Source organism: Paenibacillus nanchangensis (genome assembly GCF_046543445.1).
Lineage (GTDB): Bacteria > Bacillota > Bacilli > Paenibacillales > Paenibacillaceae > Paenibacillus_AQ > Paenibacillus_AQ nanchangensis.
In genome coordinates this window covers 1-57,671 of record NZ_JBHOFD010000028.1, presented here as the reverse complement: position 1 = coordinate 57,671, position 57,671 = coordinate 1, and the positions used below count along the sequence as shown (strand labels likewise).

Annotated in this window: 54 protein-coding genes (1 of these 54 running past the window's edge); 5 read left to right on the top strand and 49 right to left on the bottom strand. The window is 55.2% G+C overall.

Annotation, left to right across the window (positions count from 1 at the left end; all coding sequences use genetic code 11):
• The 11 genes from ACE6ED_RS20995 to ACE6ED_RS20945 all read right to left on the bottom strand — a co-directional run.
• Positions 1–2,991 carry the 5' portion of a dynamin family protein gene (locus ACE6ED_RS20995; RefSeq protein WP_410829371.1) on the bottom strand. The gene continues 786 nt to the left of window position 1, outside the view, so only the first 2,991 of its 3,777 coding nucleotides appear in the window; its start codon is at positions 2,989–2,991; its stop codon lies beyond the left edge, outside the window.
• Positions 2,992–3,337: 346 nt separating this feature from the next.
• Positions 3,338–3,604: an NAD/NADP transhydrogenase alpha subunit gene (locus ACE6ED_RS20990; RefSeq protein WP_410829370.1), complete on the bottom strand. Its 267-nt coding sequence runs from the start codon at positions 3,602–3,604 to the stop codon at positions 3,338–3,340.
• Positions 3,605–3,753: 149 nt separating this feature from the next.
• The gene (nth, locus tag ACE6ED_RS20985) at positions 3,754–4,455 is read right to left on the bottom strand and encodes an endonuclease III (RefSeq protein ID WP_410829369.1); all 702 of its coding nucleotides are present in this window, start codon (positions 4,453–4,455) and stop codon (positions 3,754–3,756) included.
• Positions 4,456–4,581: 126 nt separating this feature from the next.
• Complete coding sequence (locus ACE6ED_RS20980; RefSeq protein ID WP_410829368.1) at positions 4,582–7,305, bottom strand: S-layer homology domain-containing protein; 2,724 nt, start codon at positions 7,303–7,305, stop codon at positions 4,582–4,584.
• 88 nt (positions 7,306–7,393) lie between these two features.
• Entirely contained in the window at positions 7,394–8,077 is a 684-nt protein-coding gene (locus ACE6ED_RS20975; protein WP_410829367.1) for a GerMN domain-containing protein, read from the bottom strand.
• A gap of 101 nt (positions 8,078–8,178) precedes the next feature.
• Positions 8,179–9,681, bottom strand: coding sequence for an N-acetylmuramoyl-L-alanine amidase (locus ACE6ED_RS20970; RefSeq protein WP_410829366.1), 1,503 nt, complete (start codon positions 9,679–9,681; stop codon positions 8,179–8,181).
• A 142-nt stretch (positions 9,682–9,823) separates the two neighbouring features.
• Complete coding sequence (locus ACE6ED_RS20965) at positions 9,824–11,380, bottom strand: N-acetylmuramoyl-L-alanine amidase (RefSeq protein WP_410829365.1); 1,557 nt, start codon at positions 11,378–11,380, stop codon at positions 9,824–9,826.
• Positions 11,381–11,574: 194 nt separating this feature from the next.
• Positions 11,575–12,177 (bottom strand): 3-isopropylmalate dehydratase small subunit, encoded by a 603-nt coding sequence (gene leuD, locus ACE6ED_RS20960; RefSeq protein ID WP_410829364.1) that lies wholly within the window; start codon positions 12,175–12,177, stop codon positions 11,575–11,577.
• A gap of 118 nt (positions 12,178–12,295) precedes the next feature.
• Entirely contained in the window at positions 12,296–13,720 is a 1,425-nt protein-coding gene (gene leuC, locus ACE6ED_RS20955) for a 3-isopropylmalate dehydratase large subunit (RefSeq protein WP_410829363.1), read from the bottom strand.
• A gap of 317 nt (positions 13,721–14,037) precedes the next feature.
• A complete protein-coding gene (locus ACE6ED_RS20950) occupies positions 14,038–14,172 on the bottom strand; it encodes an IS3 family transposase (RefSeq protein WP_410829362.1) in 135 nt (44 codons plus the stop codon).
• 910 nt (positions 14,173–15,082) lie between these two features.
• Positions 15,083–15,490, bottom strand: a complete 408-nt coding sequence (locus tag ACE6ED_RS20945; RefSeq protein ID WP_410829361.1) for a hypothetical protein — start codon at positions 15,488–15,490, stop codon at positions 15,083–15,085.
• A 329-nt stretch (positions 15,491–15,819) separates the two neighbouring features.
• Between ACE6ED_RS20945 and ACE6ED_RS20940 the strand changes: the two genes are divergently transcribed.
• On the top strand, positions 15,820–16,725 hold the full coding sequence (locus ACE6ED_RS20940; protein WP_410829360.1) for a LysR family transcriptional regulator: 906 nt from the start codon (positions 15,820–15,822) through the stop codon (positions 16,723–16,725).
• A 67-nt stretch (positions 16,726–16,792) separates the two neighbouring features.
• Here the strand turns inward: ACE6ED_RS20940 and ACE6ED_RS20935 are convergent, their stop codons facing one another.
• Both ACE6ED_RS20935 and ACE6ED_RS20930 read right to left on the bottom strand, forming a co-directional pair.
• Positions 16,793–16,987 carry a hypothetical protein gene (locus tag ACE6ED_RS20935; RefSeq protein ID WP_410829359.1) on the bottom strand — a complete coding sequence of 65 codons (195 nt, stop codon included), beginning with the start codon at positions 16,985–16,987 and terminating at the stop codon, positions 16,793–16,795.
• Between the two features lie 157 nt (positions 16,988–17,144).
• On the bottom strand, positions 17,145–17,621 hold the full coding sequence (locus ACE6ED_RS20930) for a DinB family protein (RefSeq protein WP_410829358.1): 477 nt from the start codon (positions 17,619–17,621) through the stop codon (positions 17,145–17,147).
• A gap of 398 nt (positions 17,622–18,019) precedes the next feature.
• Between ACE6ED_RS20930 and proB the strand changes: the two genes are divergently transcribed.
• The 3 genes from proB to proC all read left to right on the top strand — a co-directional run bounded on the left by proB (position 18,020) and on the right by proC (position 21,422).
• Positions 18,020–19,123, top strand: coding sequence for a glutamate 5-kinase (gene proB / locus ACE6ED_RS20925; protein ID WP_410829357.1), 1,104 nt, complete (start codon positions 18,020–18,022; stop codon positions 19,121–19,123).
• A 66-nt stretch (positions 19,124–19,189) separates the two neighbouring features.
• Positions 19,190–20,437 (top strand): glutamate-5-semialdehyde dehydrogenase, encoded by a 1,248-nt coding sequence (locus ACE6ED_RS20920; RefSeq protein WP_410829356.1) that lies wholly within the window; start codon positions 19,190–19,192, stop codon positions 20,435–20,437.
• Between the two features lie 91 nt (positions 20,438–20,528).
• Positions 20,529–21,422, top strand: a complete 894-nt coding sequence (gene proC / locus ACE6ED_RS20915) for a pyrroline-5-carboxylate reductase (RefSeq protein WP_410829355.1) — start codon at positions 20,529–20,531, stop codon at positions 21,420–21,422.
• 89 nt (positions 21,423–21,511) lie between these two features.
• On the opposite strand, the gene ACE6ED_RS20910 is transcribed toward proC, so the two are convergent.
• The 24 genes from ACE6ED_RS20910 to ACE6ED_RS20795 all read right to left on the bottom strand — a co-directional run bounded on the left by ACE6ED_RS20910 (position 21,512) and on the right by ACE6ED_RS20795 (position 46,634).
• On the bottom strand, positions 21,512–22,051 hold the full coding sequence (locus tag ACE6ED_RS20910; RefSeq protein WP_410829354.1) for a GNAT family N-acetyltransferase: 540 nt from the start codon (positions 22,049–22,051) through the stop codon (positions 21,512–21,514).
• 258 nt (positions 22,052–22,309) lie between these two features.
• Positions 22,310–23,134: a DnaD domain protein gene (locus ACE6ED_RS20905; protein ID WP_410829353.1), complete on the bottom strand. Its 825-nt coding sequence runs from the start codon at positions 23,132–23,134 to the stop codon at positions 22,310–22,312.
• 35 nt (positions 23,135–23,169) lie between these two features.
• Positions 23,170–24,465, bottom strand: a complete 1,296-nt coding sequence (asnS, locus tag ACE6ED_RS20900) for an asparagine--tRNA ligase (protein ID WP_410829352.1) — start codon at positions 24,463–24,465, stop codon at positions 23,170–23,172.
• A 205-nt stretch (positions 24,466–24,670) separates the two neighbouring features.
• On the bottom strand, positions 24,671–25,879 hold the full coding sequence (locus tag ACE6ED_RS20895) for an acetate/propionate family kinase (RefSeq protein ID WP_410829351.1): 1,209 nt from the start codon (positions 25,877–25,879) through the stop codon (positions 24,671–24,673).
• The gene (locus ACE6ED_RS20890) at positions 25,876–26,748 is read right to left on the bottom strand and encodes a 3-hydroxyacyl-CoA dehydrogenase family protein (protein ID WP_410829350.1); all 873 of its coding nucleotides are present in this window, start codon (positions 26,746–26,748) and stop codon (positions 25,876–25,878) included. Before ACE6ED_RS20890 ends, ACE6ED_RS20895 begins: the two co-directional genes overlap by 4 nt.
• A 129-nt stretch (positions 26,749–26,877) precedes the next feature.
• Positions 26,878–28,380, bottom strand: a complete 1,503-nt coding sequence (locus ACE6ED_RS20885; RefSeq protein WP_410829349.1) for an AAA family ATPase — start codon at positions 28,378–28,380, stop codon at positions 26,878–26,880.
• On the bottom strand, positions 28,373–28,906 hold the full coding sequence (locus ACE6ED_RS20880) for a hypothetical protein (protein ID WP_410829348.1): 534 nt from the start codon (positions 28,904–28,906) through the stop codon (positions 28,373–28,375). The genes ACE6ED_RS20885 and ACE6ED_RS20880 overlap by 8 nt, the downstream gene beginning before the upstream one ends.
• Positions 28,907–29,623: 717 nt before the next feature.
• Positions 29,624–30,136: a cell wall elongation regulator TseB-like domain-containing protein gene (locus ACE6ED_RS20875; protein WP_410829347.1), complete on the bottom strand. Its 513-nt coding sequence runs from the start codon at positions 30,134–30,136 to the stop codon at positions 29,624–29,626.
• A gap of 30 nt (positions 30,137–30,166) precedes the next feature.
• Positions 30,167–31,474 carry an amidohydrolase gene (locus tag ACE6ED_RS20870; protein WP_410829346.1) on the bottom strand — a complete coding sequence of 436 codons (1,308 nt, stop codon included), beginning with the start codon at positions 31,472–31,474 and terminating at the stop codon, positions 30,167–30,169.
• Positions 31,461–32,111 (bottom strand): redox-sensing transcriptional repressor Rex, encoded by a 651-nt coding sequence (locus ACE6ED_RS20865; RefSeq protein WP_410829345.1) that lies wholly within the window; start codon positions 32,109–32,111, stop codon positions 31,461–31,463. The genes ACE6ED_RS20870 and ACE6ED_RS20865 overlap by 14 nt, the downstream gene beginning before the upstream one ends.
• Before the next feature lie 264 nt (positions 32,112–32,375).
• The gene (gene dinG / locus ACE6ED_RS20860) at positions 32,376–35,246 is read right to left on the bottom strand and encodes an ATP-dependent DNA helicase DinG (RefSeq protein WP_410829344.1); all 2,871 of its coding nucleotides are present in this window, start codon (positions 35,244–35,246) and stop codon (positions 32,376–32,378) included.
• Positions 35,247–35,378: 132 nt separating this feature from the next.
• Positions 35,379–36,020, bottom strand: coding sequence for a tetratricopeptide repeat protein (locus tag ACE6ED_RS20855; RefSeq protein ID WP_410829343.1), 642 nt, complete (start codon positions 36,018–36,020; stop codon positions 35,379–35,381).
• A 122-nt stretch (positions 36,021–36,142) separates the two neighbouring features.
• Positions 36,143–36,526 carry an aspartate 1-decarboxylase gene (panD, locus tag ACE6ED_RS20850; RefSeq protein WP_410829342.1) on the bottom strand — a complete coding sequence of 128 codons (384 nt, stop codon included), beginning with the start codon at positions 36,524–36,526 and terminating at the stop codon, positions 36,143–36,145.
• The gene (panC, locus tag ACE6ED_RS20845) at positions 36,519–37,409 is read right to left on the bottom strand and encodes a pantoate--beta-alanine ligase (RefSeq protein WP_410829341.1); all 891 of its coding nucleotides are present in this window, start codon (positions 37,407–37,409) and stop codon (positions 36,519–36,521) included. The genes panD and panC overlap by 8 nt, the downstream gene beginning before the upstream one ends.
• Positions 37,406–38,281 carry a 3-methyl-2-oxobutanoate hydroxymethyltransferase gene (gene panB / locus ACE6ED_RS20840; protein WP_410829340.1) on the bottom strand — a complete coding sequence of 292 codons (876 nt, stop codon included), beginning with the start codon at positions 38,279–38,281 and terminating at the stop codon, positions 37,406–37,408. The genes panC and panB overlap by 4 nt, the downstream gene beginning before the upstream one ends.
• A 1,002-nt stretch (positions 38,282–39,283) precedes the next feature.
• Entirely contained in the window at positions 39,284–39,997 is a 714-nt protein-coding gene (locus tag ACE6ED_RS20835; RefSeq protein WP_410829339.1) for a transcriptional regulator, read from the bottom strand.
• A gap of 288 nt (positions 39,998–40,285) precedes the next feature.
• Positions 40,286–41,113 carry a biotin--[acetyl-CoA-carboxylase] ligase gene (locus tag ACE6ED_RS20830; protein ID WP_410829338.1) on the bottom strand — a complete coding sequence of 276 codons (828 nt, stop codon included), beginning with the start codon at positions 41,111–41,113 and terminating at the stop codon, positions 40,286–40,288.
• On the bottom strand, positions 41,055–42,395 hold the full coding sequence (locus tag ACE6ED_RS20825) for a CCA tRNA nucleotidyltransferase (RefSeq protein ID WP_410829337.1): 1,341 nt from the start codon (positions 42,393–42,395) through the stop codon (positions 41,055–41,057). Before ACE6ED_RS20825 ends, ACE6ED_RS20830 begins: the two co-directional genes overlap by 59 nt.
• Before the next feature lie 16 nt (positions 42,396–42,411).
• Entirely contained in the window at positions 42,412–43,572 is a 1,161-nt protein-coding gene (gene bshA / locus ACE6ED_RS20820; RefSeq protein ID WP_410829336.1) for an N-acetyl-alpha-D-glucosaminyl L-malate synthase BshA, read from the bottom strand.
• Positions 43,573–43,746: 174 nt separating this feature from the next.
• Positions 43,747–44,451, bottom strand: a complete 705-nt coding sequence (gene bshB1, locus ACE6ED_RS20815; RefSeq protein ID WP_410829335.1) for a bacillithiol biosynthesis deacetylase BshB1 — start codon at positions 44,449–44,451, stop codon at positions 43,747–43,749.
• Positions 44,448–44,867 (bottom strand): methylglyoxal synthase, encoded by a 420-nt coding sequence (gene mgsA / locus ACE6ED_RS20810; protein WP_410829334.1) that lies wholly within the window; start codon positions 44,865–44,867, stop codon positions 44,448–44,450. Before mgsA ends, bshB1 begins: the two co-directional genes overlap by 4 nt.
• 18 nt (positions 44,868–44,885) lie before the next feature.
• Positions 44,886–45,689: a 4-hydroxy-tetrahydrodipicolinate reductase gene (gene dapB, locus ACE6ED_RS20805; RefSeq protein ID WP_410829333.1), complete on the bottom strand. Its 804-nt coding sequence runs from the start codon at positions 45,687–45,689 to the stop codon at positions 44,886–44,888.
• 30 nt (positions 45,690–45,719) lie between these two features.
• Positions 45,720–46,241, bottom strand: coding sequence for a tetratricopeptide repeat protein (locus tag ACE6ED_RS20800; RefSeq protein WP_410829332.1), 522 nt, complete (start codon positions 46,239–46,241; stop codon positions 45,720–45,722).
• A gap of 60 nt (positions 46,242–46,301) precedes the next feature.
• Positions 46,302–46,634 (bottom strand): nucleotide pyrophosphohydrolase, encoded by a 333-nt coding sequence (locus ACE6ED_RS20795; protein ID WP_410829331.1) that lies wholly within the window; start codon positions 46,632–46,634, stop codon positions 46,302–46,304.
• Between the two features lie 182 nt (positions 46,635–46,816).
• Between ACE6ED_RS20795 and ACE6ED_RS20790 the strand changes: the two genes are divergently transcribed.
• Positions 46,817–47,686, top strand: a complete 870-nt coding sequence (locus tag ACE6ED_RS20790; protein ID WP_410829330.1) for a YitT family protein — start codon at positions 46,817–46,819, stop codon at positions 47,684–47,686.
• 153 nt (positions 47,687–47,839) lie between these two features.
• On the opposite strand, the gene ACE6ED_RS20785 is transcribed toward ACE6ED_RS20790, so the two are convergent.
• The 12 genes from ACE6ED_RS20785 to ACE6ED_RS20730 form a co-directional block, all read right to left on the bottom strand.
• Positions 47,840–48,727, bottom strand: a complete 888-nt coding sequence (locus ACE6ED_RS20785; RefSeq protein ID WP_410829329.1) for a sporulation protein YpjB — start codon at positions 48,725–48,727, stop codon at positions 47,840–47,842.
• Positions 48,728–48,911: 184 nt separating this feature from the next.
• A complete protein-coding gene (locus tag ACE6ED_RS20780; protein WP_410829328.1) occupies positions 48,912–49,559 on the bottom strand; it encodes a DUF1405 domain-containing protein in 648 nt (215 codons plus the stop codon).
• A 110-nt stretch (positions 49,560–49,669) separates the two neighbouring features.
• The gene (locus tag ACE6ED_RS20775) at positions 49,670–50,551 is read right to left on the bottom strand and encodes a c-type cytochrome (protein WP_410829327.1); all 882 of its coding nucleotides are present in this window, start codon (positions 50,549–50,551) and stop codon (positions 49,670–49,672) included.
• Between the two features lie 49 nt (positions 50,552–50,600).
• Positions 50,601–51,272 carry a menaquinol-cytochrome c reductase cytochrome b subunit gene (gene qcrB, locus ACE6ED_RS20770; protein ID WP_410829326.1) on the bottom strand — a complete coding sequence of 224 codons (672 nt, stop codon included), beginning with the start codon at positions 51,270–51,272 and terminating at the stop codon, positions 50,601–50,603.
• A gap of 6 nt (positions 51,273–51,278) precedes the next feature.
• The gene (locus tag ACE6ED_RS20765) at positions 51,279–51,833 is read right to left on the bottom strand and encodes a ubiquinol-cytochrome c reductase iron-sulfur subunit (RefSeq protein WP_410829325.1); all 555 of its coding nucleotides are present in this window, start codon (positions 51,831–51,833) and stop codon (positions 51,279–51,281) included.
• A 185-nt stretch (positions 51,834–52,018) separates the two neighbouring features.
• Complete coding sequence (locus tag ACE6ED_RS20760) at positions 52,019–52,438, bottom strand: DUF2487 family protein (protein WP_410829324.1); 420 nt, start codon at positions 52,436–52,438, stop codon at positions 52,019–52,021.
• A gap of 178 nt (positions 52,439–52,616) precedes the next feature.
• Positions 52,617–52,796, bottom strand: a complete 180-nt coding sequence (locus tag ACE6ED_RS20755; RefSeq protein ID WP_410829323.1) for an IDEAL domain-containing protein — start codon at positions 52,794–52,796, stop codon at positions 52,617–52,619.
• A 22-nt stretch (positions 52,797–52,818) separates the two neighbouring features.
• Complete coding sequence (locus ACE6ED_RS20750; RefSeq protein ID WP_410829322.1) at positions 52,819–53,325, bottom strand: gamma carbonic anhydrase family protein; 507 nt, start codon at positions 53,323–53,325, stop codon at positions 52,819–52,821.
• Positions 53,326–53,392: 67 nt separating this feature from the next.
• Positions 53,393–54,487, bottom strand: coding sequence for a hypothetical protein (locus ACE6ED_RS20745; protein WP_410829321.1), 1,095 nt, complete (start codon positions 54,485–54,487; stop codon positions 53,393–53,395).
• 92 nt (positions 54,488–54,579) lie between these two features.
• Positions 54,580–55,167: a histidine phosphatase family protein gene (locus ACE6ED_RS20740; RefSeq protein WP_410829320.1), complete on the bottom strand. Its 588-nt coding sequence runs from the start codon at positions 55,165–55,167 to the stop codon at positions 54,580–54,582.
• A gap of 172 nt (positions 55,168–55,339) precedes the next feature.
• Positions 55,340–55,924 (bottom strand): anti-sigma factor, encoded by a 585-nt coding sequence (locus tag ACE6ED_RS20735; protein ID WP_410829319.1) that lies wholly within the window; start codon positions 55,922–55,924, stop codon positions 55,340–55,342.
• A 7-nt stretch (positions 55,925–55,931) separates the two neighbouring features.
• Positions 55,932–56,525 carry an RNA polymerase sigma factor gene (locus ACE6ED_RS20730; protein ID WP_410829318.1) on the bottom strand — a complete coding sequence of 198 codons (594 nt, stop codon included), beginning with the start codon at positions 56,523–56,525 and terminating at the stop codon, positions 55,932–55,934.
• Positions 56,526–57,671: the final 1,146 nt, after the last annotated feature.

Sequence of the window (57,671 nt, the reverse complement as noted above, 5' to 3'; positions counted from 1 at the left end):
CTGCCGGAGCCGGTTGTCCTGCTCGGTTTGCGCTTCAGCGGACAAACGGGCCCATTCCGTCACCCGGCTGCGGATCCCGGCCAAAGCGCTTGCGGCCGCATGCAGCGACAGGTCCGGGAGTTCTTCCCCGGCGAACCGGCCGAGCGCCGCTTCAAATGCGCCGAACCGCGACGCGTGATAACGCTGTTCGTCTCCGGCTTTGCCCTCAAGCGCTCCCAGGCTCGACAGCGGGAACAAACGCGGCGCGTGCAGGCCGCTTGCCCGCAGCGACTGGCGGACATAATCCACCACGCCGTCCAGCTCCTCTTCGTCCGACGCCAGATCGGATGCGTTGATGACAAAAAACATTTTGTCCATTGCAAAGCTGTCCTTGATCCGTCCCAGCTGGTCCAGCAGCTGACGGTCCGCCTTCGAAAAGGCATGGTTGTAATAGGTGACGAATACGATCGCATCGGCGTCCTTCATGTAGGAGAACGTAACGCCGGTATGCCGCGCATGCAGCGAATCCGCCCCCGGCGTATCGACCAGAACAACGCCGCTGTCTGTTAGCGGACAGGAGAAATACAGGTTGATCCCCCGGACATAACAGGACAGCGATTCCCGGGCGGCCAGCTCGCCGAACCGTTCCATATCCACCGTCAACGTCCGTCCCAGGATCGGCTCCGCTTCCTCCCAGCCGGCAGCAGCCGCCCGTAAAAAGCCGGCATGCGCCTGGACTGACGGGTGAAGCTGCGCGGTCTTCAGCGAACCGGCGGCCATCCTCCAGCTGGACCGCTCCGGCTCGCCAAGCTGGAGCGCGCCAAAAGCATGGCGGATGTCGTCCCAGATTTCTTCCGCCGATTTCATGGCGACCGCCGCCGTCCGGTTCTGCGCTCCGTCTGCGGGAGCCAGAATCCGGCACACCGCGGCGGTGGCGGGATGCGGCGACACCGGCAGCGCGGCTTCGCCCAGCAGTGCGTTGGCGAAGGAGGATTTGCCGGCGCTGAAGCCGCCGAACAGCGCCACCGTGAAGCGGCCGCCGGCGAGGCCGTCCGCCCGGCTGCGCAGCGCGTGCGCGGCGGAGGCGAGCCCCGGCGCCGGCTCAAGCGCCGCCGCGGCTTCGCGCAGGCGGCCGGCTGCGGCGCTGAGGCGGCGGCGTCCGCCGGCCGCGGGGAAGGCCGCGGCGGCAGGAGCGCCGGGCACTTGGTGCGCGGCTGTGCCCGCGGCGGCAGGCTGCGACGCAGCCCGCTCCACCGGGCCTGCTCCCTGCACCCTAGCACCCGCGGCCGCAGTCTCCTGCGCCGGAGCCGCCTTTAGCGGCGCTTCGCTGCCGGCTTCCTCCCCGGCCAGCGGCAGCGGCGGCAGCAGCCGGCCCACATCGGCCTCCTGCGCCTCCGCTGCGGAAGCCGGCAGCAGCGCCGCCAGCTCAGCCGCCCGCGCCGCCTCGGCCGCCTTCAGCGCCGACAAGCGCTCGCGGGCCTCGGCCGCTTCCGCAAGCCCGCCCAGCCGGCCGTCAAGCTCCGCCCGTTTGGCCTCCAGCTTCGGCGGAAGCTGGGCCAGCAGCGAATCGCCTACGGCCAGCAGTGCCCGCCGGAAGCCGTTTTTGATCTCCGCCGCGAGACCCCGGCAGTAGTTCAGCAGCGGCTCCCCGCTGTCTCCCGTGTCCGGCTTGACCGATGCGGCCAGCCCTTCGGCGGTCACCTGCGGGAGCGCCGGTTTCAGCAGCGCTTCCGCCTCATCCGCCGGCAGCTCCAGCTCCTCCGCCCAGCCGCGCAGCAGCTGAACGGCATGCCATTCCAGCCGGGCTTCCGTCTCTCTGGCAAGCAGCCGCTGGAACGTCTCCAGCCGGGCGGCGCGTTCCTTCTCCCGCTTCGATGCCGTGCTGAACAGTCCGGTGCGGAAGCCAGGCGCGGTGCTGGCGATATAGCTCCCGGCCGCCTCGCGGACATCGGCGGGCATCAGGTTCACATTCTCCAGCAGCGCGTCCGCTTCACTCCGCAGGCGGTTGAGCGCGGTTTCGGGCAGCTGCCCGAGACTCGCGCGCTCCTGCGTCAGCCGGTCAAGCTCCGCCGCAGCTTCAGGCCCTGCCTCTGCCAGCACCTGCTCCAGCTTCTCCCGTTCCTCCGCTTGTTCTTCCCGGTAGGCGCCGAGGTGCGCCTCCGCGGTCTGCACCGCCGACCGGAGAATGCTGTAGCGCACCAGCTCCGCACGGCGGGCGATCAGCTGCTGCAGCAGTCCGGTAAGCCTCTGCCAGCCGTTTAGTGGGTGGTCCTGCACCTTAAGCGACGTAAACAAAAGCCCTTGATAACGTACTCCCCATTCCTGGAAAGCGCTTTCCATCTGGGTACGGTACACTTCTATAGACAGCTCGTTCTCCCGGTGCTTATCAATCTGATTAACGATCAGATACAGCGGTTTGCCCCAATCGCTCAGGCTTTTGGCGAACGCAAGGTTGTTTTCGGACTGTACATGGTTATAATCCATCACATAAAAAACAACATCCGCTAAATGCAGCGCCGAACGCGTTGCCGCCCTGTGACCGTCATCCGTCGAATCGACGCCTGGTGTGTCCATCAGCACGCCGTGTGAACCAAGCAGCGGAATATCCGCCCATACCTCAAGGGCAGCATAATCGCCTCCATTGCGGCCGAAGTCGTGCAGCTTCTCCAGTGTTGTTTCCCAAGGCTCCGCCTCACGCGATGCCGGATGCACCAGCACTCTAGGCTCACCGCTGCGGACCGAAACGACATTGGCGCTGGTCGGCACCGGACCGGAGGGCAGCACATTGGCACCGCACAAACGGTTGATCATACTTGACTTGCCTGCCGAAAAATGTCCGCAAAATGCGATGACAAGCTCATCTCTCGACGCTTTATCCGACAAATCCGCATAAATCTCCGCGGCGTCCGGATCTCCCCACTGTTCCATACGCTTTTTCAGCTGCTCCAGGCTGCCGGCTGCGGTGCCGCCGGGAACCGCAGCCGTGTCTATACCGGCATGTTCCGCTTGCATCGTCCGTCTCTCCTCACCGTCGGGCTTGTCTCTTTTTGCGATAATAATAATTCCATTTTATCACCGTATTGCCACAAATCAAACGCCAACCCGTCATCTTTCCACATATTTCATATACAAAAAGCCGGCCAGAGAAGAGTTCTTCCCTGACCGGCTATTCTGTGCATATTTACCTATAGTCCGCCGAATTAGGCGGTTGCTGCAAAGCTAGTTTACCGGTTTAGGTAGTTTCCAGCTCTGCTATCACCAGTTTAGTCAGCTTTCAGCTCTGCTATCACCGGTTTAGGTGATTTCCGCAGAGTCAATTCACTGAATTAAGCAGCTTCCGGCTTAACTAGTTACCAGTTTAGGCAGTTTCCAGCACCGGCAGCAAAATTTCAAAAACTTTGCCGTGCTGCAGAATCGTCAAGCCGCGGGACTTGTCCTTCATAACTACCACTTCAGGTTTCTGGGACATACGCTCCAGATAGTGTTCGGGAACATCGCCGGAATGGCTGATGGTTACACCCTCTACTTCCTGCTCTTCATTTTCTTCCAGCGAGCTGTCGACCACCCGCTCAAAAATGTCGGAAAACAGCTCAAAATTGTCCGTGTATACAGAAATGCATCTCATTCCAATCCCCATCCTCTTCTTCTACTCTAAAATGTTGGTTAGTTGTATAGCTTTTTTTGGCCCGGACGCCGCAGTTGCCTGCCTGCCGCCGCTTCACATCACAAAGCTGGCCAAAACGAAAGCTAAAAGGCGCTGCACCCGGCAGGCCGTTACCCTTCAGTTTGTTGACGCGAACGAGTACGCGTGCCAGGTTTAGTCTTTCTAATTTCGGCCTGTTTCATTCGTTTACGTCCTTCGCGGCATACATCCAGCAGCGGGCAAATCTGGCACTGCGGATTCTGGGCCTTACAATGATACCTTCCGAAAAAAATAAGCCGGTGATGCGTCAGCGTCCACTCTTCCCGGGGAACGGCTTTCATCAGCTTTTTTTCGACTTCCAGCACCGAATCCTTCCACCCGGCCAGTCCCAGCCGTTTGGAAACACGCTCCACATGCGTATCCACAGCGATGGCTGGTACACCAAAAGCGTTGGAGACGACGACATTTGCCGTCTTGCGTCCAACTCCAGGCAGCGTGACCAGTTCATCATGGGCTTCGGGCACCTCGCCGCCGTATTTGTCGATCAGCAGGTGGCATAAATTCTGAATATGCTTGGCCTTGTTACGGTAAAGCCCAATCCGCCGGATATCCTGTTCCAATTCTTCAAGCGGCACGGACACGTAATCAAGCGGCCTCCGGTATTTCTGGAACAAATCCGCCGTAACCTTGTTTACTGTCGCATCCGTACACTGCGCTGATAGCAAAACGGCAATCGTCAGCTCAAACGCGTTACTGTGGTTCAGTTCGCAGCGCGCATCCGGAAACATGCCGCCAATGGTATCCAGAATATGCCGGACCTCAGCAGCTTTCATCTCGTCACCTCCGGCTGCTTGTCTTGTTTCGTCAGGCAGCAATCGCGCAGACCGTCAAAAAAAAGTCTTGACGCGGGAAAGACCCTGCGCCAAGACGGTGTTTCTCATCGCAATCTTCCGGACAATTTATTGTTTCACAATTTCAACGACCGAATTGTTGCTGAAATACACTACAATATTATCATTTTCTTTCAAAGATTGCACGGGTAATGTGGTGTCGCCTTGGTGAATATATACGTTTGGCGCCAGCGGGAACCGGTAACGGGTATCACTAGTGTTAGCCCGCTTCACGCTGATCTCGTTTGTTGCGCTCTCATACCGCGAAAAAGTCCGCGTCTCCGAGTTCAGCACATTCACCAGCACGGAGCCGTCGCCGCCGCTGCGGGCTTCCACACGGTCGCCGGCCGCCAGCGTCCCGATGTCCGCGCTGACTGCTCCGGCACGGGTGATTTTGGCCCCGCCGCTAAAGGAATACGTATCTGTCTGGCCGTTATAGCCTTTGACGGTCAGTTTGCCGCCTGCTTTGTCGATTGCCGTCACTTGGCCAAGCGTGATTTTAACGCCCTGCACAGCCAGCGCCGTGCTGCCCATTGTTGTTACGTTTACCGGCATGCCAACCACAAAATCAGTAATTTTGATTGCATTGCCGTCAGCGTCTTTGACTGGAATGCCCAGGGTATAAAGATCGGCCACACCGCTGCCGGACATCACGCGCAGCCGGTTATTCTCCGCGTCGATCGCCGCAATCGGAACCTGAACCGTCGTTTTTACCTTCAGGGCGGAGACAACCTCCTGATTCGGCATCAATATAACGGTCACTTCGCTGCCTACAGGCACATCAGTAATGGCTGCACCTGTTCGTCCAAAGATCTCTACGCCCGAAGGATAAGGGAACGTCATGCTGCGTCCGTCCGTCGCTTTAAGTGTAAAGGATCTGCCTGTGGTGCTGATGTTCGTAACAGTTCCTTCGTATTTGCTCACAATTTCTACTAAAATCGCCCGGTCGCCAATAGCATTGACGTTCACCTTCCGGTTCGGAAGCAGGTTGCCGAAGCTCTTGAGCTCCGTTTGCGGTCCAGTATGAATCAGCTTTGTTTTGTCGTCAAGCTGGAGCAAATGCGCCTTATTGTCTTTGTCCCGGATGGTCAGCAGATTGGTTTTTGAATCGAACCCCGTTGCTGTCGCCTCAATGAACTGATCCATTTTCCGGCTCAGTACTTCAATTTTGCTTATCTGATCCTGGGCGTTCAGCGTCACCTGCACATTGTCGCCAAAAGCGGTATCCGCAATCAAGTCATCCGCCACGGCGCGCGTGTTCCCTCCGACAACAAACGCCGGATGATCAGCCAGCAGCTTCACTTGGCGGGTACCGTCGGAAAGCTTGTAGATGACCGATGAATCGGTCAGCTCCAGCAGTGAGCCTTGAACCGTGCGTTCTACCCCTTGGGTAACTTCAGCCACGGAAACGATGTTGTCCTTAATCGTATACTTCACGGTAATGCCCGCTTTCAGTTCGGCTGAGGTCACAATCTGACTGCCTGAACGGAATACGGTCGCATCGTCGAATTTAAAGCTTTCCTCGCTGCCTGCAGCAGTCTTGAAGGTGATCCGCTTGCCGGCTGTGTCCACCGATTGGATGGTCCCGGTTTCGGTTTTATTGACAATGCCCGACCGGACCTGCAGCTTCACGACCCGGTGCGCGCCCGTGAAGGTCTCCCGGGTAACCGTCACCTGACTGTCCTGCGCAATGGATGCCGGATTGATATTCGCCCCGTTTGCATCCAGGAACACAGCGTTAGGATTGTAAGCATAGTCTTTGAATGCGGTTGGGGTCTTCAGCCAAAGGATGTTGTCAGGCGCCAGCATGGCAAAGGTCCCTTCCAGCGTATCCACCTGCTGGTTCGGGTCGGTGACTTCCACGTAGGAAGCCACGCCGTCTTTGCCGGCAATCTTCAGCTTGGTATAAGGCTGGATATCCGTAAAAGCGATCCGCTTCTCGGAGGTGCTGGTAAAGTAAGCGGTTGTGCTGCCCAGCACATAATTCTGCGGGCCGTTGTCCGTAAACAGTGTCAGCTTTCCGTAAGTCAGCTCGCTGACCGTTCCGGTTACCGTATTGTCATATTCATTGGAGGTATGGCTTTGCGCACGGCTTAAAAATGTCGCCAGCTGCGCCCGCGTCACCGCTCCTTTTGGATCAAAACGGTTGCCGTCCACCCCGGTTGCCAGGCCCAATTTGACCGCAGCGTTTATGTATCCCCGTTTGGCTGCGTCCACTTTGGCATCATCCGCAAAGCCGGTCGGCTCCGCGCCCACAGCCTGGGCATCCTGTGTTTTGCCCAGCGCCCGGATCAGCAGTTCCGCCACCCATTCCCGGCTGGCCGCGCGTTTGCCCCAGTGCTGCTTGTCCTTCACCGATGCGGATTCGGCGGTACGGTCCATCAGCCCTTGTTTGAATGCCAAAACGACGTACGGCTTAAAGTAGTTATCGACTTCGATCCCGTCAGGCAGAACCACAGCAGCCTCGCTGTCAGCCTGCTTGTCGGTCTTCATAAAACGCAGCGCCATCAGCACCGCTTCCTGCTGAGTCACCGAATCATTGGGCCGGAATTGGCCGTTGTTGCCGATGACGATGCCCTGTGCAGCTAGCTTGTAGATATGCTTCTCCGCCCACAGTCCCACTTTGACGTCGCTGAAAGCTCCTCCCGAAGCGGATTGCGCTGCTGCGGCCGGTGCCGCGGACGCGCCAATCGCCGTTCCTGCCCCGCCGAAAACCATAAAGCCCGCCATGGCGGCGGAGACGGCTTTGGTTGTGTACATTGTCCGTGAGGATCTTTTTTTATGTCGGTTCAATCGGTATTCCCCTCTCTTGGTTAACGGCCGGAAAAGCAGCCCCTCCCTCTTGCGGAAGAGACCGCTTCGGCTTCCATTTTAGCGTATTCTACTGGTTGTCGCGGGTAAAAGGGTACATCAGCTCCACATGCCCCATCAGCGTCTCGGCCTGCGCTCCATCCACCAGCAGCTCAACGCCTTGGACCTCGGCAAATTGGAACATCGTCTGCGTCAGCGCGCTTATAGCAAATGATTCCCCGCCGGCTCCAAGCTGCGCTTCTTGAGGCTTGTGCACATCAAGAATCACATTACCGTCTTTAAAGTCGACGGACAAAAGCTCAATCTTATCCCAAAGCGACAGCAGCTCATCTCCTTTGCCCGCCTGCAGCGCTTTAAAGGCTGCCTTGTATTTCTCAATATCGTTTGAAAATTCGATTTCAGCCTTACCGGGCTTCAGTTCCATAATTTGCGAATCCGTAAAATAGACATTGATTTCCTGGCTCTTCTTTGCGGTCTCCTGCTGGCCGGCAGGCGTGTGTTCAGGCGACGCGCTCGGCTGCACGGTTGCGGCGGGGCTGGAAACAGGCTCCGGACTTGGGGCCTCCGTCTCGACCGGGGCAGCGGTAGGAGATGCCGATGCTGCGGGTGCCGCGGTGCTGGAGCCTTCCGCTCCCGAGGAAAGGGATGAATTCCCCCCGTTGTCCGGACCTGCCGCCGGTTTGTCTCCACACCCGGCGAGCACGAGCAGGAGCAGGGATGCCGCCGCCGCGGCGCTTAGTTTTTTGTTCATCATGGCACTGCCTCCTTTAATACGAATACGGACAGACCGGTGCCGCAAAGCCGTGGTTTCCTTTTGCGTACGGCTTTGCGGCGCATGTCTGCCGCTAATCTAGTTTACTTGATACCTAGGTATTCTTTTATCCCGTCCACGATCGCCTGAGCGAACCGGTCCTGCAGTTCCTCGGTAAACAACAGGGCTTCATCGCCTTTGTTGCTTAAATAACCCGCCTCAAGCAGAATTGCCGGCATTTTCGTTTCGCGGATGACGTGGAAATTGCCGTATCGAACGCCGCGGTCGCTTAGCCCTGTGGCTTTGACCAGATGCTTATGCATCACGTTCGCAAACGATTTACTGGCATCCCGCTGATAATACGTCTCCGTGCCGGTTGCTTTGGCGGATCCCGAATTGGCGTGCACGGAAATAAACAGGTCGGCTTTCAGATTGTTGGCGATTGCCGCCCGCTCCTTCAACTCCAGGAAGGTGTCGTCGCTGCGCGTCAGCACCACCTGAAGATCGGGTTCCTTTTTCAGCAGCTCGGCCGTTTTCAGCACAATGGAGAGATTAAACTTCTTCTCGTATTTGCCGGTTACGCCGACTGCTCCCGAATCTTTGGCTCCATGGCCCGCATCCAGCACGATCAGCTTTTTGCCTGTGCCTTCCGGAAGGACCGGAGCGCCTGTCGGTGCCGGCGTGGGAACCGGAGTGGGCGCTGGAGTAGCGGAAGGCAGCGGAGCCTCTACATTTAGATCGACGATGATCAGCTTGCTGCCGCTGTCGCCTGTCACGGCTACCTGGTACCCCTTTTCATGGTTCAGGTCAATTACAAACCGGACCGTGTAAGGGGAAGTATTAAACAGCGAATACCGCACATTGGAAACATCGGGATAACCTGTTACTTCCAGATTCCCGGCAAGCTCAGGACTGAGCGTATGACCGTTACCAAAAGAATCGGAGAACGTCGCATTCGGAAGATCAATCACGATTCGTTCGGGATTGTGCAGGACCGTCGTTTGCGGCTCTGCAGCTCCCTCCATCGCGATCATCAGCCGGTTCTCGCTGAAGCTGATTCCGTTCACCTTGGTCAGCTCACTGGATGGGACGTTCGGCTGCACGGCGGTCCCTCCGCCTCCGCCTGAAGACCCGCTGTTTCCGGGCTGCGGCGAAGCGTTTCCGGGGGCGGCCGCCTGGGTAATTAAACTTACGGTTTTGGAAGCGTTATCCCACCCGACCGTAAGACCCAGCTGTTCGCCGATAAACCGGATTGGCACAAGCGAGCTGTTCTGTCTCAGAATCGGCGCGGTCTGAAGCGTTATCTTCACGCCGTCCGCCGAAGCGGTCTTCTGCCCTACCGTCAGCTTCAGGGTTTTGCCCTGTCCCTGGACGGTGATCGACTTGCTTTGTTGCTGCCAATCGACGGCATAACCCATGTTCTGCGAGATCAGACGCAGCGGCACCATCACATTTCCGTTCACATTCTCGACGGGAACGTCAAGCCCCGACGAAATGTTTTTCCCGTCCAACAGGATGCTTCCGCCTGCGGAAGCAGCTTGTCCTTCAGACGGCCATGTCCATACGAAGACCAACAACATCAGCAGCAAAAAACCGAATTTCTTCATCCTTCACCTCTAGAAATCTTGGATTTACGCCGATTGAACGGCTTGTCTTGATGACCGGCTTACGGGCGTCCAGATCCACACTTTTAGACGCCCTTGTGCCCCAAAAGTTGCGTAAGAATTCCAGAGGTTAACTGAATACATACTAAAGACCCAGGTATTCTTTAATGCCTGCCACGATCTCACGGGCCACATCATTTTGCAGCTGCTCCGAATAGAGAATGGCTTCTTCCTTCTTGTTGCTCAGATATCCTACTTCAAGCAGTACGGCCGGCATACTCGTTTCACGGGTAACGTGCAGGCTTTTGGTACGCACCCCGTTGTCCTTCAGACCGGTGCCCGCCACGAGATGCTTGTGCATCACTTTGGCCAGCTCCAGACTTTCCTTGCGGGTATAATACGTTTCCGTACCGTTCGTTGACGCCGTCCAGGAGTTGGCATGAACCGAAACAAAAATATCGGCGCCCGCGTTCTCCGCGATGTCCACCCGGTCCTGCAGCCCCAGCGTCTTGTCGTCTACGCGCGTATATACCGCCTGAATGCCTGTCTCCGCGTCCAGCAGCTGCTTCACCTTGAGAATCACCGCCAGGTTGAAATCCTTCTCTTTCTTGCCTGTTACGCTGCTCGCTCCGGGCTGCTTGCCGCCATGGCCGGCATCAAGAACAACAACGAGCTTGCCGTCCGCCGCCGGATTCTGTGTTGGAGCCGGCGTTCCGCTTGCAGCGGGCGCGGTAGCGGTTGGGGTTCCGCCATTAGCCGGCGTGGGGACCGGGGACGGAACAGTTGTTTGATTCAGGTCAATTGTAATCAGACCCGACATCTCGTCGGTATAAACGGCATATCCGGTGTCCGCGTTCAGCTCAATGACATAGCGAACGGTGGAAGGTTCGGCCTTGAACAGCGCGTAGCGCACTTCCTTCACCTGCGGATAACCGGCCGTATCCAGCTTCGCCAGCGCGCCTACCGCACCAACGCCCTGGGCAGACGCTTCGGGAGCAAAATTCGTATTGGGCAGATCCACCACTATCATCTGCGTCGGCTTATCCATCTTCTGCACAACCGGCTGAACCGGGCCTGAAACGGCAATCAGCAGCTTGTTCTCACTGAATACGGCACCTTTGACCGACTGCAGCGTTCCGCTTGGCGTCTGCGTAGCCGGCTGTCCTGGAGTCTGCGAGGGCGCCGGTGTGGCGGACGGGGCAGGCGCTGGAGCGCTTGCATCAGGAGCAGGTGAGGGCTCAGACGCCGGGGCCGCCGACATGTCGCCGGAGAGGTATACGATTTTATCGGCATTGTTCCAGTCTACCTTTAGGCCAAATTGCTCGCTGATAAACCGGATCGGCACCATTACCGAGTCGCCTTTGCTCTGAATCGGCGCCGCGTTCAGCTTCAGCTGCACGCCGTCGGCATCCGCTTCTTTGCTTCCCACCGTCAGCTGTACCGTTTTAAAGTCCTGCTTCAGGGTGACTTTGCGGGACTTCGGTTCCCAATTGACCGTGTAGCCCAGGTTCTCGGATATGAGCCGAATCGGCACCATGACGCTTCCGTTCACATTCTGGACCGATGTGTTTTTTGGCAGCGTCAGCTCCTTCGCGTCCAAAAAAATCTTGCCGCCCGTCCCCGCTGCTTCCCCTCGCCCGGGAAAGCATAGCAGCAGCGGCAGCAGCAGTAAGACCAACATCCGCAAACCGGCATTTCTCATCCTTTTCTCTCCTTAAGTAGGTAATAAAATTGCTCCGATAAACTAATAGACTCCAAATATAGCCAAAAAGTTTCCGACAAATCCGGCAATAGTTCAATTATAGCAAAAAAACTTCTATTTCCGACAAAGGAAATAGAAGTTTTGTGTAATTTGTGCAAATCTTCCCGAGGCTGTCCTTTGGCAGCAGCCGGCAATCAGCCAAAGAGCTTCGCCGCGTGGCGCTCCTCATAAGCCGTAATGTCCTGTTCGTGCTGGAGTGTAAGACCGATGTCGTCCAATCCCTGCAGCAGGAACTGGCGGCGGTGTTCATCCAGATCAAACTCGATCCGCAGGCCGTCCGCATCTGTAATCGTTTTGGCTTCCAGATCGACGGTAAGCTCATACCCATCTTTCGCAGCCGTTCGGCGGAACAGGTCTTCTACCTGCTCTTCAGACAGCTTGATCGGCAGGATTCCGTTCTTAAAGCAGTTATTATAAAAAATATCGGCAAACGACGGCGCGATCACGCACTTGAAGCCGTAATCCATAATCGCCCAAGGCGCATGCTCGCGCGAGGAGCCGCAGCCAAAATTCGCCCGGGAAATAAGCACCGAAGCGCCGCGGTAACGCGGCTTGTTCATTTCAAAAGACGGGTTGTCGTTGCCCGCTTCGTCAAATCTCCACTCATAAAACAAAAACTGTCCAAAGCCGGTGCGTTCGATCCGTTTCAGAAATTGTTTCGGAATGATGGCGTCTGTATCGACATTAACCCGGTCCACAGGGGCCACGATGCCGGTTAATTGTTTAAATGCTTCCATATTGAGTTCCTCCCGCTTTTCCTTGATTAAGCTCTCCGCTATCTATAATGAGAAAGTCTGCTCCCGGAAGCGGCGCCCGCAAAATGCAGGCACCAAACTATCCGGTCAAGCTTCTGCCTTAAGAGCTGACGGCTTCTTTTTTGTAGTTCCAATCCCGTACATCCGTGAACCGGCCTTTGATCGCTGCCGCTGCCGCCATTGCCGGCGAAACGAGGTGCGTACGTCCTCCGCGGCCCTGTCTGCCTTCAAAGTTACGGTTCGAGGTGGATGCGCAGCGTTGACCAGGCTGGAGTACGTCCGGGTTCATCGCGAGACACATGCTGCAGCCCGCATCACGCCATTCGAAGCCTGCTTCGGTAAAGATCCGGTCCAGGCCTTCTTTTTCCGCCTGCATTTTTACACGGCCGGAGCCCGGAACGACAATCGCGGTCACTTTGTCCGATACTTTGTGACCTTTTGCCACCTCGGCAGCGGCGCGCAGGTCCTCGATCCGTCCGTTGGTGCAGGAGCCGATGAACACGTAATCAATCGCGATTTCGGACATTGGCGTGCCCGGCGTCAGGTCCATGTATTCCAGCGCTTTTTCAGCAGCTTTGCGTTCATTTTCCGTCGTAAAATCGGCCGGATTCGGAACCGTGGCGGAGATATCCGTGCCCATGCCCGGGCTTGTGCCCCAGGTGACTTGAGGGATCAGCGTCTCGACGTCAAATTCAACGACGGTATCGAACACCGCGCCTTCGTCGGTAACAAGCTGCTTCCAGGATTCCACTGCCGCGTCAAACGCCGCGCCTTGCGGTACATACTGCCGTCCGCGCAAATATTCGAATGTCGTTTCATCCGGAGCGATCATCCCCGCTCTTGCCCCGCCTTCAATAGACATGTTGCAGACGGTCATCCGTTCTTCCATCGACAATTCGCGGATCGCTTCGCCCGTATATTCGATGACATAGCCGGTAGCAAAGTCCGTGCCGTATTTGGCGATAACGCCCAGGATCATGTCTTTGGCGGTAACGCCGGGATTGCGTTTGCCGACAAACCGCACTTCCATCGTCTTGGCTTTGGCCTGCTGGAGACATTGCGTAGCCAGAACGTGTTCAACCTCGCTTGTGCCGATACCAAACGCCAGGGCGCCAAACGCGCCATGCGTGGAGGTGTGGCTGTCGCCGCACACAATCGTTTTGCCCGGATGGGTCAAACCGATTTCAGGTCCCATAACGTGCACGACCCCTTGATCAATATCGTCCAGATCAAACAGTCTTACGCCAAAATCCCGGCAGTTCTGCGTCAGCGTGTCAATCTGCTGCTTGGAGATGGGGTCCTTAATGTTGTACCGGTCTTTGGTCGGAACGTTATGGTCCATGGTTGCAAAGGTCAGTTCAGGCCGGCGCACCTTGCGGCCGCTGAGACGAATCCCTTCAAACGCCTGAGGAGAAGTCACCTCGTGGACCAGATGAAGATCGATATATAAAATACTGGGTTTGCCCTCTTCCTGATGAATGACGTGATTCTCCCAAATTTTCTCGAACATGGTTTTTTTGCTCATTCTCTTCACCCCGTTGAAATGATTCGTTCTGATCGAGAGTCGCGCTCTCTTGGATTGATTTCACTATAGCATAGAGTCCGTTTATTACGCCAAGATATGATAACTATAGATTCAATAGCTTCATCCTATAGCCTGACCGTAAGTACATCCCGGTACTCTAACCTATAGATAACACCCTTTTCTATTCGCTTGATTTCTTGATTTGATGTTATGTAACTCAACTTTATTATGTAACTCAACTTTGCGGGTGAAAAATTCGCGGCTGGAAAAATGGCTTAGACCCTTCTGGACCTCTATCAAAATAGTAACACAGATGTTTAGGCAACTCGGTTTAAGTAATGGCGTTCATACTCCGAGGGGGTATAGTAATCATTGGAAGAATGAATACGCCGGGTGTTGTAGAAGAAGCCAATATACTCGAAAATACTGGGTATTTTGAAGCAGCTCTGCATTGTCCTCCCCTATGACTTTCTTCCGGACACAGGAGGCCCTAATTGCTAATTATTCCGTGTTTTGGCAAAGTTGCGGACTCAGATGCACCTATTTACGCGGAGAAGCCATAGTTTGCTGGTTTTCGTTACGAATAACGGATCTGGAGTCCGCAAGTCATACCAAAAGCCCAAGAATTTCAGAAATAACGTCCGCTGAGTCCGGAAAGACCTACGTATCGCATTCTGTGGTAATCCGCTGCGGGTGTGTCACGGGAGAATGTTCCAAAGTGTTATGTATAATGGCGATCGATCTGACAATAAACAGGTGACCTGGCCACACCCGTCCCGACTTGGCATTCTCTCCATTCCTTACGGATTAACAAATTACGCAATGTTATTGTACTGCAATCTGACTAGGGGGAAGACATGATTCAGTTCCCTCGCTAACGGATACATTAGTTCAACGACAACAGCGGCAGACTAAGACTTTGTTTATCTAGCCTTGGTCCGCAGCTGCTATTATTAACTCAACTTTCGCAGCCTGCGATCGGCAGCGCAGCCTGCGATCGGAGATACGGCTTGAGATAATTGGGCAAACCGGAGATCCAGTGCTGGAGTTGATTTTGAATTAGGGTGGAGCATTTCTTCCCAACCTGAGCCGCAATTTCGTTCAGCCGTTCTATGAGTTGCGTCAAGGCAACTGACAAGTCTAGGGTGCTAACTTCATCGCACAGTAAATAAAATAGCACGCCGAGCGTGCGTTCGCCGCAGCGAAGCGGTGTTTTTCTATTTTTTCAAGACGATTACTTTATTGCCGTTAAATCCGCGCCAGGACTGGAGCTTAGTAATTCTCGCTCTGCGAAAGTTGATTTATGTAAACAAAAAAAGGGCTTCCTGTCCAAATACGGCAGAAGCCCTTTTTCCCAGCTGGTTACCCGATGGAGATACCGGAGAACTCGATTGGACCTGTAATGCTAGCGAGGTTAAGCAGCGTGTTCAGACTGTTGTTGCTGACCGTAAGCGTATATGAATGATAGCCAGCCGGAACATTCCGGTCTTGAAACGAGATGCCGACCGGCTGAATCGCAAGTACCGTCAGGCCGCTTGCGCCGATATTAAAAATTTGCTGCCCGTTGCGCAGAATTCTGAAAATGACGTTCGGCACGCCGAGTGTAGTCTGGAAGCCCACCGTGCCTTCCAGCTGAACAACGCCGTTTGCGGCAACGCTCAGGCCGAACTCGGCCAGCGTCAAAGTATTGGGAGCACTGACGATCGGAAGGGAAAGGGTCTGGCTGCCCGACGAAGTAAGACTCCGCCCAGTATCCACAATTTGTGCCATGTTGTGTCCTCCTTTCTGCGGTTCTTCCCTATCGTATTCCCGTATGGGAAAAACGGCTTGGACCTTTGACATGCGGCATTTATCATGCGGTCCGAGCGAAAGAAGCACATTCAGAGCAGCCGGAAGTCACTGCATAGCACCCGGTAGTCCCTACATAGCAGCCGGTTGTCCCAAATTGGCCGCAGCGGCAGCTCCGCTCTACCTGCCCTTCTTAGTTTCAGTCTTTGCAGCTAATCTCTGCGGAAAGCGAGGCCGTTGCTCCTTTCTATAGATTAGCGTTAGGTAATAGGTTATTATTATAAGCAGACTAGATACGAGGAGTACAACCTATGGAATTGCGCCAACTGCAATACGTGCTGCAGATCGCAGCCGAACGCAACTTCTCCCGCGCGGCGGAAAAGCTGCATATCGCCCAGCCTTCACTCAGCCAGCAGTTATCCAAGCTGGAAAAAGAACTCGGCGTGCTGCTGTTCCAGCGCAATACAAGCGCCGTCGAACTGACGCATGCCGGCGCCCGGTTCGTCGAGCAGGCCGAAGGAATTCTGAGGTCCGTCGAGCTGCTGCGCCAGGAAATGGCCGACATTTCGCAGCTGCGGACCGGCAAGGTCGTCGTTGGCAGCATGCCGATTACGGGAGCGCATCTACTTCCCCGGGTGCTGCCTGTTTTTAAAGAACAGTATCCAAGCATCGAAATCTCCCTGCTGGAGGATTCTTCGATGAACCTGGAGAAGCTGACTGCCGGCGGGCAGACCGATTTAAGCCTGCTTTCGCTGCCGCTGGAAGGAAACGCGCTGGATTATGTTATCTTGGGCGAGGAGCCCATCGATCTGGCAGTGCCCCCGGATCACCGGCTGGCTGAACGGGCCGAATCAGGTATCCGCACCCGGCTGGAAGAGCTGAAAAACGATCCGTTTATCGTGCTGAAAAAAGGCCAAGGCTTCCGTAAAATGACAATCGAGCTCTGCGGGCGCGCCGGCTTTGAACCAAATACGGTGTTCGAAAGCAGCAATATGGAAACCGTGCAGTCGCTTGTATCGACAGGCATGGGGGTAACGCTTGTTCCCCGCTTTATCGCGCGTGCGCCAAGAAGCGAATTCGTTCCGGTTTATCTGCCTCTGGCCGATCCCGCGCCAAGCCGGACCCTAGTGATCGCTTACCGCAGAGGACGCCAGCTGTCCAAAGCGGCGGAAGCCTTTATCGAAACCTTTAAGTCAACGGTTGCAAATCTGCATTAAAAAAGACAGCCGCGCTCCTCCCAAGGAACGCGGCTGTTTCTTTTCCAGACAGGTCAGGGACCGGCCTCTATTTACGCTGATTATGTTCTGTCGTCAACCGGTTCTGCTCATCGGCAAGCCGGCCGGTCTGGTCATTCACTGGACCGCCGGCGCCTTGCGGGCCGGACTTGCTTTCCAGAAACTCACGCATCGTTTCTTTTTGCTGCTCCGCCTGATCGATTTCAGCCAGATGATCGTCGTGCTTATTTGTAGGTTCCGTCATTTCAAATCAGCCTCCCGTTTGCGGAATTACTTGTATTTTACCCGTACCCGCAGGGAATAAACATAAGAAGGGTGTTCACAGAAAATAAGGCATTAGACTGGCTTCACTAACTTAAACGGCGCAGCTTCCGTTCAGGGAACCCTGTTATCCCTATCCGCTATCTGAACAATCCCCTGCGAATCAAGTTAGCGGTAACCGGTTGCTTCCCAATCTCCCGCGACCAAATCGATAATTGGCCAAAATGGTGAATTTCATGGGCAAGGACATGCCGCATAATCTCCCCAAATTTGAAGGTTTCCCATTCGCCCGTTGAGTTCTGATCGGTTAAAATGCGAGTTTCCATGCTGCTATCCCATGCGTAAATAAACGGAGCGATTTCCGCATGGCAACGCTCTGAATAGTCTCTTATCTTTTGCATACCTAGATAGTTCTCGAACGGAGGTTCTTCAGGCATGGGTTTTCCTTGCAATGCGCTTATCCAGCTGTACTCGCAATCAATAATGTGAAACAGTGTATAGAAGATGCTGCCCGGACCGCCTGTGCGCCTTTTTAGCAGTTCCGGCTCGTCCACCAAATCGCACCAATCAAACCACTCTTTGCGTACTTGCCAGTTATACTCGAATAACTTCAACATGGGAACCGCCTCCTATATCCTATAACATTGGTATTTACTTTAATATACCTGAGACAATGCTATGCCAGGTAAAAAAACATCCGAATTCAGGCCGATTGTCCTTTGCAAATTTCCGGGCTTTCGTGTTATCCTTACTTCAATATTGAAACGCGTTGAAGGGACCAGTACGAACAGCAGACACCGGTACAGAGAGTAAATTCCGCAGGTTGAGAGAATTTACCCGGTTTACGTTCCGAATCCTACCCCCGAGCGGCCTGTCAGGACGGCGCCTCCCGTTACGAGGACAGAGTCGGATGAGTTCCTCATCAATGAAGGTGGTACCGCGGAAGTTCAAGCTTTCGTCCTTTGCATGTCAAAGGCGGAAGCTTTTTATTTTATCCAGGGGAAGTGAGACATAGATGTCGACCAGAATCGTAGTAAAAATCGGCAGCAGTTCGCTGACGGAACCCGAAGGCGGCCTAAACCCCGATAAAGTGGCCTATTATGCGGCGGAAATCGCCCGGCTGCGGCAAAAGGGCATGGATGTGCTGCTTGTCTCCTCCGGTGCGGTGGCGGCGGGTTTCAAAAGCATCGGCTACCCCGTCCGTCCCAAATCCCTGCATGAAAAACAGGCGGCGGCGGCCGTAGGCCAAGCCCTGCTGATGCGGGCCTATCAGGAGGCGTTCGCCGGCCATGGGCTGACTGCTGCGCAAATTTTGCTGACCCGGACCGACTTTTGCAGCAGACGCGCAATGAACAATGCGGTGATGACCGTTGAAGAGCTGCTTCGGCAGGGAGTTATCCCCATCTTCAACGAAAATGACACCGTGTCGGTGGATGAGCTGAAATTCGGCGACAACGATATGCTGTCAGCGCTTGTCGCCAATCTGCTCAAGGCCTCCCGCCTGCTTGTCGCAACGGACATGGACGGCCTGTACAGCGAGGACCCGAGGCGCAATCCGGACGCCGTCCGCTACCGGCTCGTCGAGGAGATCACGCCTGAGCTGTACGCCCAGGCGGGCGGCGCCGGCTCCAGCGTCGGAACAGGCGGCATGCGCTCCAAGGTGGAAGCGGCGAAGGTCGCCACCCGCGGCGGCGTCCCCGTCTTTGTCGGCCGGGTCACCGATCCCGGGGATCTTTTGCTAGCGGCTGAGGGAGAGGGAAAAGGCACTTATTTTGCCACCAAGCTGTCTTCCCTGCCGGTCAAAAAACAGTGGCTTGGCTTTATGTCCACCCCGCTTGGCACCCTGCATGTTGATGCGGGGGCGGAAGAAGCGCTCGTGAGCGGAGGCCACAGCCTGCTGCCCGTCGGCGTCGTCTCGGTGGAAGGGAGTTTTCATGCCGGCGATGTGGTGGAGGTTTTGGGACCGCAGAACGTTCTGCTGGGGCGGGGCATCGTCAATTTCGACGACGTTCAGCTGCAGGCCATCCGGGGCCTGCCAAGCGGCGAAGTGGTCCGGCAGCTTGGGGAAGTTCACCGGCTGGAAGTCATTCACCGCGACGAATGGATTACACTAAAGTAGACGTATGCATTACAATGAAGGAACAAAAGAATGGATGGAAACGATAAATTGAAGGAGGTACCCCAAATGAGCGAAGTGATTCAAAAGACAAAACTGGCAAAATCCGCGGCGGCGGCTCTTGCCGCCTTGACAACCGATGAGAAAAACCAGGCCCTGCATGCCATGGCGGACGCCCTGGTGGAACATGCCGGGCAGATCCTGACGGCAAGCGCCGAGGATATTGAACGCGGACGGCACAACGGAACGTCTGCTTCCCTGCTTGACCGGCTTGCCCTTACCGATGCCCGGATTGCCGACATCGCCATGGGGCTGCGGCAGATCGCGGATCTGCCCGATCCGGTCGGCGAGCTGCTGGAGACGTTTGAGCGGCCAAACGGTCTGCGGATCCGTAAGGTGCGCGTTCCGCTGGGCGTGATCGGCATGATCTACGAGGCGCGCCCTAACGTAACCGTTGATGCTGCCGGCTTATGCCTCAAAACAGGCAATGCCGTCGTCCTCCGCGGCGGATCGGCCGCCCTGTCGGCCAACCGTGCGATTGTCGGTGTACTGCACGAGGCGCTTGCTTCCACCCGCATCCCGGCTGAAGCGCTGCAGCTGATCGAAGACCCGAACCGCAGCTCGGTAGATGAGATGCTGAAGCTGAACGGACTGCTGGATGTTATCATTCCGCGCGGCGGCAGCGCGCTGATCCAAAATGTGGTGCAGAATGCCACCGTGCCCGTTATTGAAACCGGGGCAGGCATCTGCCATACTTATCTCGAAGCGGATGCGGATCCCGTGATGGCGGAGCAGATTTGCCTGAACGCCAAAGTTCAGCGCCCGTCGGTCTGCAATTCGATGGAAACACTGCTTGTCCATCGCGATTACGCCCAGCGTCATCTGCCTGAGCTTGCCCGCCGTCTGGCGGATGCGGGTGTCGAACTGAAAGGCTACCCGGAGACGGTGGCGCTTGTGCCGTACGCCTCTCCCGCCTCTGATACGGACTACGCAACCGAATATAACGATTATATTTTAAATGTAAAAATTGTCGGCAGCCTGGATGAAGCGATGAAACATATCCGCGATTTTGGCACCCGGCATTCCGAGTGCATCGTAACCGGCAACGGCGAGCTGGCCGCCCGATTCCTGCAGGAGGTGGATGCGGCGGCGGTGTACCATAACGCTTCCACCCGTTTCACCGATGGATTCGAGTTCGGATTCGGCGCCGAGATCGGTATCAGCACCCAGAAGCTGCACGCACGCGGTCCCATGGGCCTGCCCGCGCTGACATCGACCAAATATCTGATCTACGGGGACGGTCAAATCCGGACTTAATGTATTTTTACTTACGGCATGACTTTCGTCTTATGAGCTGGAGACAAAAAGGCAAACGCCAGCCTAAGAAACCAAGGGGGAACCTACCTGTATGTGTCAACAACCAACCAAACCGTTTATTCAAGAAAAAATTGCGTTTTACGGCGCCGGGTCCATGGCGGAAGCCATTGTCCGGGGGCTCATCGCCCGGTCTGTAGTGGCTCCCGAACAAATCATGATGCTGAACCGCAGCGGAAGTGACCGGCTGGCTGAGCTGAGAAGCCGCTACGGTGTGCTGGCCAGCAATGATCCCGAGCAAAAAACCGAAATTTTGCGCACGTACCCGATTATCGTGCTTGCAATGAAACCAAAGGACGCCGCCGAAGCCATCCGTTCGCTAGGTCCGCTGCTTTCCCCCGGCCAGCTGATCGTCTCCGTCATCGCCGGCCTGTCGATTCGGACACTGCAGGGGCTGCTCGGTACCGCACAGCCTGTAGTCCGGACCATGCCGAACACATCCAGCTCCATTGGATTGGGTGCAACGGGCATCGCCTTCTCCAAAGAAGTGGATGAAGAGCGCAGACAGCTGGTTCATCATATATTTGAGGCCGTTGGCACGGTATCTGTAATTGATGAGGAACGGATGGAGATTCTGACCGGCATTTCCGGCAGCGGTCCGGCCTACATCTACTACATGATGGAAGCGATGATCGCAGCGGGCATCCGCGGCGGCTTAAAAGAAGAACAAAGCGCGGCGCTGACAGTGCAGACCGTGCTTGGAGCGGCCAGAATGGTGCAGCAGACGGGTGAAACCCCGGCCGCGCTGCGCAAAAAAGTCACCTCCCCGAACGGTTCGACCCAAGCCGCCCTGGAGGTGCTCGAAAAAGGCGATTTTTTTGAAACCATCATCGCCGCCGTCCACCGCTGCGCCGAACGTTCGCGCGAAATGGGTTCGGCGCTGGACAAGGAACTGGCGGGCCCGGACCGCGACCGGTATCATCATTAACTTTATTTTTCCGTATTCATTTCGCAGTTTGCCATACAAAAAGGCTCCCAAATGCCATTGCCGGTGCTTGGGAGCTTTTTATTGATTTATTAAATGTCATCGGACGGATTGATGATCGCCAAAACCTGATGGTCCTCCCACTTCCCGTTGATCTTTACGTTGCTGCGTGCAATCCCTTCCTTGTGAAAGCCGGCTTTCTCCAGCACACGGATGGAGCCTGGATTGCGAGGCGAAGCTTCCCCGTAAATCCGGTGGAACTTCAGTTCCTCAAAAGCATGGCGGACCACCTGCTTCACCGACTCCGTCATATACCCCTTGCCGTTATAGGCTTGATCCAGCACAAAACCAATCATACAGCTCTGCAGCGGTCCCCTATTCACAAAGGAAAGGCCGACACTTCCGATAATCCGGTTATCCGGCTTTAGGCAAATCACGTACGAATACATCCGGTCCTCAAGCCGGTCAGTCAGGTGCTTACTGATGGCTTGACGCTGATATTCCTCCGTATAAAACTCCTCGCGAGGGGTGGGCGAAAATTTTTCAAAAAACTCCCGGTTCCGTATGTGCACTGCCGTCAATTCCCCGGCATCCCCTGCTTCGGTATACCGGATGTAGACCTGCTGCTCCATTGGTTTGCTTCATCTCCTATGATTACGTATTGCATGGATTATATCACAACTATTTGCTTATAAAAGTAATTCAATGTCCAGCTGTGGTAGTGATGATAAAGCTTCTGAAGCTCTGCAAATTGAGATGAATAACTGCATCTACTGGTCCATCCCCTGCTTATATTTTTTGTGCAGCAAAAAAAGGGCAGCCCCCGTCCAATATTACGAGAACCGCCCTCCTATGTCTTAATGCCTGCTATTGCAAGAAAGCAAACCGGGTTACCGGCCTCCCCCGCGAAACTTCTGGGTATAAGCCTTTACGTCCTGTGCGTTCTTCACCCGGTTTCGGCTCCATTCAAGCAGAATCCGGTCGATATAACGGAAATGCACCTTCCCGGCGAATACCGATTCCTTTAGCGCCAGCAAAATAAGCTCTTCAGGATAACGGTCTTCATCCACCCAGCCGGAGATCGCCTCGTACTCCATCGGGGACAAGGGGCGCCCAAATTCCTTTTCGAAGATGCTGAACAGACTGCGCTCATGAAGCCCCTCTTCTTCCAGATCATCGCCGGGAAAAAGACCGGACTGCGCCGGACGGGAAGGTTTGTCCTCCCGGCGGTAGACACCAGGGGACCCTGGCCCTTGATGGACGCCGGCAAAACCTGACTCCTGATGGGGGCCGGGAAATCCTGCCCCCTGATTCAGCGTCCGCCGTCTGGCTTCAGCTTCTTCGCGGGCCTGCTCTGCAAGCAATTCGCCAAGCTTCGCGTACAAACCCGAAAAATCGTACCGCTCGTAATGAATCCCCCGCAGCTCGTCGCTTTCGCCTTCAATCCCGATAAAACCTTCTTTCATGAGCCGCTGCAGTTCCCCCGACAGCACCGGTGCGCTGCGTCCCGTGACAGCCTGAAGGTCTTCCAGCGAAGGGAATTCAATCCCCTCCACCTGGCGGAAGGAAAGCAGATGGATCAGCAGCAGCGCTTCGCTCCCGCTGAGGTTCAGTTTCCGGTAATGCTTGAGAAGCGCGTAAGGAATGACGGCCGCTCCGCTCTCCAAGCCAAATGCAGCCCCAGCGCTCCAACGTTTCCACGCATCGCCCTCCACTTACGCCACTCCTTTCTTCTTCAAGTCAGCCGGCATTACGGATAAAGACGGTACAGCGTACGCGGGAACGGAATGGTCTCCCGGACATGATCCAGACCGCAAATCCAGGCCACCGTGCGCTCCAGTCCTAGGCCAAAACCCGAATGCGGAACCGTGCCGTATTTCCGAAGGTCCATGTACCACTGGTAGGTCTCCATGCTCAAATCATGCTCTTTGAAGCGCTGCTCCAGCAGTTCGGGATCGTCGATCCGCTGGGAGCCGCCGATAATTTCGCCATAACCTTCCGGCGCAATCATGTCGGCGCACAACACCACTTCCGGGCGCTCCGGATGAGGTTTCATATAAAAAGCTTTGATGCCGGCCGGATAATGCGTAATAAAAACCGGTTTGTCATAAGCTTCCGCAATCGCCGTCTCATGCGGAGCGCCAAAATCTTCACCCCACGGAAGCTCAAAACCGTTGTCATTCAGGAACTTGATCGCATCGTCGTACGTAATCCGCGGGAATGGCGCCTTGATGCCTTCCAGCTTCGATACGTCCCGGCCGATGGCTTCCAGCTCGGCGCGGCAGTTTTTGACCACGGATTGAACGACATGGGTAATGAACTCCTCCTGCACACGCAAGCTTTCTTCGTGATCGGTAAACGCCATTTCCGGCTCGATCATCCAGAACTCGATCAGGTGACGGCGGGTTTTCGATTTCTCCGCACGGAAGGTTGGGCCAAAAGAATACACCTTGCCCAGCGCCATCGCCGCTGCTTCCATATACAGCTGACCGCTCTGGGTCAGGTACGCATCTTCTTCAAAATATTTGGTGTGGAACAGGTTTGTCGTGCCTTCCGCCGAAGTTGGCGTCAGAATCGGCGGGTCAACCAGCGTAAAGCCGTTGGTATCAAAATACTCTTGAACCGCGCGGATAATCTCCGCCCGGACAACGAGAATCGCCCGCTGCTTCGAAGAGCGCAGCCACAGGTGACGGTGATCCATCAAAAAGTCTACCCCGTGCTCCTTCGGTGTAATCGGGTAATTTTCGGTCAGATGCAGCACCTCAATGCCGGTCACCGTCAGCTCATAACCCGACTGGCTGCGCGGCTCTTCACGAATGACGCCCGTGACGTAAAGCGAGCTTTCTTGAGTCAGGCTTTTTGCGTCATCCCAGACCTGCTCCGGCACTTCGGATTTAACGACGACTCCCTGAATATAGCCCGTTCCGTCGCGAAGCTGCAGGAACTGGATTTTGCCGCTGGAACGTTTGTTGTTCACCCAGCAGCCGATGGTTACGGTTTGTCCGACGTGTTCGTTCACGTTACGGATCACTGTTTTGTTCGCCATGCCCGTTTCATCTCTCCTCTAAACTTGGATGGGATTCCGGTGATTCTTGCACGCATCAAGCGGCAGATCACCGGTCTCTACCGCCGGAGGCCTTTTTTGACAGATCGCCGAAAAAAAGGTCCTTCCGAGAAAGAAGGGAAGCCGGTGCAAAAGGGACGGAAGGTCCCGCTCGCTCCGGCTTCCCCGGGAATAACCGTTACACGGTTCAGCCTTTGACGCTTTGTACGATCCGGTAAGTATCGCGTGCAATCACGAGTTCTTCGTTCGTAGGCACTACGAGTACCTCGACCTTGGAACCCGCTTTGGAGATCCGGCGCGGGTCACCCGAACGCACTTTGTTCGCTTCGGCATCCAGCTCGATGCCGAGGAACGTCAGATTATTCAGTACGCGCTCGCGCAGGAGCGAAGCGTTCTCGCCGACGCCCGCGGTGAAGACAATCACGTCCACGCCGTTCATAGCCGCAGCGTAGGACCCAATGTATTTGCGGAGGCGGTATTCGTACATTTCAAAGGCGAGTGTGGAGTTCGGATCGCCTTTCTCGGTGCCGTCGATAATATCGCGCATATCACTGCTTGTGCCCGAGATCGCCAGCAGGCCGCTGTGCTTGTTCAGCATCGAGTTCACTTCGCCCACTGACAGCTCTTCCTTATTCATTACATAAGGAACTACTGCCGGGTCGATGTCGCCGCTGCGGGTACCCATCATCAGGCCTTCCAGCGGAGTCATTCCCATGGAAGTGTCCACCGAAATGCCGCCCTGAACGGCCGTAACGCTTGCCCCGTTCCCGATATGGCACGTAATAATTTTAAGCTCTTCCAGCGGCCGGTTCAAGTACTCCGCCGCGATCTTGCTTACATAATCATGAGAAGTGCCGTGCGCGCCGTAGCGGCGGACCTTGTACTTGTTGTACAGCACTCTAGGAATCGCGTACATGTAAGCTTTCTCCGGCATTGTCTGATGGAATGCCGTGTCGAAAACAACAACCTGCGGGATACCCGGCATGTTGACTTCCGAGGCCGTAATCCCCATGATCGCAGCCGGGTTATGCAGCGGCGCCAGGTCGAACAAGCGGCGGATTTCACTTTTGGCTTCACCATCTACCAATGCGGATGCCTTAAAGGATTCGCCGCCGTGTACGACGCGGTGTCCGACAGCGTTGATCTCGTCGATCGAGCTGATCACGCCATGCTCTTTGTCGGTCAGGTTTGCAAGCACTTTGCGGATTGCCGTCGTGTGTTCCAGAATTTCGCTCACTTCGGTTACTTCCTGCTTGCCGGTTGGTTTGTGGGTCAGAATGGAGGACTCCATCCCGATCCGTTCCACAAGGCCTTTCGCCAGAACCGATTCGTCTTCCATGTTGTACAGCTGATATTTCAGCGAGGAACTGCCTGCATTAATTACGAGAATATTCATACCCGGTCACCATCCTTGTCGTACTTGAAGAAACCTTCGCCCGATTTCATGCCCAGTTGTCCTGCGCGAACCATTTTCTTCAGGATTGTGGACGGACGATACTTAAGCTCGCCGTATTCGCGGAACATCCGCTCCAGTGCGGCAAGCACCGAATCCAGACCAAAACGGTCAGCCATCTCAAGCGGGCCGTATTGGAACTGGTAGCCGATACGCATGGCGTCGTCAATATCTTCAGCAGAGGCAACCCCTTCTTGAAGCACATGCATCGCTTCATTGATAAACAGGCAAATAAGGCGAGAAGTTACAAACCCGGGGGATTCGTAAATCATAACGCCTTTCTTCTCCACCACTTCGTCAACAAACTCCTTCGTTTCTTCAAAAGTTGTGTCGGATGTCTTCAGACCGCGCACGATCTCAACCAGATCCACTTTGCCAACCGGATAAATAAAGTGCATACCGATAACACGCTCAGGATATGCCGTTGTGCTGGCAAGCTCCGTCAAGCTGAGCGTGGAGGTGTTGCTGGCCAAAATAATATTGCTTGGACACACCTGGTCAAGCTGGCTGAATACCTTTTTCTTTGCTTCCAGGTCTTCCGTAATCGTCTCAATTACCATATCACACGAGCTAAGCTCCGCAAAATGAACAACTTTTTGAATCCGGCTCAGGATCAGCTTCTTCTCGGCTTGGGTGATCGCCCATTTCTCGAGCTGCTTGTCCAGGCTAGTTTCGATCATACTGTAAGAGTAATCCAGTCTCTCCGGAGTTTTCTCGACGAGCAGCACATCCAGGCCTTTGGCCGCCAGCATTTCGGCGATCCCCTGACCCATCGTGCCTCCGCCGATGACGCCAATCTTCTTAAACTTCATACAACAGTCTCCATCCTTTCAGGTATCTATACTTGTATTGTACCCTTTCTGTCGAAAAAACAAAAAAGCCGACATTTAATAATATCTTAGCACGGCTCAAAAGTAAAAAAAAATAACCGGCATAAAGAATTATGCCGGTAAAAGGACGCTGTCACGAAATTGACAACGAAATTGTTCTCCGGAGAGAACTTCTTCTTTCAATAAAATGTCAAGGGAGTAAGCAAATACATTCTTTTGTTTATCCAGCAGCTCTCGTGTGCGAATCATCAGCTCGTCCAGAATCTTGCTGTTTTCTTTCATCAGCTCTTCGGTTGTGACCATCTGCAGATTGGCGATACCGAGTGAAGTCAAGCCGGACTTCATCATCGTCTCCACGATGTTCAGCGCCTGCTCAAAATCTCCGCGGGAGCCAGTACTGCGGCCGCCGTAATACATTTCCTCCGCCGCTGCGCCTCCAAGCGCGATCATGATCTGATCTTCAAGATAGTCTTTGGTATACAGGTACTGCTCGGACTGCGGATTATGACGCACATAACCCAGCGCTTGTCCGCGAGGCGTCAAGGTAACCTGGCTCACGCTGCCCGGACGGAGCAGCTCCGCCATAATGGCATGTCCCAGTTCGTGAATCGCCACCCGTCTCTTCTCCTCGTGGTTGGTTTCACGGTCCGTCTTTTCGCCCATCATGACCTTGTCGATTGCCATGGCCAAGTGACGTTGTTCCACCTCGGTCAGATTGTCGCGCATCATATAGATCGCGGCTTCGTTCATTACGCTTTCCAGCTGGGCGCCGGAGAAACCGTAAGCTTCTTCGGCAATTTTGTCCAGATTGACATCCGGGTGAAGCGGTTTATTCGAAGCGTGCAGCTCCAGAATGGCCTTGCGCCCTTTTTTATCAGGCAGATCCACTTGAATATGGCGGTCGAACCGTCCCGGACGGAGCAGCGCCGAATCCAGCATCTCTTTGCGGTTAGTCGCCGCAATCAGCAATATACGGGGCTCGTCGGAGCTGTAGATTCCATCCATCTCGGTCAGCAGCTGATTCAGCGTCTGGTCGTATTCCCGCTGCTGTCCGCCTTCGCGTTTGCCGCCAATTACATCAATCTCATCGATAAAAATAATAGCGCTTTGTTTGTTTTCTTTTTCCGCCCGGGTCCGGGCGTCTTTGAACAAGTCGCGGATTCTGCCCGCTCCCACACCGACGTACATCTCCACGAACTCACTGCCCGAAGCGGCGACGAACACCGAATTGGTGTAGTGGGCCGCGGCTTTGGCCATCAGCGTTTTGCCTGTTCCCGGAGGCCCGGTGAGCAGAATCCCCTTCAGCGGGCGGATGCCGAATTTGCTGATCTCTTCGTGCCGGATCAGGAAATCCAGCGCTTCGCGCAGCTCCTGCTTGGCGTTCTCCTGGCCGCCGATCTGCTCGAATGTCAGCTTGGACGGTCCTTTCTTTTTGCGTTTCTTATCGGCTCCCGCATTGACGGTCAGTCCGCCGCGAGAATGCGCGAGCATCAGCAGAGCGCCGATCATGGCGGCTCCAATCAGCAGCGGGACAATATTAAGTCCAAGGAATGCGAGGAAAACAAGCAGCACCGGCACAAATCCGATCACCGCTTCTTTGGTCCATTTAGGCATTAGTCCATACCCCCAGTCGTTCTGGTTGCCGCGGCAGAATCACGAATTTGCTTTCCTTGCCGTCTGTCAGGCTCACATACACATTGCTGTCATCAATTTCCGTTGTTGCCGAGATACCATCATACTCCTGGGCCAGCCGGTCCAGCGTGCTGGGAATCAGCGTGTATTTCCGGCTCTCCATCGCTTCGGCGACGGAGAACATCGCTTTCTCCCAATATTCATCCAGACGTTTGTTGGAGTGCTGCTCAACGTCAAGCTTCAGCTTGCGGCCGCCGATAACGGATTGTCCTTCAGCATTTATATATTGAACGAGTTCACGTAATTTTGTTCCAGGCTCCAAATCGAGTTTCAAAGCGACCTCGTTGCGGGTAATAGAAATATGAGATTCGTTAACTCCTTTATAATCATTAACAATTTTTTTCAGCGGTTGCTGGACCGCATATTGACGGTAAAGAAACCATCCGCCGAACAATACCGAAGCCGACAGCAGCGCTGTCAGCAGTATAGCGACAGGACGCAGTTTCATATAACCTCTCCTTTCGGGTTGAACACATGATGCATGGACAGCGCAACTCTAACTCTACTATCAGCTAACTTCACACTCAACAGCTAAACTTCACACTCAACAGCTAAACTTCACAATCAGCAAATGCCTGTGTAGATTCTATCAGGCATTTGTTTGCCGTGCAATCGTACAAGTAACAGTATATCACAGTGTATATACTTTTTCGAAGCAGATTGTGAAATATATTTTAAATTTTAGCTGCCAAATCGCTGCATTGCAAGTTTACTAGTTTTACCACGGCTGTACAGCTGCTTACGGTGGGGATTAGTTCTTGAGGTTTAGCAGAATCCCACCTCTCTACCAGCCTTTACTGGCAATACCAGAGATTAAGTTTATCCCGTATTAGTTTGCGATAACCGTCTGATAGATCATAATGTAGTTGTCATTGATATACTGCTCGATCAACAGGCGGTCAACTTTTCGATCAGGATGTTTAATTTCCGGCACTTTTCGGATCCCATGCGTTCGCAGAGCACTTCCACCCATTCCAAAGTAACACCATACCCTGTAACCTATAACATGTAACCTATGCCGTTTGATATATCACCTAATATATATCCTCCAATATATACGATGCAACTATATCATGTAACACGTACCATGTAACACAGACCATGTAACACAGACCAAACACAGCCAAAAAGGGCTGAGCGCGCCTACCGCGCACCCAGCCCTTTTTTAGTTGACGTAAATCGGATTCCCGATGGCGGCGCCGTCGGCAAACCGGAAAAACTGATAATAATAGTGCTCATCCTGTTTATAAAACAGCTGCCAAGCGTATTCGCCATCATATACGCCAGGCAGAAGCCGCTCAACCGATGCCTGCGGCAGCGCTTTGGCGATCACCTCGCGCATCCGCGTTTCATCCAGCCCGTTCTTAAGCGGCTCGGCATGAACAGTGTTTTCTCCTTGCGCAGGCTGGCCTCCCGGCTGAAACCGAACCCAAACCATCAGTTCCTGCCCGGTAGCGTCTGTTCCGGTAAGGGTCCAGTAGATGGATTGGCTGTCCCAGACCGATTTCTGAGCACGCGTAATCTCCACCAGCCCGGCCTGGGTTTTGGCGGCCGCTTCCGCCGCTCTTTTTTCGGTCCATTGATCCTTCATAATGTAAGCATAAATCAAATGGAGTCCAAACAGCACCAAGAGCAGCGCCGACGTTCCGAGTGCGATCCATTGTCCCTTTCTTTTCAACCGTTTCCGCTCCCTCTCATCCCCGCGCGCTTACCGTTTCAGCAGACCTTCGAACGCCTGCTGGGCGCTCCGGCGGATCCGCTCTTCATCCAGCGTCAGGCATTCGCCGTTCTTAACCACCTGTTTTCCATCAACCCACACATGCGCCACATCTTTGGCGCTCGCCGAGTACACGGCATGGGATAACAGGTCCGAGTGGGGCAGCAGATGCGGCTGATCAATGTCAATGGCGATCAAATCGGCTTTCATTCCTACTTCAAGGCGTCCTACCTCAGGCAAAAAGACCGACTTTGCTCCATACTCTGTTGCCATCCGCAGCGCTTCGGCCGCGGGCACCGCCGTAGGATCGCCGCTTACTCCTTTATGAATCAGCGCCGCAAGGCGCATCTCTTCGAACATGTCGAGGTTGTTGTTGCTCGCCGCGCCGTCCGTACCCAGCGAAACCGTGACGCCGGCCTTCAGGAGCTCGGGAACACGGGCGACGCCGCTTGCAAGCTTAAGATTGCTGCCCGGGTTATGCGACACCCCAACATTGTGGCGTGCAAGGATCTCAATCTCCTCATCCGTCAGATGGACCGCATGCGCAACAAGCGACGGACGCGTGAACATGCCGAGCTTCTCCAGATGCGCTACGGGTCTGAGGCCGTAATCGGCGGCGTTTTGCTCCACCTCGCGCTGCGTTTCGGACATGTGGGTATGGAGCGGAAGATCCAGCTCATGCGCCGCTTCCACAAATTTGACAAAATAATCCGGCGGACAGGTATACGGTGCATGCGGCGAAATCATGGCTGTAATCCGGCCGTCCGCCTGGCCATGCCAGTTGCGGGCAAAACGGACGGCTTCCTCCAGCTTCGCCTTCTGCACGTCCTCGGGGCACAGACCGATAACGCCCCGCATCAGAACAGCGCGGATGCCGGACTGGTCAGCCGCTTCGGCCACCCGGTCCATATGGTCGTACATATCAAGGAACGTGGTTGTTCCGCCTTTGAGCATTTCCAGAATCGACAGCGAACTTCCCCAGTATACGTCGTCTCCGGTAAACTTGGCTTCCATCGGCCACATCTTCTCCTGCAGCCATACCTGCAAAGCAAGGTCGTCCCCGTAACCCCGGAGCAGCGACATCGCGGCATGTCCATGCGTATTGACGAGCCCGGGCAGAAACAGCAGCCGGCTCCCGTCCACCTGGCGGACTCCCTCTATATTCTCGGGTTCGGTTTCGCCTATGTACGTAATCCGGCCGTCATCCACAATCATCCAGCCGGTAAGAACCGAACGGTCCGCCGAGTTAACGGCAAACCGGCCGTTGCGAATCACCCATTTACGGTCATTGCTGCTCATTTGCGGTCTCCTTTCCATCAGGCAGATAATAAGCTAGGCTTTGCAGGTCGGTTGTGAAATCCGCCGCATGAACCCGTACCTCGGGCGGCGTCTTCAGAATAACCGGCGCAAAGTTCAGAATCGCTTCGATGCCCGAACCGACCAGGATATCGGCAACGGCCTGCGCTTCGGAATCCGGGACGGTAATAATGCCGATCCGGATGCCTTGGCTCCGGATTGTATCGGCCAGTTCTTCCATCGGCTGCACGGTCAGCGAGTTGATTTTTTGCCCGATTTTGGGCGGGTAGGAATCAAAGATGGCAACGATTTTCATCGTGTCCTTCAGATAGGCGTTGTAATTCGAGAGCGCATGGCCCAGATTACCGGCGCCGACAAGGGCTACGTTAATCTGCTGGTCCAGCTTCAGGATATGCCGGATTTTTTCGATCAGATACGAGACGTCATACCCGATGCCTTTGCGGCCGAAGTCGCCAAAATAAGCCAGGTCCTTCCGGATCTGCGCCGGGTTGAGCTCCAGCTTCTGCCCCAGCTCCTGGGAAGAAACGGTCGCGATTTCGCGTTTGTTCAGCTCGTTCAGAAAACGCAAGTACACCGGCAGACGGCGTACGACCGCTTCCGATATTTTGTCTGATTTCATCGATGATCCTCCTCGTTAGAGATGCCTTCCGGGTAACCCGCGCAGCTTCCTTCCGGGCATAACTTCCCCCGTTCGTGTTCCGCGTGTGTTCCCTATAGAGCAGCGGCAGCAAATACCGCTTGCTTGTGTCCGCAAACTGCTTTGACGGCAAACCTGCCGCCAAAAGCCGGAAACGGCAGCGGTCCGGTTCGCCCGGCAGCCGGATGGAAAACCCTTACAGATAAGGTTCCACCCCGGTACCGTTTGAATTGCTTGCAGCTAAATTTATTCTCCGCTGGCCTCGGCAGCTCCTGCTTCCAGCCATTCCGTAATACGCGGAACCAGCTGTTCGGTCAGCATATGCTCCATTTTGGGCCCCGGCAGCGAATATAGAAAATATTTACCGTAATAAGACTCAATTACTCGGGTATCGTATACAATAACGATTCCCCGGTCCTCCGCCGTCCGCACCAGCCGTCCAAAACCCTGTTTGAAGCGGATGACCGCCTGGGGGACCGACATCTGCATAAAAGGGTTTTTCTTCTGGGCCTGCAGCAGCTCCGCTTTAGCTTCGGCCAGCGGGTGGTTTGGCGGCTGGAACGGCAGTCTGACGATAGCCAGACAGGTCAGCGCTTCACCCGGAATATCGACGCCTTCCCAGAAACTGCTGGTCCCGAGCAGCACGGATGCGCTGCTGTCCTGGAACCGCCGGATCAGCTTCGTCCGGCTTCCCCCTTCAACACCCTGCCCAAGCACGGTGATATTCTCGGAGGCAAGCGCGTCCTTCAAAGGATCAAATACCTGTTTCAGCATCCGGTAGGAGGTAAAGAGCACCAGCATTCTTCCGCGCGTCGAGACGGCGGCCTCGGCAAGCGAACGAACCAGCTTCTCCACAAAACGCGAATCCCCGATGCTTCCTTTAACGCTTGGAAAATCCCGCGGAATCACCACCAGCGCCTGCTCCCTGTACTTAAACGGTGAAGGCAGCTGGGCGGTCATCACCCGTCCTTCCGCGTTTGCTGCGGATAAGCCGAGATTCTCGATCATATACTGGAAGGATTTGTCGACCGACAGGGTGGCGGAAGTGAGCACAACGCTTTTTTTCTTGTCAAAAAACAATTCCTTCAATTGGGCGCTGACGTCCACAGGCACCGCGTACAGCTGTAACGAACGGGCCCGGTAGTTGCTGTTCGCCTCCAGCCAATAAACAATGCCGGTATCTCCCAGCTTCATGAAAAGCTGCAGCGATTCCCGAACCTGGGCCAGTTCCTTAAACAGCCCGCCGAGATCCGTTACGATCCCCTCCTGAGACCAGGTGTCGTTTTCCCTCATCTCACCCAGCATCGTGTCCCCTTTACGGATCAGATCCGCCAGAGCGGTCAGCAGGCTCGCCGAAAGAGCGGACACCTCCTCCCAGTCCGTTGGCTTCTTCGCAGGATTCAGCCGGAGGACCAGCTGACCGGCTTCACCGGCAGACAGCTCGCTCCGTTCCGGGATCAGCGTATACAGCCGTTCGCTCAGCATCTCCCAGTTCTCCCGCACCGTCATGATATCCTCGCTCATCCGGTCGATGTTTGCCGTCCATTCGGAAGCCTGTTCACCGCCGGAGGACTGCAGCATTTGCCGCAGCATCGGCAGCTGGCCGTTCCGGCTGTCCTTAAACATGCGCTGCAGCGTATGCGTCACCGTAAAATGCTTCAGATGCATGCCAAGGTGTTTGCCTGCGACGTCTTCAAGATGATGCGCCTCGTCAATTACCAAATGCTCGTAAGCGGGCAGCAGCTGATGCCCCGCTTTGACGTCGGCGAACAGCTTGGAATGATTGGTGATGACGACATCGGCCAGGCCCGCCTCATGCTTGGCCCGGTGATAAAAACACTTGCGGAACCAAGGACACGCCCGCCCCAGACACGAATCAGTGTCGCTGGCGACAGTCTCCCAATAATCCCCGCCCCGGTTGCCAAGGTTCAGTTCTTCATCATCCCCGGATTCGGTCCGCGTAAGCCACACCAGCATTTGGGCGGAGATCAGCAGATCTTCCCGCGGGCTGACGAACTCCTTGCGGTTGATCTTCAGTTCCAGTTTCCGCAGACACAAATAATGACCGCGTCCCTTGAACACGGCGGCTTTGAACGGAAACGGCACCGCCTGTGTCAGCAGAGGCACATCCCGCTCCCTTAGCTGATCCTGCAGGTTGATGGTATGGGTGCTCACCATTACCTTGCTGCCGTTTTTGACGCTGTGGTAAATGGCCGGCAAAAGATAACCCAGCGATTTGCCGGTGCCGGTGCCTGCCTCAATCAGCAGATGTTTATCCTCCGACAAAGCGGTCATCACTTCACCGAACATGATATCCTGCGATTCCCGGCTCTCGTACTTTGGCAGCAGCGCGGCCAGCCTCCGTTTGACCCGTTCCAGATAGTCCTGGAACGATACGTCCTCCAGCGGATTCGCTTCCCCTTCCTCCCTGGGCGCACTGAGCTCCGTCCAATCCCCGACCTTCAGGGCTAGCTGCCGGTAATAGGTAAGGTCATCCTGCTGGGAGAAGGTCTCCATCTCGCGCTCCTGCAGCAGGCCGTCAAAGTACCAGGCCAAATCGCTGTCTTCGCCGGCAAACAGCTCGTTCAGCCGCTGAATGGTAAGCAGCGGCAGGTCGTACAGCTCCTCCAGACAGCGGAGCAGCACAAGCGCGGTAGCATGTGCATCGCTGTCCGCCTGATGGGGCCGGTCATGCTGCAATCCGAAATGGGCCGCAACGGCGCCAAGCTGATACGTGGTCAGCGACGGAAAGCAGATCTTCAAAAAATCAATGGTATCAAGGATGCGCCCCTGGAACGGAAGATATCCGCACCGGTCCAGCGCATTCTGCAAAAAATGAAAGTCAAACGCAACGTTGTGTCCCACCAGCACGCAGTCATCCAGCAGGGGCACCAGTTCCATCATCATCTCTTCCAGCTCCGGCGCCTGCTCCACATCGCTGTCGCGGATGCCGGTCAGCTCCGTAATGAAGGGCGGGATCGGCGTTCCCGGCTTGACGTAGGAACCGTATACCCGGGAGATGGACCGGTCTTCTTCGATGATGGCAAGTCCCACCTGGATGATCTCACCCACGGATTGGGTTCCCGTCGTTTCAAAATCAAGCACGGCAAATTTCATCGGTATAGATTTCCCTTTCCCTTTGAGACTCTTTATCAGCATAACAGATGTTGCCCAAAAAGGCGATGCACACCCGGCCATCCGGCAGGGTGTGCATCGCTAAAAATCAGGCATATGCGCGGGAGAATGGCACTACAGCAAAGAGACAAGCTCCATCCCGTATTGCAGTTCTCCTTCTTTCCTCCGGCACACCTTCAGGTTCTCGGCCGGTTCCTGTAAATCCGGAGCGTACTTCAGCGCAAGCGAAAATAAATCCTGTGCGTCCGCCAGCAGGCCTTGACGGGCCAAAATACAGCCCATCACGTTGTACGTGAACGCCTTCAGCCTCCGGCTGCGGACGCCCGGAAGCATCCGCTGCAGATGCGTCCATGCGCCGCCGTGATCGCCGGAGTGCAGCAGAGCCAGCCCCGAATACAGACGGGCCGGCACACTGTCGGGATATTCGCCCAGCACCTGACCGAATTCCCGGACGCACTCCGGATACATCAGCAGCTTGAAGTAGCCCTGGCCGCGGGCAAAAGCAGGATGGCGCAGCTCCGGCGCTTCATTCTGCCCAAGCTCGCGTTCTCCTTCGCCTCCCGGATCTTCAGCCAATTGAAAGTCGCTCATTTTCTCGGCAAAGGCCAGCCATTCATCCATCATTTCATCACACAGCCGGCGCAGCAGATTCCAGTTGCCGAGCAGTTCCTCCCGGCGGGCCCCCTGCGCCGTGGGATAATGGCGGATAATTTCCTGGAGCATGTCGTTCATTTCAGCAAATACATGTTGAAACACGGGACATCCCACCCTTACGGATAATGAGATCAGCGCGGCTTGCCTGACTTCATTTTTTGCCTGCGGGGCGGGTTTCATCCGCGATGCCATTCATTACATAAGCCGCCTGAACCGCCCGATGGTTAAGCGATCGTGGAATGGGGCTCCCGGTCCGTAAGCTTCACCGGACGGTTCCCTTCGCCGACAAATACAACCGTCGGTTTATGGCTGGCAAGCTCTTCCTGGGACAACATCGCATAAGAAATAATAATGACTGTATCGCCGGGCTGCACCAGCCGGGCCGCGGCGCCGTTCAGACAGATCACCCCGCTGCCCCGGGGTCCCGGAATCACATAGGTTTCCAGTCTGGAGCCGTTGTTATTGTCTACGATTTGGACTTTTTCGTTCTCCAGCAGATCGGCCGCTTCCATCAAATCTTCGTCGATCGTAATGCTGCCGACGTAGTTGAGGTTGGCTTCAGTTACCGTAGCGCGGTGGATTTTGGATTTCATCATATGCCTAAACACAAGCCGGCACCTCCTTGGGAGTAAATACAATATTATCTATCAGACGTGTCCGGCCGAACTTGACCGCAAGCGCCATAATGACTTCACCCTCCACATCCTGCAATGTCTGGTCCGGGCGAATCGCTTCCAGACCGGGGAAGGACAGCACCTCAACGTAATCAATTACGGCCGCCGGTGAAGCTGCGATCCTTCCGCGCAGCAGACGCCCGGCTTCTTCCGCCGTGGACACTGCTCCACTCTCAATCGCGGCATACGCCTCGCGCAGGGACCGGGACAGCACCAATGCTTCCCGGCGTTCCTCTGCGGAGAGGTACACGTTCCGAGAGCTAAGCGCCAGGCCGTCCGCTTCGCGGACAATTGGACAAGCTACAATGTCGATATCCAGGTTCAAATCCTCGTTCATGCGGCGGAGCACCGCTACCTGCTGGGCATCTTTTAGCCCGAAATAAGCAGCATCCGGTTTCACAATGTTAAACAGCTTCATGACAACAGTAGTCACGCCGTCAAAATGACCGGGCCGGGAAGCGCCGCACAGCGGCGCGGTGATCGATGACACCGACACCTTGGTCAAAGTGGGTTCCGGGTACATTTCTTCCACCGAAGGGATAAACACGAAGTCGGCGCCTTCCCGCTGCGCAAGCTCCAGATCGCGCGCTTCATTCCGGGGATACGCTTCATAGTCCTCATTTGGACCAAACTGCAGCGGATTGACGAAAATACTAACCACCACCGTGCCGGACGCGGCTCTGGCCTGACGGATCAAACTGGCGTGGCCTTCATGCAGGTATCCCATTGTCGGCACGAAACCTACCTGCCCCAAGCCCGCTGCCCGGCGCTCGCGTACAGCCTCACGCAGCTCGCGGATCGTTCGAATCGTTTTCATCGTGATGTCTCTCCTTTATCCTCATGACCGTAAAGTGAACCTACAACGTCCGCATCCGCTCCAAACACATGCTGCTCGGCCGGGAAGGACCGGTCTTTGACTTCCTTGACGTAGGCGGAGATACCTTCGCGGATCATGCCGCCGATATCGGCATAAGTCTTGACGAACCGTTTCTCCCGGTACGAGGAGGTATATTTCAACAGGTCGTGGAACACCAGCACCTGGCCGTCGCAGCCGCGGCCTGCTCCAATGCCGATCGTCGGGATGCTCAGCCGCCGGGAAATAAGTTCGGCCACCTCTTCCGTGACCAGCTCCAGCACGATGCCGAACGCACCTGCCGCTTCAAGGGCCAGCGCGTCGTCCAGCAGACGCCGGGCGTCCGCCTCGTCTTTCCCTTGCACGCGGTAGCCGCCGATCGTATGCACCGATTGCGGGGTCAGGCCGATGTGGCCAAGCACCGGCACGCCCGCGGCGACAATTTTGGACACCGTTTCGGCGATTTCGGCGCCGCCTTCCATTTTGACCGCATGGGCGTGTCCCTCCTGCATCAGACGCCGCACATTCCGCAGGGTCTCATCAATGCCCCCATGGTAAGTCATAAACGGCAGATCCGCCACAATAAAGGTATGTCCGGCTCCTCTGGCTACCGACCGGGTGTGATAAACCATATCGTCGATCGTAACGGGCAGCGTGGAATCGTATCCGAGCACCACATTGCCCAGTGAATCGCCGACCAAAATCATGTCGATTCCCGCCTCTTCGGCCAGTTGGGCCGAAGGATAATCATACGCGGTCAGCATGCTCAGCGGCACACCTTCCGCCTTCATTTTTTTCATTTTTACGATGTTTAATGCCTGTTTTTTTTCGCCCAATCTCCATTTCCCCTTTCGACACTCCAAGTATGAGCGCAAACAAAAAAACCCTTTAGCATGTCCGCTAAAAAGGTCCGAAAGGCAAAAAAGAGTCACTTGCGATCGTCCCTTCTGTCTCGGTCCTTACGGCTCAGAGCAGAATCCAACGTAACCGTCCTACAGTTACCAACTAACTTATGCGCCCGGAGTGCGGTTCCATCTTGGGATACCGCCTCTTACCGCTAGTATAACAAACTGCGGCAGGTTTGCAAACCCGTTTTCTCATTCATTTGGGTCTTCACGAAACAAGGGGTAAAGTAAGCTTTAATCCCTGTCGGGCAATAAGGGCATGTTCCATACAAGAGAAAAAAACGGCAATTGCACAAGATAAAGAGTATCCGTTCATAATAAAAAACTACGGTTGAATATTTCTCGGGGTCCAACCAGAGATGGGAAATGAAACGTTATACGTGGTGCGCGAAGGGTTTAGTGGGCGAGTTCTATATTGAGTGAATGAGTGAATGAGTGAATGAATGAGTGAATGATTGAATGAGTGAATGACTGAATGACTGAATGAGTGAATGAGTGAATGATAGAATGACTGAGATTGAATGACAGGAAAGAGGAGATGTCGCCCCAACAAAGTCCTCATCGAGTACGCTTCATCAGCTTTTGCAACCAACCTTCGGCAATTCCACATAAATTCGCGAGATAATGAGATTATCCCCTTAGGTTCCACCCAATCAACATCCATCCAAATTAACATCCATCCAGTCAACATCTATCCAATCAACATCCATCCAACTCAACCTTTGCCGGGTTGCGTATTTTATTAGGCGGGTTGTTTGATACATAAGGTTCATTCCTCTGCCGCTCTCTGCCATCGTAACGGAACTGAGCGACCTTATTTCTTTATATAAGGCCTAGATTATAATATAACGGAACTCATCGCCGCTATTTGGGTCAATTTGCTGTAAAAAACACTTAAACTGCATCAGTAACGCTTCTGAGTTCCGTTAGAATTTATTCCCGGCCATTTGGAGCCGAATAACGGCTCCCAGTTCCGTCAGCCCCATCTATATTTCGCAGACTCTTGCCTACATTTAGCTGATAAGTCCGGTACCGGACATTTCCTCCCGCAACAACGATATGATTCTCCTCGACCAAACGATGTAATATATTACGTGCATATCGATCAGTGACCCGAAGATGCAACGCAAGTTCATTCGGTGTAAAAGGCCTGAGTAATCTGCGTGCATATCGAACCGTTTCTGCTTCCACAAAGTTCAACCGGGCATCCGCCTCGAACGATAGCAACTTTCCAATGAAGGATAAGATCAACTGCTTGCAAAATTCTGGTTCATCCCGAATCGACAAGTATGCGATCGGCAAAAAGATCCAATCATCGAGAGATAATAAACTTTGTCTACGGCATAGATCTTTAAACCTGCGTGTATCCAAATCTCGGGCATGCGACCGGTAATCCTGTACTTCAATATCTCCTTTCATCTTTCCCGGTAAAAAAGCCAAGTCGAGATACCTGAACCCGTTATTGAAATCACGAACCTCCCATTCGGGATACAAATGATCGAAGTTACCGACGACAGGGTACCAAATCGAACGCAACATCTCCACAGTCCCATGACTTAATCCTTTTTGCAATAACTCGCGTCTTCGATGATTTTTTTCCAGCTCTATCTGCTTCTGCATCCACGATTCGTACTCTTTCTTAAACATGCAGTGCCCCTCCCCTTTTTCAAGGAAAATAAAAAAACCGCCTCGATACACTTAAGTATCAAAGCGGTATGTGCTTCATGACCGTTCTCGTTTGAGTATATCATTGCAGTTTGTTCAACTACAAGTTGCTGTTAGGTTTGCGATCTGCTTTGTTACTATAGCTTTGTTAATATAGCTTTGTTAGCAAGATGATCAGGGATTGAAAAAAAGCGGCAGATGCCGGGTGGGGGCAGGTCTTCTACTTCTATATGAAGGCCCGCTCGCCGCCGAGAAACAGGTTACAAAAAATCAAATCATTTCGATTTCGCCCGAGTGAATCGGCACGATGCTGCCCGCATCGTCCCGCACCAGCAGGCTTCCTTCGCGACTGAGCCCCACCGCAACGCCGGTGACTCTTTCTTCCCCGCACTGAGCGGCGATCTGCCGGCCAAGCGTGACGGACATCGCTTCCCACGCCGCCCTGGCTTCCCCAAAGCCTTCCTTCAGATAGCCGTCGTACAGCTGCTCCAGCTCCTCCAGCACCGCCCCGGCCAGCTGCTGGCGGTCAACCGGACGGCCGCCGCGCTCCAGCAGCAGCGAGGTGGCCCGCTCGCGAAGCTCCGGCGGAATGTCCTCTTCCGCCAAATTGACGTCAATGCCGATCCCGGCGATGGTATACGCAAGCCTGCCTTCGCGAAGTGCCGATTCCAGCAAAATGCCGCAGATTTTACGCCCGCCAGCGAGCAGATCGTTAGGCCATTTAATGCCGGCCTCCACCCCGGACACCCGGCGTACGGCGCGGCATACGGCCACGCCGGTAAGCAGGGTCAGCTGAGGCGTTGCCGCTAGCGGGAGCGGCGGACGCAGCACAACGCTCATCCAGATGCCTTTGCCGGCGGGAGAATGCCAGAGCCGTCCGCGCCGTCCCCGTCCCCCCGTCTGGCATTCGGCCTGGACCGCTGTGCCTTCCGGCAGCCCGGCTTCCGCCAGCGCTTTGGCTTCCTCCTGGGTGGAGACTACCGTATCCATCCGCCGCAGCAGGCTTGTCCATGGAACAGCCGCCGGAATTCCCGGGTCTTTACTCCCTGGCGCCGCTGTCTCCGGACGCAGCGTCTGCGCTTCCTTGTTGTTGTTCATTGGATTCCATCCTTTTTGCTGCCGCGAGCAGCGATTGTCTATCGTTGGCGATGTCGCCCGCCGCCGCTTGGAACAGAAGCTGCTCCAGCAGCTGACCGAGCCAGGGGCCTGGACGCCGGTCCAGCGCGTGGACCAGCTCGCCGCCCCCGGCGGCGAGCTCGTGCAGGCCGCGGACCGCAAGTCCCGCGGTCCAGCTGCGCGCGAGCCGCGCGAACCGCCGCTCCCCCTCCTCCAGGGGGAGCGCATCCAGCACCGCCAGCCAGCCTTCGGCGGCTGGCGTGCCGTGCCGGAGCGCGGCGGCGATCCATTGCCGCCGCGCCGCCTCATCGGCGGCGTCCCCGTCCGCCGCCGCCGCAAGCCGCTGCGCCCCGGCTGCCGCCTCGCGCAGCCGCAGCACCCCGGCGGCCGCTTTGCAGGCCGCCGCCGGGAAGGTCCATGCCCGCATCACGCGCTCGGCCGTATCGGCCGGCGTGCCCAGGGCATGGAAGAGCAGCGCCCAGCGCAGGCAGCGGGCGCTGTCCAGCTCTCCGATCCCCTGAAGCAAGGAAGCGGCGGTTTCCTCCGCTTCCACGGTCCAGGGGATCGGCGCTTTCGCCCTGCGGTGCAGGCCGGAGGCGCACAGCAGGGCAAGGCCCGTGAGCGGGTGCGGGCCATCCACGATCCGCTCCAGCTCGGCGCGCACCCGCTCGATAGCGATGTAGGCCAGCGTGTCCCGGGCCTGAACCAGCTCGCGCCAGGTGGCTGCGTCGATCCGGAAATCCAAGACCGACGCAAAGCGGATGCAGCGCATCATCCGCAGGGCATCCTCGCCGAACCGCTCTCGGGGATCGCCAACGCAGCGGATCAGGCCTTCCCGGGCGTCTTCTGCTCCCCCAAACGGGTCGATCAGGCGCCCGGACAAGTCCATCGCCATCGCGTTGATCGTGAAGTCGCGCCGCTTTAAGTCTTCCTTCACCTCGCGGACGAATTCCACATGCTCCGGCCGGCGGTGATCCGCATACCCGCTTTCGGTGCGGTACGTCGTCACCTCGTAGCCATGCCCGTGCTCCAGCACCGTTACCGTGCCGTGCATAAGCCCTGTCGGCACACAACGCGGAAACAAGGCCATCACCTCTTCAGGCAGCGCCGAGGTGGTAATATCCATATCGTGAACCGGGCGGCGGAGCAGCTCGTCCCGCACACAGCCCCCGACCCAATATGCCTCATGCCCCGCAGCCGCAAGCGCTCCAATCACATGGGCGGCGCCGGCGGCCATAACGGGATCGGCCATTTTCCATTCCATACCTTGCTCCTTCACTTTATCCGCGCGCAGAACTGGGACTGGGCACACGGCAGCCCAGCACACGGTAATAAATATCCTCGTATTGGTCCGTGATCCGGTCATTGCAAAAATCATTGCAGGCGCGCTCCAGACACGCATCCCTGAACCGGGCCGCCAGCGCCTCGTCGGTCAGCAGGTTCACCGCGTAATCCGCCATCGCAACCGTATCGCCGATGTTTGCCAGATAACCGGTGCGGCCGTGCTGCACAAGCTCCGGAATCCCGCCAGCCAGCGAACCGACAGTCGGCACGCCGCAGGCCATCGCTTCCAGGGCAACCAGGCCAAAGCTCTCTTTTTCAGACGGCAGCAGCAGCAGATCCGCCAAAGAAATCACCTGGGCGATTTCATCCTGTTTCCCGAGAAACCGCACATGGTCCTCGAGATCGAGACTGCGGATTCTGGCCTGAATCTTGGGCAGGTCCGGGCCTTCGCCGACCAGCAGCAGCTTCGACGGCACCTTGCGTCTGACCCGGGCAAAAATATCTACCACATCGCCAACCCGCTTCACCGGCCGGAAATTGGAGATATGCATCAGAATTTTTTCATGCGGCTCGGCAAAATCGCCGCGCAGTCCCGTTACATCACGCGGGTAATACACCCGCTTGTCAACGAAATTATACGTCAGATCGATATCCCGGCTGATATCAAGCGCGCGCCGCGTCTCGTTGATGAGGTCCAGCGACACCGCCGTCACCGCGTCGCTTTCATTGATGCCAAGCCGGATCAAATCCTTGAGGGATTCATCCTGGCCGAGCACCGTGATGTCCGTGCCGTGCAGCGTCGTTACCACCTTGAGTTTGTTGCCAAGCATCTGCTTGGCCAGATAAGCGCAGACGGCGTGCGGAACGGCATAATGCACATGCAGGAGGTCCAGCTCCTGCATTTTGGCCACCTGAGCCATTTTGCTGGCCAGCGCCAGGTCGTAAGGCGGATAACGGAACACGTAATAGTCGTTCACTTCCACCTCATGATAAAAAATATTTTTATGAAACGTGCCAAGCCGAAACGGGATGCTGTGCGTTATGAAATGCACCTCGTGGCCTTTTTCGGCAAGCAGCTTCCCGAGTTCGGTAGCAACCACGCCGGAGCCGCCGAGAGACGGATAACAGGTAATGCCTATTTTAAGTAACCGGTTCATACGCCCGTCTCCTTTGCCTGATAGATCAAATGTCAAAAGCTGAAGTCAAACTTATATATAGCGGATGATGCTTTAAAATATACCCGCCGCCCTTATGCCGCTAAAGCGGCGACAAAGACGGCGGGCACGGACTTTGCGGTTGTAGTCACTGGACGCGTTATGCCGCGCCGGCGCTTACCGCTTGTTCTCCGTAAACAATCCCACTTCGTAGGGTACCCGGGAAGCAAAACCTTCAGCCAGCGGAATACCGAGACGCTGGCCGAGCAGCCGGTCCCGGGCACGGACCCGTTCGACATAACCGTCCGTCAGCGGCGTCTCGACCGAATCGTCGCCGGCGGTCCGTTCGAACTGGGAGCGGTAGCTGCCGAGCGCTTCTTCTTTGGCCCGGTAATGGGCGGTCACATCAACCACAAGGTCGGTGCGGCCCGGATCGTTAATAAAATAAAAATACAGCAGCGGCGCCGGCACAGCCGGAAGCTCCGGCATATACCTGCGCAGCTTGGCGTTAAAAACCGCCTCTTCCACCAGCCGGCTAGCGGCCACATGGTCAGGATGGCGGTCTTCCCAATACGGAGCGAACACGAGCGATGGGCTTGTCCGGCGGATGATTTCCGTCACGGCCCGGATTTGCGGTTCGCTGCTATCGATTCCCCGGTCGGGCAGCCCCAGATTGATGCGGTCCCGGACACCCAGCACCTCCGCTGCCTTGCGCGCTTCCTCAAGCCGCAGCTCCACGCTTCCGTTGGAGGACATCTCCGCCCGGGTCAGATCGCAAAGGCCGACCGCCGCACCTGCGGCGGTATGTTTGGCAATCGTGCCGGCCATGCCGATTTCGGCATCGTCCGCATGTGCGCCGAACACCAGGACGTCCAGCTTCATTCGTCGACACCCGGCTTGTATTTATGCACCAGCTCCCGCCAGGCGAAATCCCCCCTGTCAATGGCTTTGACCAGGATTTCCGCCGTCGCAATATTCGTGGCGACCGGAATCCCGTATACATCACACAGGCGCAGCAGAGCGGAGATATCCGGCTCATGCGGCTGGGCCATCAGCGGATCGCGCAGGAATACGATCAAATCAAGCTCGTCGCGGGCCACAAGCGCCCCGATTTGCTGGTCGCCGCCGAGCGGCCCGGACATAAACCGGTTAATAATCAGCGACGTTGCTTCCATAATACGTTGTCCGGTCGTTCCGGTGGAATAGAGCTCGTGGCCGGTAAACACATGTTCATAGGCGGTTACAAAGTTAACCATCTCATCTTTTTTGCGGTCATGCGCGATAAATGCGATCTTCATTCCAGTTCTCCCCTGCTCCTAGTCTATAAAATGCTCAAATCCGTAAATCAAGCCGGTATATTCCATTACCTTTTGAATCCCCAATTTCACCCCGGGCATATAACCCGCCCGCTCGTAAGAATCATGCCGGATCTTCAGCGATTGTCCGAAGCCGCCGAAGACGACCTCTTCCTGTGCGAAGACGCCGGGCAGTCTGACGCTATGAATACGGAATCCGTTATAATATCCGCCGCGTGCGCCTTGAAGGATTTCTTCTTCCTTCGGATTGCCTTGACGCAGCTCGCTGCGGACCTCGGAGATCATCTCCGCCGTCTTGATGGCCGTGCCTGACGGAGCGTCCAGTTTTTGGTCGCCGTGGTATTCGATAATTTCCAGATGCGGGAAATACTTCGACGCCTGTGCCGCAAATTTCATCAGCAAAATCGCCCCAATCGAGAAGTTCGGTGCAATCAGGCCGCCAATATTTGCTTCCCGGCACAGCTTGTCCAGCTCCTCGATTTGCTCTGGCGTAAACCCTGTCGTTCCAATGACCGGCCGCACGCCGTAACGAATGGCTGCTTCCGTATTTACATAAGCCGAATGCGGCGCCGTAAAATCTACCAGCACATCGGCCGGCGCCGCGGCAAGGGCCTGTTCCAGATCCTCATACACCGGAACGCCGGCTTCCGGCAGCCCGGCCAGGCGGCCGGCATCGGTGTCGGACGGCGAGCGGTCGACCGCGGCGGCCAGCTCCAGCACGTCGTCCTCCAGCACCAGTTTCACCACTTCTTTGCCCATACGTCCGCCCGCTCCGGATACCATCACTCTGATCTTGTCACTCATCTGTAGAATCCCCGCTTTCTGGTTGAATGTTTACTCAAGATAGTCCTGCAACGATTTCTGTAGATCCCGCATCAATTCTCTTAGTCCCGCATCGTCGGGGTGAAGAGCGATTACTTCCTTCAGGGCGCTAATCGCAGGCAAATGCTCGTTCAGCCTGCTGTATGCGATCGCAAGCCACACATACGCTTCGCCGTACAGCGGATCAAGCCTTGCGGCTTCCCGCAGCAGCGTTACGGCGGCGTAAGGGCTGTTTCCCGTTCCTGGCTCCTCCTCCAGGAGCTTCCGGGCATCTTGAACCAGCCCCATCGCTTGAAGATGCTGCAGATGCAGCCGGTAGTCCTCCCGGCTTCCATCCAGCTTGACTGCCGCCCGGGCATGTTCAACCGCTTTGTCCAGTCTCCCGCTCCGGGCGTACGTAATGGAACAGCGGTACCGCACCTCCGCGTCGGAGGGACTTGCGGAGATCGCCGCTTCAAAACAGTTGACCGCTTCCAGAAAATCGCTGCGCAGAATGCAGCGGTAAGCTTCCCGTACATAGTCTTTGGCTTCCATATGCACCATCCTAGCGGCCTTAGCCGGCCGGGCGTTTGGTACAGCATATGTAAAGAACGGTCAATCGGTGTTTTTTCGGGTCCAGCGGTTTGCGTCCCGGGTGTTGAATTTATGCATGACTTTATCATGCGCTTCCGTCAAGTCGATGCCAAGCGAATTCGCGAAGCAGACGGTGATAAACAAAATATCCCCCAGCTCCAGTTCGATGGAGTTATCGGCTTCGTCCGCTTTTTTCGGCTTCTCGCCGAAGCGGTGGTTTACTTCCCGCGCCAGTTCTCCGACTTCCTCGGACATCCGGGCCAGCATGGCCAGGGGGCTGAAGTAACCTTCTTTAAATTGCGATATATAAGCATCTACTTCTTCTTGGATCTGCTTCAGGCTTTTTTCCGTCAATTCTTTGTCCTCGCCCCTTTGTCTGATATTGCCTTCTGTTTGCCCCTATGTTATCGTAAAGACGTTTTGAAGACAAATCTTTTTTGCCGGAACGGCGGACCCTGCTTCAGATATTAGTCGGTTTGGTATACTTTATAATAGGAAAAGATAATTGTGACCGTTAGCGGAAAGCGAGGAATTCCATGCGTACTTCTAAACTGTTCTCCATGGCAAAAACGGTAGCGCCAATCCTGCTGGGAACTGCCATCTATGCGTTTGGCCTGCTGTATTTTATCATTCCCAACCAGCTTATGGAGGGCGGCGTTACGGGGATTACGATTCTGCTGAACTACGGCTTCGGCATCCCGATTTTTCTGACAACCCTGCTGATTAATCTGCCGTTGTTCCTGCTTGGCTGGAAAATGCTTGGCTCCCGGCAGATCGTCTACACGGGCATTGGAATCGGGGCGCTCACCTTTTTCTTATGGTTGTTTGAACAATTGATCGCCAGCGGCTGGATTGTGCCGTTTACAACCGAACATGATTTCATTCTTGCTTCGCTTTACGCCGGCGTAACGCTTGGTCTGGGTCTTGGTGTTGTATTCCGCTTTGGCGGTACGACTGGCGGTGTGGATATCGTTGCCCGGATCTGCGGCCGGAAGTTCGGCTGGAGCATGGGACAGGTTATCCTGGTGAGCGATGTGGTGATTATTGGCGCCGCGCTGCTGTACATTCCCCGGGAGAAAATTTTATACACCCTGGTTACCGTGTTCATTGCTTCACGGATGATCGATTTTATCCAGGAAGGCGCTTATGCCGCCAAAGCGTTCACCGTCATCAGCGACCATGCGCCGGAAATCGCCGATCTCGTCACCCGGGATTTGGAACGCGGCGTGACGCTGATTCCTGCAATCGGCGCCTATTCCAAACAGGCCAAACACGTCCTCTACTGCGTTGTGTCGCGGCAGGAGATCAGACGGCTTAGCCAGCTGGTCAAATCGGTTGACCCCCGGGCTTTTGTCATCATCAGCGACGTTCACGACGTGCACGGCGAAGGGTTTAAAGAGATATAGCTGCGTCGGAATGGGCAGCCCTACAGGCTTGTCCATCCGCTTGAAGTCACTTTGGACAAAAAAACAGCCCCCTGCCTCTCCGGCGGCCTTAAGGCTTTGGATAGGCAGGGGGCTTGGTTATAGGAAACGATAACCAGGGACAGGCGGCCGGCACTAAAAACCGGGTTCGCCGCGTTCCCCTCTATATTTGCGGATGCCGGCGTATGCCAGCGCGGTCAAGATAAAAGCGGCGGCAAGATACCCCCATTTTCCGTATCCGCCATCATTCAGCGGCAGGGACAATACCGGTTCGTCCTTTTCTTTGCCGAACATGAGCCGGACCGCATCCCTCCCATAGGAGACCGCCTCCCGCATTTGGGACCGTTCAGGCTTGGACGGAGACGTCCCCAGTCCGGAGGCATAGGAAATCCAGGCATCAAACGCATTCACCGCTCCGCTGGCGCCCGCAATCAGCACAGCTGGCCGGATGGTATCATACCGGGTCTGCAGCCGCTCCACGCCCCGTTTCCACTCCGGCTGTCCGCCCGACGCCGCCGCCTGCTCCAGCCGTTCGAAATCCTCCTGCATCCCTTTATAATACTGGGTCCATGTAGGTTGGCCTTCCCGGTTCAGCGCATTGGCGGCAAGCCGGAGTCTTGCTGCGGCATGCTCCGCTTCTTCGGGATTAATTTTTGCCCTGGATATCGCCGCCTGCATGTCCATAATGACCCCCGACAACGCGTTCACACCATCTACAGTGGTTCTCCCCTGAAAAGAGACGGATAGAAACAGCTTGGATACGGTCTCCATCTCCTCCCGGACCTTCGGTATATTTCCCTCAAGGACATAGCTGTACAGCCGTTCCGCCGCCTGCTCCATCCGCTTTGCCGCCTGCCCCGCGTCCAGCTTGGCTTCTCCGCTCACGGCTGGAGCGTCCGCCGATACGGTGCTTTGCACGGCCAAGTGATTCGCCCGAACCGCCGCCTGCGCCGCATCACCGTCCGGTATGGTCAGCGGCAGCAGCAGCAGCACAGCGCCAAGCGCCTTCCAACCGAGCCGCATGAGACATCCCCCCTCTCCTTCAATATATGGCGGGAGGACAACCGGTAGAACGGGGGCTGCTTGGAACGGGCAGCGGCCGATAGGACGGGCAAGTGCCGGTAGAACTGGCATCAGCAGATATAACCGGCATCAGCTACAAGTTGGCCCCTGGTGTCTACCGGCTTCTCATTTCCTGGGTTCTAGCCTATCGTCTTAGCGATGATGCCCGCACCGCCGCCGGAACCGGCTCCTTCCTTGAGAAGAAACGCGCCAGCAACGTGCTGACCACAGTAAGTGCAAAGGTAAAGAGCATCACCGCGTTGACGTCGTCTTCCAGCACGCCGGGCAGCCAAGGATTTACGCCAAACGAGTAATCGACCGTATCGTTAAGCAGCGTCCAGGCAAGCGCCGCCGGGATCATGATCCGGTAACGGAAAAACCGGGCATACAGCAGCGCTTCGGCAGCCATGCCCAGATGCGAGCCAACGAGCATCCAATCCTTCCATTCCAGCACATCCCCTTGAACCCCCCCGGCAAAAATCATGGCAACCGCCCAAACGCCGTATTTTACCGAAGTGACAACCGCCAGCGCTTCGATCAGCGCCCGCACCATCCCCCCTCCCGCACGTTTCGGCGGGTATAGCAGAAAGGCAAGCGATAGGGTGAAGAACAGACTGGCCGTCGGGCTGTCCGGCACAAATGGCAGCAGCGCGCCCATACCCGAAGCGACCGTATATTCCAGTTGATTTCCATACCATATGTAGCCGTAGATCGTCCCGAGGAAATTGACGGCAAGCAGCAGCCAAATCACTCCTCTGTTTCCCAATAAAGCATCGAACCGTTTCTTCATCATTGCGCCGCCCCTGCCTCCAATTGATCTGCAATCGGTGATTTACCGAAGAAGTTACCGAAGAAAAGCCCGACCGTTTTCACGATCAGGCTTTTTCTAGCTTAGCTTCTATTCTACTGTTCGCTTTTTTGTTTCGCAAGCCATTCGGCCAGCTGATCGACATCCTGATCGGTCAGCCCCGCATTGATTGCGGTGTCGTACATCGGAGGCATCCGGTTGTTGTAGCCTTCCTTGATGATGGTCAAAATCGCTTCCTTGTCATGTTTATCGCCCACACCGCGGAGCGCAGGTCCTGCCGGACCCTGCTTCAGGTCGGCGGCATGACAGGAGATACAGCCCGCTTTGGTAAACAGCTCCTGCGCAGGGTCGCCTTCGTCAACGATGGCGAGTGCTTCCTGCTGCCCTCCGCCGCCTGTTGTTTCCGTCCCGCTCGCCCTTGCCTCGGCCGCTTGTTCCTCGCGCTGGACATGCTCGGGGATCTGGCCTGTTTCGGCCATTTCATGCTGATATTGCGTCCAGGCTGTATTGGTCAGATAAACGATCGCTACCAGGGACAGCAGCATTAGCGATGAGGCGATCGGCCGCTTGTAGAAACGCCGCTCTTTGCCAGTGTCCAGAAACGGGGCCAGCAGCAGTGCGCCAAAAGCAACGCCTGTAACACCGATCGTTCCGAGTACCACATAATCTCCGGAAGCATAGGGAAGCTTAAGGTACTGATACAGGAACAGGAAATACCAGTCGGGAATCGGAATAACCGAAGCGCTGGGGTTCGCGGGGAAACCAAGCGGTGCCGGTTCGGATATTGTTAATACAAGAATGCCGACAAGCACGACAACGCCGACCATCCATTCTTTAAGCAGGAAGTTCGGAATAAATGCCTCCGATTTGCCGGGGTAAGCCGTATAATCGGGCGGGGTGATGAAGCCGCTGCCTCTGCGCACCCGTGAATCGCCGACATAAACTACTTTTTCTTTTGAATTGTCTCCGTGTGCCATCCTCTCTTCCTCCTTTGGATTCGCTAGCCCTGGGCGTACGCAAATGGTCTTACAGCGGACCGGATATTCCCTGTCTGCGGATCATTACGAAATGCCCTACGAGCAGAATCAGCAGCACAGCGGGGAGGAAAAAGACGTGCAGTGCAAAAAACCGGGTTAGCGTTTCGGCACCAACGATATCGCCGCCCTGCATCAGTTCCTTCAGAACCGGACCTAAAACGGGAACGGAGTTTGCGATTTCCAGCGTTACGCGTGTAGCGAAATAAGCTTTGTTATCCCACGGCAGCAGATATCCCGTAAGGCCGAGTCCCAGCATCACGAAAAAGATCAGCATGCCGACAACCCAGTTCATTTCGCGCGGCGCCTTGTACGAGCCGGTGAAAAACACGCGCATCGTGTGCAGGAACATCATGACAATAACGAGGCTCGCTCCCCAGTGATGCATCCCCCGCACAATTTGTCCGAAAGCGACTTTGGTCTGCAGATACTCTACGCTGTTGTAGGCGTTCACAATGTCGGGCACATAATACATCGTCAAGAACATTCCGGACAAGATCTGAATAACGGTGATAAAAAAAGTAAGTCCTCCAAAACAGTACACGAACGCCGAGAAGTGATGGGCGGGGTTGACGTGCTCAGGCACTTCATGGTCAGCCACATCCCTCCAGATGGGCGTGATGTCCAGACGTTCGTCAATCCAGTTGTAAACGTTCTTAAACATCGGAATCTACGCCTCCTTGCCGGCGATGGTATTCGGGACGATGCCGCCCAGATACACCCAGCCGTCTCTGATTTCCGTTACGTACTGGTCAAGCGGTTTGGGCGCAACGGCAAGATTTTCGCCGGATTTCGTATAGCGCGCGCCGTGGCACGGGCAGTGATACTCGTCCGGAAAGCTCTGATTGTTGTTCCAGCCCACCACGCATCCCAGATGCTTACAGATCGGTGAAAGCGCATAAATTTCTCCGTTTTCATCTTTCCGGATCCATGCCGTCAGCGTCGCCGTACTGGCATACCACCCGTCCTGCTGTTTCAGCTCAAACGTAAATTCCTGCGGCTGGTCCGTAATGCGGCTGACTTCGGCCACCTTGATGGACTCCCCTTCGCTTTTCTTATGTAGAATCGGGTCCACCGCAAAACGGACCATGGGGAGCACAACGCCCGCCCCCATAAACGCAGTGGCGCCGCCGAGCGTGTAGGTCAAAAACTGCCTGCGCGACATCTCTCTGCGGCCGGGTGGTTTTTCGGGCCGGATTTCCTGCTCCTCGTTGTGGCTGCTCATACTGTGTACAACCCCCTTTTTCCACCATTTTTCCGTTTTCAATGATAAAAATCACATCACATAAGAAGTCATACTTATAATATCTTAGGCTTTCTGGACCGTCAAGAAAATCTCAACTCAGTAAACGGCAGCCAAATGGATTTTATTCATTAATTGTCGATTTTTCGTCACATTTAAGTCATTTTTTACCTGGTCCATAGCCTTTGGATTTCGTCGGACAATATGCGTCTTAACGCCTGGGGGTCAGAAGCCCCAATGTGCGTCCGGGCAAGGACTAAATCGCTTTCAGGAATGTCCTGCGCCGCCAGGCTGCAATCGCTTGTAATCACGACCGCGTAACGGAATGTGCCGGATTTGACATTTCGGCAAATCTCGTTTAATATACGCAATCCGTCTTGCTGTGCATAATGACATGCCGGATAAGTCACCATCCGCCCGGCAAACGCCGTTTCCAAGGGCTCCATAAAATCTCTTAGCCGCTCAAGGGCAGCCGTGGCTTCCATCGGCGTTTCCTTCCCGGTCAAGCCGGTATAAGGAATCAGGCACGTATCGTAATACTTACCGTCACGCTCCCATGCTTCGTTACTCATCTCGCTGAATTTCATCGAATCGGCTCATCCCTTCTCATTTAAATTTCCTTTCAGCGGCATTCCTGCTTATACAAAGCTCGTACATTTAACCCTTCCCTGCAAGCGCATCAGATAAGGTGCGGGGGAACCCATACCAAAGAAAAAGCACCTTACGGTGCTTTCCTTTTTGTTTATTATATTGAATTTGAACCTCTTAAGCGAGATTTTTCAGTTCTTCCGTCAAATTTCTAAACGCCGCTTCGTCTCCGGCAGCCAGCGCCGTGTCAATCTCCCGGTACAAGATGTCGCACCGGCGCTTGCGGAGCGCCTCATCCAGTACCATCTCCGCTGCGAGCCCTAACATCACTTCATAGGTTGCTTTCATTTTGTCCATAGGATACACCTCCGCTGTCTTTTTAGAAACTTCCGTATTCTTTGCCTTTGACGATGTAACTTTCCGCTGTGCGCGACATACGTTCCAAATCCTGTTCTGTGAGTTCGCGCACCACTTTGGCGGGCATCCCTAGCGAAAGCGTATACGGCGGGATTTTGGACCTTTCAGTGACGAGCGACCCTGCCCCTACTAAAGCATATTCGCCGATCTCCGCGCCGTTCAGCACAATCGCCCCCATTCCAATCAATGTGCCGCTGCCTATCCTGCAACCATGGATAATGGCGGAATGCCCCACCGAAACACCGCTGCCCAAAATGAGCGGAAGTGAATCGGCTACATGGCCGACTACCCCATCCTGAATGTTGCAGCGTTCGCCGATAATGACCGGAGCAAGATCGCCGCGCAGTACGGCATTATACCAAATCGAGCTGTCCTTTCCGATCCTCACATCCCCGACAAGCTTGGCGCCTTCGGCAACGTAGACAGTCGGGTCGAGTTCAGGAACTAGATTACGATACGCGATCCGCATAAGCTCCTCCTTCTTCAAGGGGATTTGATTGCCGCGGGCGGAAAGTGACATAAAGCCCCTGCGCCGATTAACCTAACAAACGTTTCGGGTCGGCCAGTTCCCGGCCTAACCGGGTCATAACCAGCACCGTTCCTTCTTCTGTCCGTCCCAGCCGAAGCATGCCTAGATGCAGCATCATGCGCACGATCCGGCGGTCAAAGATAGAAGCGGCATCGTCGTAATAAAACGGCTTGATCAGCCAGCCCACCGCATGTTCCAGCGAGGCTGCGGTCACCCAATCTCCCGCCGCCCGGCTGATCCAATAGACGAGGGAGGGAAGATTCGGTATTGCGCCTTTATAAAGTCTTAACCAAAAGGAGAATAACTGTATCAGCCGATCCGCATTCCCGGCCAGCAGCGCATCCCTGCCTTCTGCGGTCAGCTTCAGCCGCTTCCCATCTTCGGCAATCCAGCGGCGGTGGCGGGCGAAATCATAGAGCAGGGCCAGCCGGTCGGGATAATGCTCGGATGCTCTGCCGTACCCGAATCGCCAGCCTTTGCTCCCCAGCAGTTCCTCCGCTATATGCATTCCGCTCATCAGCTGGGTCTGGCTGCGCCGGTACATCGCTCCTTCGTGGCTCAGCTCCGGTTCGTATTCGCCGATGTAATGCAGCAGATAAGCTAGATCCAGCTCGCATAATCCCTGCTCCTCCCGGTACATGTCCGGTGCGGGACTTGCCGCCGTTTGTCCCCGGAGATAGTCGGCAAAAGCTTCACGAAAGCTGCGTTTCATGTCCTGCGGCAGCTGGTAGAGATAACGTGTGTCCCGTGCCGCCCCGTTGTACAGCCAGCCCCCTGTTTTAAACCGGGCTACGGTTTCGCGGGCCGCTGCCTGGGCGGAAGCCCCGGGTTTTGCATCAAACGACGCGAGCCTGGCCGCGGCCAGAAGATCTTCAAGGGAAAAAGCGTCCCTTCTGTCAAACAGCAGGGTGTTAAGAAAGCGCAGCTCTTCGGGAGCACTCTCACGAATCTGCCGTTCCATAAAGGTACGGCTTCCCAGTCCCGAAAGCAGAGCTTGAATCAGTTCATGTTTGGAGTTGCGTTTGCACTCGAACTCGTAGCGGCCGGCAATGGCGCTCAGCTGCCCGATGTCCGCAAAGGTTAACATATCCGCAAGATTCATCCACATCGCCTCGCCGTTTTACTACCATTATGGGAAAACCGGCTCATTTTATTCCGAAAATAGGTAAAAAAAATAACCCGTGCGCCCGCGGGTTAAAGTTGGTTCTGCAAAATATGGCGCGTACAGTTGTACAGCAGCGGATTCCACTCCTGTTCCTTTTTCTCCAGAATGGTCAGCGACAGGTTGCCGATTCGTTCCGAAAACCGGTCTTTATACAAGGCGATGTACAGCTGCGCTAGAAAACCGCCGTGCGAAACGACCAAAAGGTTGCGGTCCGGATGCGTCAGCGACAGGTCCTCCATAAAGGCGAGTGCCCGGGCTTGAAGCTGATCGTCGGTTTCCTGGCCCAGATCAAGCCGGTTCCAGTCCACGCCCCATTTTGCTTCCCGCTCCGCGGCCGTAAGGCCCTCTACTTGCCCGTATGCCCGTTCCCTGATCCGGTTGTCGGGCTCCAGCAAAGGAATGCCCAGAATCTTTGCAATAATGCTCCCTGTTTCTTCGGCCCGGGACAGTCCGCTCGTGATGCAGCAGTCCCAGCGGTACGGCTCCTCAAGCAGTCTCCGGCCCAGCGTTTCAGCTTGTCTTCGGCCTTCGGCGTTAAGCGGGATGTCACTTTGTCCTTGAATTCTGCCTGCCGCATTCCAGTCGGTCAATCCATGGCGTATCAAGCCGATCAGCATGAAACGCACCTTCCTTTCTAAAGGGTTGTTAAGGGTTTGTCTCCTAATGTACCACGAAACGCCGAAATTGTCTCCCCTGATTCCCTTTATTTGAGCGCACCAAAAAAGCCCTCTTTACAGCGTAAAGGGACTCGCGCAGGCAGGGGCCGTATTAGAGAACGGCCGGATGATATTATCTTCTGTAGCGGTTCAGCCGCCGGAGCGAAAAAAGTGACAGCGCTACGCCCAGCATCGACAGAATCATCCAGTACTGCGGATGACCAGGGTCCATGCTCAGCACCAGCGGGTCAATAATGCCGCTGTTGGAATCCGGTACAATATAGGAAACAGTCGGTCCGCCGGCCACGCCGGTCGGCACAATTCCGCTCTGAGCCGTCTCCACCGCCGGTGCGGGAGATTTGAACAAAGCGAAATACAAAAAGCTGCTCAAAAATATAGCCAGGAAACAAGCGATCCACAAACTCAGTCTGCGGCGGAGCACCGAAGGTTTCCCGGGAGACTTGCCGTCACCCGGCATCAGCCAGGGGCTCTCGAGATAAATGCGCTGCATTACCTTCCGGTTAACGGCTTCGGCCTGTTCCTCGCTTACCTCTTCTTTCAGTTCTTGCATGAGTTCGCCGCTTTCCTGCCATATCGCCCATTCGGCGGCGCAATACGCGCAGCCGGAGATATGGCGTTCCAGCTCTGTCCGTCTTGGATCGTTGGGGGGAGCGTCCCACAAGAGCGGTATTTGGTGCTGCGCTTCCCTGCAGTTCATCTGCTCTTCACCCTCTCAGCCTGTTCGCCTCTTCTTCATAAACAGGCTCGTAGAAATAGGATTCCAGCTGGTGCTTCACGCTGCTTCGCGCGCGGAACAGCAGCGATTTGACCGAGCTGACGCTTTGGTCCAGGATGATGGCGATTTCCTGATAATCCAGCTGGTCGTATTCGCGCAGAATGAGAGCGGCCCGCTGTTTCTCGGGCAGATTGTTGATTGCTTCCCGTACAAGCTCCATCCGTTCGCTGCGCAAAATTGCCGCCTCCGGCGCAACTTCCGCTGGTGCCACAGGCGTATATCCGCTTTCCTCAAGCGATACATTACCGGCGCGGTGCTTGCGCAGCTCGCTGAGGACGGTGTTGCGCGCGATCGTGTACAGCCAGGTGGAGAACGAAGCGTCAACCTCCCGGAAGGAGTGCAGGCTGCGGAACGCTTTGTAAAACGTCTCCGAGCACAGGTCCTCGGCAATCAGCTCCATCTGCGAATTTTTTAACATATGATAAATAAAGGCCAAAATCTTGCGTTGGTATCGGCGCATCAGCTCCGAATACAGTTCGGTGTTCCCTTGTTTGATTTGCTGGATCAGCTGGGAATCGGTCATGGTGGGTCCGTTCCTCCTCGCCATTGTACATCATTCCCATCCGGCTATATAGTTGTACCGGAACGGGAGGGAAAAGTTGCGATAAATCAGAAAAAAACGACGGGGTTCACAATTACAATCTCGAATAAAGGCATCACCTAAAATTAACCAAACCCGCAAAGCTCCAATCCGGGGAACTTGAAACGCGGGAAAATTTCCACAAAATTATGTATACGCAGGCATGCGCCAGGAATGACACTGAAGTCGAAACCTGCTTTAATTCTATAAAAATACTACATTATTGTATCACAATTCGGGCTGGGACGACAGACAGGCTTCTGGGGGACGGCGAACAGGCGCAGCGCAGTGGGCATTTTTGGTTAAACGGCTCAAAAACCGACTCTAAAACTATACCAAATTCTGATAGGTTTAGGCAACTTTCGCTCGTTGGGCCTCATTCGCTCGTTGGGCCTCATTCGCTCTTGGCTTAGCCTTCACCGCCAATCTCCGGACAGCTACCTTCTCCCCAAGCAAATCAAGAGAATATGCAACAGGGCAAAACCGTTAAATGAGCTTGGTCAGAACCGATGCAGTCCCAGCAAATTCTGCTGACAAGAGCCTGTACGCAAACTTTCTTCAGCCATAACCGCATCGAAATCAACGCCAAAAAAGCCTTGAGCATGCTCGCTGTCTTGCCATAGCGGGTTGCCAAGCGCCGATTATTTCTCATTTTATTAAAAGGATTCGATTAAATGCCGTTCTTTATAAGTGTCCTTGGGTAAGCTCGTTACTTTCGCCGGTTTCGCTTGCCCGGAAAGACGGGGGTTGCGTTTTGTCCCTTTAACAACGCAATAAGTGTACCGGTATCATAAGCCCGATTGGCCAGCAGTGTATCGACCCACCGCATGAGTCTAGGTCGTTAATCCGCTCCGGGAACATCCGATCACTTGCTTGTCGTTTGCTTGCTTGTTCGTTTGCTTGTTCGTTTGCTTGCTTTCTTTGCCCCCTTTTACTCCGGCCCCATGCGGATGAACTCGGACTATGGTGGTATCCATCATCATCTGCTCAAAGTCCGGCTCAATGGTAACGTGCTTCAGGATTTCATCCCAGATTCAGACTACTGCAAGCGCCAGAGAAGTATGGGTACAAGTGAACGGACTCAGAAGA

Coding starts and splice junctions, on each gene's coding strand:
- ACE6ED_RS20870 (WP_410829346.1), bottom strand. CDS start 31,474: ATGAGCAGCAATGACCGTAAATGGGTGATTCGCAACGGCCGGTTTGCC.
- ACE6ED_RS20785 (WP_410829329.1), bottom strand. CDS start 48,727: ATGCGGCTCGGTTGGAAGGCGCTTGGCGCTGTGCTGCTGCTGCTGCCG.
- ACE6ED_RS20975 (WP_410829367.1), bottom strand. CDS start 8,077: ATGATGAACAAAAAACTAAGCGCCGCGGCGGCGGCATCCCTGCTCCTG.
- ACE6ED_RS20750 (WP_410829322.1), bottom strand. CDS start 53,325: ATGCGGATCGCGTATCGTAATCTAGTTCCTGAACTCGACCCGACTGTC.
- ACE6ED_RS20780 (WP_410829328.1), bottom strand. CDS start 49,559: ATGATGAAGAAACGGTTCGATGCTTTATTGGGAAACAGAGGAGTGATT.
- ACE6ED_RS20885 (WP_410829349.1), bottom strand. CDS start 28,380: ATGCCTAAATGGACCAAAGAAGCGGTGATCGGATTTGTGCCGGTGCTG.
- qcrB (WP_410829326.1), bottom strand. CDS start 51,272: ATGTTTAAGAACGTTTACAACTGGATTGACGAACGTCTGGACATCACG.
- ACE6ED_RS20830 (WP_410829338.1), bottom strand. CDS start 41,113: ATGAACAACAACAAGGAAGCGCAGACGCTGCGTCCGGAGACAGCGGCG.
- ACE6ED_RS20835 (WP_410829339.1), bottom strand. CDS start 39,997: ATGTTTAAGAAAGAGTACGAATCGTGGATGCAGAAGCAGATAGAGCTG.
- ACE6ED_RS20945 (WP_410829361.1), bottom strand. CDS start 15,490: ATGGCACAAATTGTGGATACTGGGCGGAGTCTTACTTCGTCGGGCAGC.
- ACE6ED_RS20730 (WP_410829318.1), bottom strand. CDS start 56,525: ATGACCGATTCCCAGCTGATCCAGCAAATCAAACAAGGGAACACCGAA.
- ACE6ED_RS20890 (WP_410829350.1), bottom strand. CDS start 26,748: ATGAAGTTTAAGAAGATTGGCGTCATCGGCGGAGGCACGATGGGTCAG.
- ACE6ED_RS20760 (WP_410829324.1), bottom strand. CDS start 52,438: ATGAAATTCAGCGAGATGAGTAACGAAGCATGGGAGCGTGACGGTAAG.
- leuC (WP_410829363.1), bottom strand. CDS start 13,720: ATGAGCAAAAAAACCATGTTCGAGAAAATTTGGGAGAATCACGTCATT.
- ACE6ED_RS20990 (WP_410829370.1), bottom strand. CDS start 3,604: ATGAGATGCATTTCTGTATACACGGACAATTTTGAGCTGTTTTCCGAC.
- ACE6ED_RS20950 (WP_410829362.1), bottom strand. CDS start 14,172: ATGCAGAGCTGCTTCAAAATACCCAGTATTTTCGAGTATATTGGCTTC.
- nth (WP_410829369.1), bottom strand. CDS start 4,455: ATGAAAGCTGCTGAGGTCCGGCATATTCTGGATACCATTGGCGGCATG.
- ACE6ED_RS20745 (WP_410829321.1), bottom strand. CDS start 54,487: ATGAATCTTGCGGATATGTTAACCTTTGCGGACATCGGGCAGCTGAGC.
- ACE6ED_RS20735 (WP_410829319.1), bottom strand. CDS start 55,924: ATGAACTGCAGGGAAGCGCAGCACCAAATACCGCTCTTGTGGGACGCT.
- ACE6ED_RS20800 (WP_410829332.1), bottom strand. CDS start 46,241: ATGGAAGCCAAAGACTATGTACGGGAAGCTTACCGCTGCATTCTGCGC.
- proC (WP_410829355.1), top strand. CDS start 20,529: ATGTGTCAACAACCAACCAAACCGTTTATTCAAGAAAAAATTGCGTTT.
- ACE6ED_RS20895 (WP_410829351.1), bottom strand. CDS start 25,879: ATGAATATTCTCGTAATTAATGCAGGCAGTTCCTCGCTGAAATATCAG.
- bshA (WP_410829336.1), bottom strand. CDS start 43,572: ATGAACCGGTTACTTAAAATAGGCATTACCTGTTATCCGTCTCTCGGC.
- ACE6ED_RS20940 (WP_410829360.1), top strand. CDS start 15,820: ATGGAATTGCGCCAACTGCAATACGTGCTGCAGATCGCAGCCGAACGC.
- ACE6ED_RS20790 (WP_410829330.1), top strand. CDS start 46,817: ATGCGTACTTCTAAACTGTTCTCCATGGCAAAAACGGTAGCGCCAATC.
- asnS (WP_410829352.1), bottom strand. CDS start 24,465: ATGGCGAACAAAACAGTGATCCGTAACGTGAACGAACACGTCGGACAA.
- ACE6ED_RS20825 (WP_410829337.1), bottom strand. CDS start 42,395: ATGGAATGGAAAATGGCCGATCCCGTTATGGCCGCCGGCGCCGCCCAT.
- proB (WP_410829357.1), top strand. CDS start 18,020: ATGTCGACCAGAATCGTAGTAAAAATCGGCAGCAGTTCGCTGACGGAA.
- ACE6ED_RS20880 (WP_410829348.1), bottom strand. CDS start 28,906: ATGAAACTGCGTCCTGTCGCTATACTGCTGACAGCGCTGCTGTCGGCT.
- ACE6ED_RS20740 (WP_410829320.1), bottom strand. CDS start 55,167: ATGCTGATCGGCTTGATACGCCATGGATTGACCGACTGGAATGCGGCA.
- ACE6ED_RS20910 (WP_410829354.1), bottom strand. CDS start 22,051: ATGGAGCAGCAGGTCTACATCCGGTATACCGAAGCAGGGGATGCCGGG.
- ACE6ED_RS20970 (WP_410829366.1), bottom strand. CDS start 9,681: ATGAAGAAATTCGGTTTTTTGCTGCTGATGTTGTTGGTCTTCGTATGG.
- dapB (WP_410829333.1), bottom strand. CDS start 45,689: ATGAGTGACAAGATCAGAGTGATGGTATCCGGAGCGGGCGGACGTATG.
- leuD (WP_410829364.1), bottom strand. CDS start 12,177: ATGGAAGCATTTAAACAATTAACCGGCATCGTGGCCCCTGTGGACCGG.
- ACE6ED_RS20755 (WP_410829323.1), bottom strand. CDS start 52,796: ATGGACAAAATGAAAGCAACCTATGAAGTGATGTTAGGGCTCGCAGCG.
- mgsA (WP_410829334.1), bottom strand. CDS start 44,867: ATGAAGATCGCATTTATCGCGCATGACCGCAAAAAAGATGAGATGGTT.
- dinG (WP_410829344.1), bottom strand. CDS start 35,246: ATGAAATTTGCCGTGCTTGATTTTGAAACGACGGGAACCCAATCCGTG.
- ACE6ED_RS20965 (WP_410829365.1), bottom strand. CDS start 11,380: ATGAGAAATGCCGGTTTGCGGATGTTGGTCTTACTGCTGCTGCCGCTG.
- ACE6ED_RS20920 (WP_410829356.1), top strand. CDS start 19,190: ATGAGCGAAGTGATTCAAAAGACAAAACTGGCAAAATCCGCGGCGGCG.
- ACE6ED_RS20935 (WP_410829359.1), bottom strand. CDS start 16,987: ATGACGGAACCTACAAATAAGCACGACGATCATCTGGCTGAAATCGAT.
- ACE6ED_RS20865 (WP_410829345.1), bottom strand. CDS start 32,111: ATGAAATCAGACAAAATATCGGAAGCGGTCGTACGCCGTCTGCCGGTG.
- panC (WP_410829341.1), bottom strand. CDS start 37,409: ATGAAAACGATTCGAACGATCCGCGAGCTGCGTGAGGCTGTACGCGAG.
- bshB1 (WP_410829335.1), bottom strand. CDS start 44,451: ATGAAGCTGGACGTCCTGGTGTTCGGCGCACATGCGGACGATGCCGAA.
- ACE6ED_RS20765 (WP_410829325.1), bottom strand. CDS start 51,833: ATGAGCAGCCACAACGAGGAGCAGGAAATCCGGCCCGAAAAACCACCC.
- ACE6ED_RS20775 (WP_410829327.1), bottom strand. CDS start 50,551: ATGGCACACGGAGACAATTCAAAAGAAAAAGTAGTTTATGTCGGCGAT.
- ACE6ED_RS20930 (WP_410829358.1), bottom strand. CDS start 17,621: ATGTTGAAGTTATTCGAGTATAACTGGCAAGTACGCAAAGAGTGGTTT.